The organism is Streptomyces solicavernae (genome assembly GCF_029968095.1).
Classification (GTDB): Bacteria; Actinomycetota; Actinomycetes; order Streptomycetales; family Streptomycetaceae; genus Streptomyces; species Streptomyces solicavernae.
Genome location: NZ_JASCIR010000010.1, coordinates 1 through 55,580, shown reverse-complemented (window position 1 = coordinate 55,580; position 55,580 = coordinate 1). Strand labels below are relative to the sequence as shown.

Here is a 55,580-nt window from a genome sequence, read left to right as displayed (position 1 = left end):
AGGGCAGGGCCAGCAGGATGCTGACGCGCTCCGCGCCGGGCGGCAGGGCGCCGAGGTCGACGGCGAGCCGGTGGTCCGCGGCGGCCTGCTTGGATACTTCGAGGCCGGGCATTCCGGGGGACGCGGGATGGGCCACCCAGTCGGCGCCGCGGACCTTGCCGTGCTCGTCGCTGAGCGTCGCGCCCGCCACGACCGGCCGGCCGGCCGACACCCGGATCTCCAGTCGGGTCTGGGGCAGTACGTGGTTCTGGCCCCTGACCAGCTCGGCCGTCATCGCCTTGGTTCCCCTCGTTGCGCTTCTCTTCAGTGGCCACCGACGCCGGCACTCCGGGCTTCGATCCAACTGCCGTCGCCAGAACGGTAGTTGACGCCCCGACGCGTACACGACGGTCCGGGCACCCGGTGCTTACAGGTGCGGCAGGATCGACGGCATCAGGTCCTGGAAGGTGCGGCCGTTGGCCGGGGTTCCGAGGGCCGTCATGGACCAACCGGAGCCGGTGCGGTGCACCTTGGCCATGATCTGAGCGGTGTACTGGCCGCCGCCGTCCAGCGTGTACCGGGACATCTCCTGGCCGTTCGTCTCGTCCACCAGGCGGCAGAAGGCGTTCTGCACCTCCTGGAAGGTCTGGCCGGTGAAGGAGTTCACCGTGAAGACGATCTGGTCGATGTGGACCGGGACGCGCTGCAGGTCGACGAGGATCGCCTCGTCGTCCCCGCCCTGGCCGACGCCGCCGACGAGGTTGTCACCGGTGTGCCGGACCGAGCCGTCGTCGCTGACGAGGTGGCGGAAGAACACCACGTCCACCGGCTGCTGGTCGGCGAACAGCACCGCCGACGCGTCGAGGTCGACCTCCTTGGTCCGGGATCCGAACAGGCCGCGGCGCTGCGCCGCCTGCCAGCCGAGCCCCATGCGCACCGCGGTCAGGGTGCCCCCGTCGTTCTTCTGCAGGCTGATCGCCTGCCCCTTCGTCATGTTGACCGACACGCGCTGTCCCCTCTCGAACCTTCCCCTACGACCAACCGCCACAGATGCGGTTGATCAGCACCCTACGCAGTGGCACTGACAGCGCCGCAGTCCGGACCACGCTTTGTGGCGGTCTTGCAACACATCCGGCCAACTCCGCCGGCCGACGCCGCCCGGCCGGTCGGCTCCGGCCGGACAGAGCCGGCGGGCGCGGGCGTTCCCCGCCGCCGTCAGGCGAGGCCCGCCTCCTTCATCTGCCGCAGCTCCTTCTTCATCTCGGACACCTCGTCGCGCAGCCGGGCGGCGACCTCGAACTGGAGGTCCGCGGCCGCGGCGCGCATCCGGTCGGTCATCTCCTCGATCTGCTCGGCGAGTTGGGCCGCGGGCCGGTCCGTCGGTACCTGCTCGGCCTTGCCCTTGGCCGCCTTGCCCGACTTGGCCGAAGTGCCCCCCTTGGCGCCCTGCCCCTTCCCCGCACCGAGCGACGGCACCGGGGCCTTGGCGCCCTTGCCGTCCTTGGTCTGGCGGTAACCGGAGCCGAGGAGCTCCTCCGTGTCGACCTCCTCGCGAGCGATGGCCGACACGATGTCGTTGATCTTCTTGCGGAGCGGCTGCGGGTCGATCCCGTTCGCCTTGTTGTACGCGATCTGCTTCTCGCGGCGCCGGTTGGTCTCGTCGATCGCCCGCTCCATGGCCGGGGTGATCTTGTCCGCGTACATATGGACCTGGCCGGAGACATTGCGCGCCGCGCGGCCGATGGTCTGGATCAGGGAGGTGCCGGAGCGCAGGAAGCCCTCCTTGTCGGCGTCGAGGATCGCCACCAGGGAGACCTCGGGCAGGTCGAGGCCCTCACGGAGGAGGTTGATGCCGACCAGGACGTCGAACTCGCCCGCGCGCAGCTCGCGCAGCAGCTCGACACGGCGCAGGGTGTCGACGTCGCTGTGCAGGTAGCGGACCTGGATGCCCAGTTCGAGGAAGTAGTCCGTGAGGTCCTCGGCCATCTTCTTGGTGAGCGTGGTGACGAGGACGCGCTCGTCCTTCTCCGCCCGGGTGCGGATCTCGTGCACCAGGTCGTCGATCTGGCCCTCCGTGGGTTTGACGACGACCTCCGGGTCGACCAGGCCGGTGGGGCGGATGATCTGCTCGACGTGCCCGTCTCCGCGCGAGAGCTCGTACGCCCCGGGAGTGGCCGAGAGGTACACACTCTGGCCGATGCGCTCCTGGAACTCCTCCCACTTGAGGGGGCGGTTGTCGAGCGCGGAGGGCAGCCGGAAGCCGTGGTCGACGAGGGTGCGCTTGCGGGAGGCGTCGCCCTCGTACATGGCTCCGATCTGCGGCACGGTCACATGGGACTCGTCCAGGACGAGCAGGAAGTCGTCCGGGAAGTAGTCGAGGAGGGTGTGCGGGGGCGTGCCGGGCCCGCGGTCGTCGAAGTGCATCGAGTAGTTCTCGATGCCGGAGCAGGAGCCGATCTGGCGGAGCATCTCCAGGTCGTACGTGGTGCGCATGCGCAGGCGCTGGGCCTCCAGCATCTTGCCCTGCTTCTCCAGCTCGGCGAGGCGCTCGTCCAGCTCCTTCTCGATGCCGTTGACCGCCTTCTCCATGCGTTCGGGGCCGGCGACGTAGTGGGAGGCGGGGAAGACGTACAGCTGCTCGTCGTCGCTGATGACCTCGCCGGTGAGGGGGTGCAGGGTGGAGAGGGCCTCGATCTCGTCGCCGAACATCTCGATGCGGACCGCGAGTTCCTCGTACACCGGGAAGATCTCGATGGTGTCGCCGCGGACGCGGAAGGTGCCGCGTGTGAAGGCGAGGTCGTTGCGCGTGTACTGGATGTCGACGAAGCGGCGCAGGAGTTCGTCGCGGTCGAGCTCGTCCCCGATCTTGAGCGAGACCATGCGGTCGACGTACTCCTGCGGCGTGCCCAGGCCGTAGATGCAGGAGACGGAGGCGACCACCACTACGTCGCGCCGGGTGAGCAGCGAGTTGGTGGCGGAGTGGCGCAGGCGCTCCACCTCCTCGTTGATCGAGGAGTCCTTCTCGATGTAGGTGTCCGACTGCGGGACGTACGCCTCTGGTTGGTAGTAGTCGTAGTACGAGACGAAGTATTCGACGGCGTTGTTCGGCAGGAGTTCGCGGAACTCGTTGGCCAGCTGGGCCGCCAGGGTCTTGTTCGGCGCCATCACGAGGGTGGGGCGCTGCAGCTTCTCGATCATCCACGCGGTGGTGGCGGACTTGCCGGTGCCGGTCGCGCCGAGCAGGACGACGTCCTTCTCGCCCGCTCGGATGCGTCGGTCGAGGTCGGCGATAGCGGTGGGCTGGTCACCGCTGGGCTGGTACGGGCTGACGACCTCGAAGGGCGCCACCGTGCGTTCGATCTTGGATGAGGGCCGCATGAAACCCACCGTACGACTCCCCACTGACAACCGGCCCCGCATCCGCATCGGCGGTGCCGTTCTCCCTGGTCACGGGCGTGGGGGCGGTGCCCGGTGATCACCGGTCCAGGCGGGAGCGCGGTCCTCGCGGCGGGGCCGGGGCGAGGGTGCGGCGGCGCGGCGGGCGGCCTCGGGCCGCGTCGGAGCCGGGGCCGTGGGCCGGGATGCCGGGGCGGGGTACCAGGGCGGGGCCGGGGCGCAGGCTCAGCTCCGCGCGCTGCCGGCCGGGTCCGTGCGCCATCAGCGGGTCGAACATCACGACCACACCGGCCAGCACGAGGAAGGCGAGCGGGCCGACCATCATGGGCGCGAGCAGCGCACCGGCCGGGTCGCCGGACGGCATGCCGCCGGATCCGTGCAGGTGCACGTCGAGCGCAGCCATCCCCATGTAGTGCATGCCGGTGACGGCGAGCCCCATGACGAGGCTGGCCCCGAGGCTCCACAGGAAACCCCGCACCTGTACGGCGGCCCAGAGCGCGGCGGTGGCCGCGACGACGGCGATCACTACAGAGAGGGTGACGGTCAACGTGTCGTACCGGAGGGACCCCGGCAGGCGCATCCCCGCCATGCCCAGGTAGTGCATGGAGGCGACGCCGAGTCCGGTGATGGTGCCTCCGGTGAAGAGGGCCATGACGGTCGCACCGCGGTAGCCGACGATGAAGATCCCGATGCCGACCATCACGATGGCCAGGCCCAGGCTGGCGAAGGTGATCGGGGCGTCGTACCGGACGGGCACACCTTCGACCGCGAAGCCCATCATCGCGACGAAGTGCATGGTCCATATGCCGGACCCGATGGCGGCCGAGCCGAGGGCGAGCCAGCCGGGCCGCCAGGAGTTCTCCACGAGCAGCGATCTGGTCGTGCAGCGCAGGCCGAGCGCACCGCCGAGACAGGCCATCAGGTACGCGACCACGGGCGTGACGAGCCCGTAACTGAATCCGTCGACCGTCCCCTGCATGCGCGACAGCCCTCCGCCCGAATTGACTTGGTATCACCTGAGAGCCCCCGTACAACCACCCTCCCTGTGCGGGTGATTGAGCAGAGATTAGAGCGCACGGGCAAACGCACGAGCGATTTTTCGGCAAAGAATCCGGCGGGATGGGCGTGTTCGGCCCGTCTCGGGGCAACTCCGTTCAACCTGTGTCCATCCGGCGCCCGTCCCTTGTTGGTCATCGACTGTCACTCTCGTCCGGTCCGCGATCTCTCGACCCGAGGAGTTCACGTGTACGCACGTCCCGCAGCCGCAACAGCCGCAGCGCTTCTGGGAGTCGGCGCGCTCTTGCTCCCCACGACGACGGCCCACGCCGCCGCTCCGCGGAGCACGGGCGCCGTCCAGGCCCCCACCGAGACCGACGGACCTCTTGTCGTGGCGCACCGGGGTGCGTCGGCCTACGCGCCCGAGAACACCCTCGCCGCCATCGACAAGGCCCGCGACATGGGCTTCCGTTGGGTCGAGAACGATGTGCAGCGCACCAAGGACGGTGAGCTCGTCATCATGCACGACGACAACCTGAAGCGGACGACGAACGTCGAGGAGGTGTTCCCCGACCGCGCTCCCTGGAAGGTCGCGGACTTCACCGCCGCCGAGATCGCCAAGCTGGACGCGGGCAGTTGGTTCGACGCCAAGTACGCGGGCACGCGCGTGCCGACGCTTGAGCAGTACATGAACCGGGTCGAGCAGAACCACCAGAAGCTCGTCCTTGAGGTCAAGAAGCCCGAGCTGTACCCCGGCATCGAGCAGGACACCCTGCGGGTGCTGGAGAAGACGGGCTGGCTCGACCGCAAGCACGTCAAGAGCAAGCTGGTGTGGCAGAGCTTCAGCGAGGAAAGCATGCGCAAGGTGCACGCGCTGCGGCCGGACATCAAGAAGGGCTTCCTGGGGACGCCCTCGGTCGCCGAGCTGCCGGAGTACGCGACGTTCGTCGACCAGATCAACGCGCGGCACACCACGATCTCGCACGGGTACGTGGCGGCGATCCAGGCGATGCGCGGCCCGCACGGCAAGCCGCTGGAGATCTTCACGTGGACCGTCGACGAGGCGGCCGATGCGCGGCGGGCCGCCGGGTACGGCGTCAACGGCATCATCAGCAACAAGCCGGACGTGGTGCGCTCGGCGGTCGGCAACGAGGACTGAGGCGTCCCGGTTCGGCAGCGGCCCCGGTCCGGCACGGCCCAGGAGGTCTCGCCGGGTCGGCACGGGAGCGCGGCGCGCGGTCGGGGGGCTGCGCGGCGCGCGGTCGGGGAGCTGCGCGGCGCGCTCCCGTCTTCGCCGGCCCACGGGCCAGGCCGTGGTGCCGGTCAGCCGCGGCCCCGGAATTCCGGGGCGGGGCCCGGAGGCGGGGCGCGTTGTCAGTGCCCCGCCGTACGGTTGTCTGCGTGAACGCGAACCGTGATCCGCAGACCACCGGACCGGACGTCGAGTGGGCCGTCGTCGAGAGCGACATCGGCCGGCTGCTCCTGGCCGCGACCGGCCAGGGGCTCGTCAATGTCGTCTTCCACGCCGACGCCCGGACGCAGCGGGCGGCCGTCGAAGGGCTCGCCACCCGTTTCGGCGGCACGCCCGTCGAGGCCCCCGGCTCCACTCGTCTCGCGGAGCCGATACGCCAGCTCGCGGCCTACTTCGCGGGCGAGCTGCGCACGTTCACGCTGGACCTGGACTGGACGCTGGCCTCCGGCTTCAACCGCGAGGTGCTGCGCGAACTCGCCAGGGGCGTGCCGTACGGCACGGTCGTGGGGTACGGCGAGCTGGCGTCCCGGGTCGGTCAGCCCGGGGCCGCCCAGGCCGTGGGGGCGGCGATGGGCGCCAATCCGCTGCCCGTCGTGGTGCCGTGCCACCGCGTGGTCGAGAGTGACGGCGGGATAGGCGGCTTCGGCGGCGGCCTGGAGACCAAACGTCGGCTGCTCGCCCTCGAAGGGGTCCTGCCGGAACCGCTGTTCTGAGCGCGAACGACCCGGCCCGGTCTCCGGTCGCACCTCTCCAGTCCAACGTGCCGCTGAGCCCTAGAGGTTGATGTGGTACGCCTTGCGGAGGGTCTCGTGCACCGTCCAGGTCGTACGGTCGCCCGCGCGCAGCACGGCCAGGTCGCCGGGGCCGACCTCCAGCACGTCGCCGCCCTCGACGTCGACGGTGGCGCGTCCGCTGACGACCACGAAGAGTTCGTCGGAATCCGTGTCGGTCACCACCCCGGGCGTGATCTCCCTCTGCTTCTTCTGCGGCCGGTGCAGCAGAGCGTGCAACGCGCTGCTCGGGCTGGCGGAGAGACGGCTGCTGCCGTGGGCGGGGGCGCGCGGAGGAGCCTGAGGGCGCGCCGTGCTGCTGCCGCGCCCGCAGATCCGCAAGCCCACTCTGCCGACAGCAGAGTCGAGTTTGCGCGGTGGGCGCCGGCGCCAGGATGAGACGAGAGGCAGCGGGGCGGGACGGCCGGACGGCCGCTTGACTGGACGGCTGGCAGGACGGCCCCTCGGCGGGGTCGGCCTCGCGGCCGGACGGCGGGTCCCGGCGGGTCCCGGCGGTTGGCGGGTCGGCGGTTGGCCGGACGGCGGGTCGGCCGGTCGGCCGGACGGCGGGTCGGCCGGTCGCCCGGTCGGCGGGTCGCAACGGGGGCGGGGCGGCGAGGCGCTGGGCTGGGCCGGGCGGGGAGGGGGAACAGGTGTCGGTGATCCGTGATGGGAGGCCACGGGTGCTGATCGTGTCGGAAGAGGTCAGGGAGGCGTTGGCGGCGGGGCGGCCGGTCGTCGCCCTGGAGTCGACGATCATCGCGCACGGGCTGCCACGCCCGCAGAACCTCCAAGTAGCCCTGGAACTGGAGGAGTCGGTCCGTCGCGAGGGCGCCGTTCCGGCCACGGTGGCGGTGCTTGACGGGCGGGCCAGAGTCGGCCTCGACAAGGAGCAGGTCGAGCGGATCGCCACGGGCGACGGTATCCGGAAGCTGGGACACCGCGACCTGGCGCCGGCGCTCGCGACGGGGGCGAGCGGTGCGACGACGGTGTCGGCGACGGCGTTCCTCGCGGCACGCGCGGGGGTGCGGGGCTTCGCGACGGGCGGGCTCGGCGGGGTGCACCGGGAGTGGACGTCGACCCAGGACGAGTCGGCGGACCTGGCGCTGTTGTCGCGTACGCGGATCGCGGTGGTGTGTGCGGGGGTGAAGTCGATCCTGGACGTGCCGGCGACGCTGCAACGGCTTGAGACGCTGGGGGTGACGGTCGCCGGATACGGGACGGACCGGTTCCCCGGCTTCTACCTCACCGACTCGGGGCATCCGGTGGACTGGACTCTGGCCTCGCCCGAGGAGGTGGCGGCGGTACTGCGGGCCCAGGACGCGCTCGGCGGGCCCGAGTCGGCGCTGGTCGTGGCGAATCCGGTGGCCGAGGAGGACCAGTTGGGCCCCGGGCTGCACGCGCGTGTGCTGGCCGAGGCGCTGCGGGAGTGCGCAGAGCGCGGCATCACCGGGCAGGCGGTGACGCCGTTCCTCCTCGACTTCCTGGTGCGGCACACGGACGGGGCGTCGCTGCGGGCGAATCTGGCGGCGGTGCGGGGCAATGTGCGGCTGGCCGCTCGGGTCGCGGGGGCGTGGTCGGGATGACCCCGCCGATGCGGCCGGTCGACCCGGCGGCGCCCAGGCCGGGCGCAGCTGCGGGGCCCAGGCCGGGCAAGGCGGCGGGGCCAAGGCCCGTCGCAGCGGCGGGGCCCAGGCACGGTGGGCTGCTGGTGCTCGGCGATGTGGTGACGGATGTGGTGGCGCGGTATCGCGCGCCGCTGGCTCACGGCACCGACACGGCCGCCGCGATCCGCCTCCTGCCGGGCGGGGCGGGCGCCAACGTGGCGTGCTGGGCGGCGCGTTGGGGCTGTGCGGACGTGACCCTGCTCGGGCGGGTGGGAGCCGAGTCCGCGGCGTGGCACGAGCAGGCGCTGCGCACGGCCGGGGTGCGGCCGCGCCTGGTCGTCGACGAGGAGGTGCCGACAGGCACGGTGATCTGCCTGGTGGACGGCGCGGCTGAGCGGACGTTCCTGACGGACAGCGGGGCGGTGCTGCGGCTGCGCCCGGGCGACTGGTCGCCGGCGCTCCTGGACGGGGTGGCCCAACTGCACCTGTCGGGCTACCTGTTCTTCGCGGACGGCAGCCGGGCCACGGCACGGCTCGCGCTGTCGGCGGCACGCGCGCGCGGCATCCCGGTGAGCGTCGACCCGGCGTCGGCGGGGTTCCTGGCGGAGGCGGGCGTGGACCGGTTCCTGGACGCGGTGGAGGGGGCTGAGGCGCTGCTGCCGAACCGGGAGGAGGCGGCGCTGCTGGCCGGCATACCGGCGGCCGACCCGCCCGGCCCACCCTCGCCGGCGGAGGCCGGGGAGGCGGCGGCGAAGCTGGGGAGCCGGTTCCCGCTGGTGGCGGTGACGGCGGGTGCGGAGGGTGCGCTGGTCGTGGAGGACGGGGCGGCGCCGGTGCGGGTGCCGGGCGTACGCGTGACGGCGCGGGACACGACCGGCGCCGGGGACGCGTTCACCGGCGCCTTCCTGGCCGCCCGTCTCGGCGGCGCCTCGGCCGTGGAGGCGGCGGCCGAGGGGTGCCGGGCGGGCGCACGGGCGGTTCTGCGGGTGGGGGGTCGGCCGGGGTGAGGGCGCCTGTCCACCTCACCCCAACGGCCCACGGCCCACCGCCTCAGGCCCCACAACCCACACCCCACGCCTCACACCCCACACCTCACACCCCACGCCTCACACCCCACGCCTCACACCCCACACCCCACAACCCACAACCCACAACCCACGCCTCACGCCTCACGCCTCACGCCTCACGCCCTACGCCCTACGCCTTACGCCCCCAAGCAGAGATCAGTGGAGGTGTGGCCAAGTCCAGGGTGCCGCTGGAGAGTTGGGCGAGGTAGCGGTCGATGTCGGCGTTGGTGACCAGGGAGCGGGCGACGAGGAGGTCGCGGGCCTGCTGGACGGTGGCCGTCTCCAGGGCGGCGGCCGCCGGGGAGGTCAGCGGGAAGTACGCCTCGGCGGCGACCTGGACCAGGCCCGCCTCACGCAGGAGCCGCGGCAGCCTGCGCCCGTAGGCGGGGTCGGCGCCGCGTTCGGCGAGGAGGGCGCGCAGGCCATGGCGTACATGGTTGGCCAACTGCTGTGCGGGGCCCTGCTCTTCGGGGCAGCCGAGCGGCTGGAGGGCGACGTCGGCGTCCTCGACGAGCAGGCGGCCACCGGGGCGCAGCGCCCGGACCATGAAGTACAGGGCACGGTCGCGGTCGGTGACCTGGGAGAGGACAAGCCGGGCGTGCACCAGGTCGAAGCCCTCCCCGGGCGGTTCCTGCGCGGTCACGTCGTGGCAGCGGACCTCGACGGGCGGCCGGGCGACGGCGCTCGCGTGCGCGATGTCGAGGTCCGTGCCGACGACTCGGCCGGTGGGGCCGACCCGTTTGGCCAGCCAGCCGAGCACGGACCCGCCGCCCGCGCCGACCTCCCAGCAGCGCCAGCCGGGGCCGACGCCGATGTGCTCGAAGTGCCGGAACGTGCTCGCGTCGAAGAGGGCGGCGGTCGCGTCGAAGGGGCGGCCGGCCTCGGCGGGGCGGGGGTCGAGGAGGTATCCGTGGGTTCGCGTCTGCGTCATGGCGCGATCATCCCAGTTGATCCGCATTTATTCCGGAGCATCGGGCCGCATCGGGCCGCATCGGGCCCCTATGCCCCACACCGGACATGCCAGATATCCCGTACGGGGCTATGCGGTTACCTCCCGGACCACCCGCTACCTACCGGACCACCCGCCCCGCCCCCGCAGAACCGTCGATTCCCTACCGGGCAGTCCGTATCGCTGCCTGGCAATCCGATTCGTTTCGGGGCCGTACGGCCGGACGGTTCACGCCCTCGCGTACACCATCCCCGCCCAGGCGGCGATCTGCTCCTCGGTCAGGTGCTGAGCCAGGTCGGCCTCGCTGATCATGCCGACGAGACGCTTGTCCTCGATCACCGGGAGCCGGCGGATCTGGTGCCCCTGCATCTCCTGGAGCACGGAGTCGATGTCGGCGTCGGACGCGATCCAGCGCGGCGTGCCCTTGGCCATCTCGCCCGCGGTGACCTTTGTCGGGTCGTGTCCCATCGCCACGCAGCCGACGACGATGTCGCGGTCGGTGAGGATGCCGCAGAGCCGCTCGTTCTCGTCACTGATCGGGAGCGCGCCCACGTTGAGCTGGCGCATCAGCTGCGCGGCGCGGTCCAGGGTTTCGTGGGCGGGGATCCACTGGGCACCGCGGTGCATGATGTCTCCGGCGGTGGTCATGTCGTGCCTCCGTGAGCCGGGTCGTGGCCGGGGTCTCGGACCGGAAGTGAGGATTCCGGCGCGGCACGGGTCGCGCCGCGGCCACCGGCGCAGTCAATTCTCGTCCCACGAACGGCACCCCGCACCTGCGCCAGCGCCAGCGCCAGCGCCAGCGCCAAGGCCACTCTCCGTAGCACCCCGGGCCACCCCTCGCTCAGCCCGTCGTTCACCTGGCGAGTGATGAGTGGCGAGTGATGAGTGGCGAGTGATGAGTGGCGAGTGATGAGTGGCGAGTGATGAGTGGCGCATCAGGCCGGGCCAGCCCCCCAGGCCGGGCGCCGGGGATCGTCGGCGCGGACCAGGACGTCCGCCGCGGACTCGGGGGCGACCTCGTCCTCGTAGCGGGCGAAGGCCGGGAGGGTCCACCGGGCCTCCGGGGGCGTACGGCGCCGCAGCGCGCCCGGGGCCAGGGCGAGGTGGACCGTGAGGTCGAACGGGAACCACTTACCGAGGAGCAGCGGGCCGTGCAGCAGCAGGACGGCGCCGGGCGGGAGTTGGACGTACGGGCTGCGGGTGGCGCGGTCGGCGGCCGGGTCCCACAGGTCGGGCAGGATCCGGCCGTCGCCGCCGGGGTCGAGCGGGCCGAGGACCTCGCGCCAGAGCGCGCCCGTGTCGAACCAGCCGTCGTAGTACGCATCGGGGTCCTGGTGGCCGTACTCGAAGCGCAGCGACGCGGGGCGCAGGAAGCCCTCCGTGTCCACGACCTGCGCGGACCGGCCGCGTACGCGCAGGGCTTCGGCAAGGCTGCGGGCGAGGCCGCCGGTACCGGCGGCCGGGGCGCCGTCGAGGCCGATCCGCGGCCAGGCGCCGCCGTCGGCCGGGTCGAGGGCGGCGATACGGTCGGCGAGGGTGTCGGTCAGGCGGTCCCAGGTGATCGGTTCGAGTCGCACGCGGCCATGATGCCGGGCCGGGCCACCGCGCGGGCCGGTGCGAGCGCCACGCCCGGCAATCCGCTTGCCCCGTACCTCCGTCACGGGCAGGATCAACGGGGCGTGCTCAAGGGGGAGTTGCCGTGATCGACGGACCGTACTTCGTACTGACGCTGCTGGCCGCGCTCGGCTGCGGGCTCGTCGCGGGTGTCTTCTTCGCCTTCTCCACCTCGGTGATGCGCACGCTGGCCGCGCTGCCGCCCGCGCAGGGCATGGCGGCGATGCAGAAGCTGAACGTGCTGATCATCAACCCGCTGTTCCTGCTCGTGTTCGTCGGGACGGCGGGCGTGTGCCTCGTGGTGGCGGTGGTGACGTTCGTGCTGTGGCCGGAACCGGGCACGTTTCCGCTGCTGCTCGGCTGCGCGCTGTATCTGTTCGGCTCGTTCGGGGTGACCGTGGCGGCGAACATCCCGCGCAACGAGGCCCTGGCGAAGCTCGACCCGGAGGCGCCGGAGAGCGTCGCGCTGTGGCGGTCGTACGTACGCGAGTGGACGGCCTGGAACCATGTGCGGGCGGCCGGTGCGCTGGCGGGATGTGCGGCGCTCGTCCTGGGGCTCGCCGCGTGAACCGCCCCCGCCCATCGGGTACATACCGCTCATGTCACCTTCAGCCGCCACGGTCAGGCCGTCAACCGACCTCTCTCACCCTGGACTTGTCGCGCTCCAGCCGTACGGCCGGAGGCGGCGGCACTGCGCGGAGTGCGCAGCGGGACCGCTCGCGCTGCTCGTGCTCGCGGACGGCGCACCGCACTGTCTGGACTGCGCGGACCTCGGGCATCTCGTCTTCCTGCCGCGCGGGGACACGGCGCTGACCCGCCGCGCCAGGGAGGCGAGTTCGCTGTCGGTGGTCGTGGTGCGCCGGAATCACCGGAAACGGCGGTACGAGCGGCAGGGCGTGCTCGTCGAGGAGGCCGCGCTCGCCCTGGCCGAGCGGCGTTGCCTCGCGGACGCGGAGGCGCGGGCGCGGCGCAGGCAGCGGGACGCGGCACGCCGGGCGGCGGAGGACGTACGGTTCGCGGCGGCCTTCGCGGCGGAGATCCGCACGCTCTTCCCCGGTTGCCCGGCCGGGCGCGCGGAGCGGATCGCGGCACACGCGTCCCGGCGCGGCAGCGGCCGGGTGGGCCGCAGCGCCGCGGGCCGGGCCCTGGACGAGACCGCGGTCAGGGCCGCGGTGCGGGCGGCGGTGCGGCACGACGACTCGGACTACGACGCGCTGCTGATGGCCGGAGTGCGGCGGGACGAGGCCCGGCGCCGGGTACGGGGAGTGGTTGACGGAGTCCTGGACGGCTGGCGCGCAGCCGGTACGAGCCGGTGACCGGGCCGCCCCGCCGCACCCGGAGCCGAGCGCCGGTCCAGTCGAGCACCCGAGTCAGCGGGGTACGCGAGTCCGCCTAGCACCCGAACCACACGAGGCCCCGAGCCCGCCAAGCACCCGAACCACACGAGGCCCCGAGCCCGCCAAGCACCCGAGTCACCCGGCCACCCGAGTCACCCGAGTCACCCGAGGACCCGGATCGGCTCCCCCGCCAGGTACGCCGCGATGTCCTCCACCGCGCCCTGGAAGTACCCCTCGTAGTTGCGTCGCGTGACGTAGCCGAGGTGCGGGAGGCCGAGGAAGTTCGGGGCGGTGCGCAGCGGGTGGCCGGCGGGCAGCGGCTCCTGGTCGAAGACGTCGGCGCCGGCGCCCGCGATCCAGCCCTCGCGCAGGGCGCGGACGAGGGCGTCCTGGTCCACGAGTGCCGCGCGTGAGGTGTTCACCAGGTACGCGCCGGGGCGCATGAGCCGCAGCTCCCGCTCGCCGATGAGACCGCGCGTACGGTCACCCAGCTGGACGTGCAGGGAGACGAAGTCGCTGCGGGACAGCAGGTGTTCGAGGGAGTCGGCGAGCTCGACGTCGGCGGCCGCGGCGCGCTCGGCCGTCAGGTTCTGGCTCCAGGCGGTCACGTCCATGCCGAACGCGCGGCCGACCCGGGCGACCTTGGTGCCGATCTTCCCGAGCCCGACGACGCCGAGGCGCCGCCCGTGCAGGTCGGCGCCGAGCGTGGACTGCCAGGGCCCGCCGTCCCGCAGCGCGCCGCCCTCCGGCAGGACGTGGCGGGCGAGGCCGAGGATCAGGGCCCAGGTCAGCTCGGCGGGCGGCTCGGAGTTGCTGGGCGTACCGCAGACCGTGACACCGTGCCGGGCGGCCGCGTCCAGGTCGACGGAGGCGTTCCGCATCCCGGAGGTGATCAGCAGGCGCAGCTTGGGCAGCCGGGCGAGGAGCGAGGCGGGGAACGGGGTGCGCTCGCGCATGATGACGACGATCTCGCAGTCGGCGATCTCCGCGACCACGGCGTCCTCGTCGCCCAGGTGGCGGCGTACGACATGGAGGTCGATGTCCTCCGCGAGCGGCGACCAGTCGGCCGTGGTCAGGGCGACGCCCTGGTAGTCGTCGAGCACGGCGCAGCGCAGCTTGGCCATTCCCACTCCCTCAGCGTGATCGTCCGCACATCAGCAGTCCGCCGTCACCCGTCAGCCGTCCGTCGTCCGCGGTCAGCAGTTCGCCGTCAGCAGCCCGCCGTCAGCAGTCCCCGGTCAGCAGTCCCCGGTCAGCAGTCCGCCGTCAGCGTAGACGGCGCTGTCGTACGGGAGTCAGCCGCCCGCCCGCTCGTCCGTGCCCGCCACCTTGGCCGTGGCGATGGCGACGCGGTTCCAGGTGTTGATGGCGGTCATCAGGGCGATCAGCTGAGCCAGTTCCTCCTCGGAGAAGCGGGCGGAGGCCTCCGCGTACACCTCGTCCGGGACACCGCCCGCGGCGACCAGGGTCACGGTCTCGGCGAGGGCGAGCGCGGCCTGCTCCCGCTCGGTGAAGAAGTGCCGGGCCTCCCGCCACACGGCCACCATGTGCAGCCGCTCCTCGCTCTCGCCCGCCTTGCGCGCGTCGCTGGTGTGCATGTGCAGGCAGTACGCGCAGCCGTTCAGCTGCGACGAGCGGATCTGGACCAGCTCGACCAGGGCCGGGTCGAGGCCCGCGCGGGCGGCGGCGTCGAAGCCGATCAGCGCCTTGAAGACACGCGGGGCGGCCTTGGCGAGGTTCACCCGGACCGGCTTGGCGGCGGGGGCGACGGAGGCCGTGGGGTACATCGTGTCTTTCATTTCGTTCGTGTCGTTCGTGTCGTTCGTGTCGTTCGTGTCGATCATGTCGATCATGTCGATCGTGTCGTTGCTCATGACCATGAACCTACGGGCCGGAAAGACCCGCTGTAGGGTTCAATTCCATGGCAGTTTCCGAGGTCAATTCAGTTCCCGAGGTCAATTCCGGACCCGCCGCACCGCCGTCCGGCACCGACCTGCACCTGGACCTCCCGCCCACCGGCAGTCGCCGCGCAGCCCTGCTGCACGCCCTGCGCTCCGCCGTACGCTCGGGCCGTCTCGCGCCCGGCACCCTGCTGCCGCCCTACCGCGCCCTCGCCGCCGACCTGGGCATCGCCCGCAACACCGTCGCCGAGGCGTACGCAGAACTGGTCGCCGAGGGCTGGCTCGTCGCGCGCCAGGGGTCGGGCACCCGGGTCGCCGAACGCACCGCCCCGGCGAGCCCCGTACGCGTACCGAAGAAGGCGCCCGGGAAATCGCCCGCACGCGCGCGTGGGCCCCGGTTCGACCTGCGGCAGGGGCAGCCGGACCCGGCCTCGTTCCCGCGCAACGCCTGGCTGGCGTCCGTGCGGCGGGCGGTGCACACGGCGCCGCACGAGGCGTTCGGGCCGGCGTCGCCGCACGGCCGGATCGAGCTGCGCACCGCGCTCGCCGCGTACCTGGCACGCGCGCGTGGCGTACGGGCCGACCCGGAGCGGATCGTGGTCTGCGCGGGCTTCGCCCACGCCCTGCGGCTGCTGTTCGGCGGCGCGGGCGGGAGTCGCGGCGGCGTCCTCGCGGGGCCGCTCGCCGTGGAGGAGTACGGGCTCGGCTTCCATCGCGCGCTGCTCGGCGACGCCGGAGTGCGGACGGTCCCGCTCTCGTTGGACGAACAGGGCGCCCGCACGGCCGAGTTGGGCGGGCAGCGGGCGGTGCTGCTGTCCCCCGCGCACCAGTTCCCGACCGGCGGCCCGCTGCACGCGGAGCGGCGCGCGGCGGCCGTCGACTGGGCACGCGCGCGTGGTGCCCTGGTTCTGGAGGACGACTACGACGGCGAGTTCCGCTACGACCGCCGTCCGGTCGGCGCGGTGCAGGGCCTCGACCCGGATCGGGTGGTCTACCTCGGCTCGGTCAGCAAGAGCCTCTCCCCCGCGCTGCGCCTGGGCTGGATGGTGCTGCCCGAGCACCTGGTCGACGACGTGCTGCGGGTCAAGGGCGAGCGGGAGGCCTGGACGGGCGTGACCGACCAGCTGGCGCTCGCGGACTTCCTGGAGTGCGGCGCGTACGACCGGCATGTGCGGCGCATGCGGTTGCGTTACCGGCGCAGGCGCGACCGCCTGGTGCAAGCGCTCGCCGCGCACGCCCCGCACATTCCGGTCACCGGGGTGGCGGCGGGCCTGCACGCGGTCCTGCGGCTGCCGCCCGGCGCCGAGCGGTCCACGCTGAAGGCGGCCCACTGGCAGGGCCTCGCGCTGGACGGCCTGGCGGAGTTCCGCCACCCGGACGCGGCGGGTCCGCACCGCGAGGGCCTGGTCGTGGGGTACGCGACCCCGCCGGAGCACGCGTACCCGGCGGCCCTGGACGCGCTGTGCGCCGCCCTTCCGCCCGACACGTACTGACCGTGCGGCTCAGGACAGACGTACTGACCGTGCGGCTCAGGACAGCAGGAAGTCCGCCTGGCCGGACTTCGCGCCCTGGATGAACGCGTGGATCTCGCTGGTCGTGTAGATCAGCGCGGGCCCGTCGGGGTCGGCGGACTGACGGACGGCGACGCGGCCGTCGGCGAGCTTCATCGCCTCGACGCAGTTGCCGCCGTTGCCGCCGCTCCAGGGCTTGTGCCAGCCCTCCGTGCCCAGGTCGCGGGCGGGCATGCCGTTGTAGACACAGCCGTCCGCGCCGGTCTGGTCCAGGGCGCCCTCGACCGGTATGCGGTCCATTCACAGCTCCTTGCGGAGATCGCGGAGGATCTCCTTCGTGCGGTGTGCCGTCGCCGACTGCGCCGCCATCCGGTCCATGACCTCCAGGTACGTCACGACTTCGGCGCGCCGGTCCAGATAGACCGCGCCGGTGAGGTACTCGGCGTAGACCATGTCCTGCAGCTCGGGCACGCCGAAGCGGAAGAGCACGAACGGGCCGTAGGTGCCCGGGTGGTGGCCCTGGGCGAACTCGGCGACCTGCAGGGTCACATGGGGCAGCTCCCCGGCCTCCAGGAGGCGGTCGATCTGCGCCCGCATCACCTCTGGCCCGCCGACCGTCCGGCGCAGCACGGTCTCGTCCATGACGACCCACAGCCTCGGGGCGTCGTCCTGGGCAAGCAGTTCCTGGCGCTGCATGCGCAGCGCGACGTGCCGTTCGATCTCGGCGTCGTCGGTGCGGCCGACGGCCCCGGAGCGCATCACGGCACGGGCGTAGTCCTCGGTCTGCAGCAGACCGGGCACGAAGTGCGGTTCGTACGACCTGATCAGGCCGGCGGCGCCCTCCAGGCTGACGTACATGGAGAACCAGCCCGGCAGGATGTCGTGGTAGCGCTGCCACCAGCCGGCCTTGTTCGCCTCCTCGGCGAGCGTGACGAAGGAGTCGGCCTCCTCGTCGTCGACGCCGTACGCCTTGAGCAGGAGCTGGAGGTACGGGATCTTCAGCGTGACCTCGGCGGTCTCCATGCGGCGGACCGTGGCGGGGGCGACGCGCAGGACGCGGGCGGCCTCCTCGCGCTTGAGTCCGGCGTGCTCACGGAGATCCTGGAGGCGTTTGCCGAGAACGACCTGACCCACGGTGGGAGCGGACCGCGGTTCGCTCACTGCCTGCCTCCGTCTCGCCTCGGTCCGTAGTCGCCGATCGCCGTCGCCGATCCCTGCCGGCAGCGGCGGAATCGCTGCCCGCGCGGCGCCGTAGGGATGCCGCTGGAGCAGTGTGCCACGGGCGTCCCGCGAGGAACACTGCACTCTGCACTTTTCAGAGTGGCGCTTGCCAAGTGTTCGCGGCGGGGAGATAGTGGCAGGCGTGAACTCGTCCGCCCCGTTAGGAACCGGCCGTGGCACTCGGTAAGACCCAGACTGTGCAGTCCCCTGCCGGGGCGCCCTTCGGCGACCGCCGCTGCCGTTTCGAGCTGGCCGCACGCCCCGATTCGGTGGCGCGGGCCAGGCGCCTGACGCGCGAGCACCTCTCGAACTTCGCGATCTGCGACGACACCTGTGACACGGCGGCGCTCGTCGTCTCCGAGCTGGTCACCAACGCCCTCGTGCACACGGTGAGCCGGCTGATCGTCTGCGACCTCACCGACGACCCGGTCGCGGGGCATGTCCGGATAGTGGTCCGCGACGAGGGCCCCGGCCAGGACGGCGGCCCCCACCCGCACCCGGCGCGCTCCGGCGACGAGGACCACGGCCGCGGACTGCTGCTCGTGTCAGCGGTGAGCACCGCCTGGGGCGCGCAGGAGGACGGGCTCGGCCTGCGGGTCTGGGCCGAACTGCCGCGGTCGGCCGGGGCGGCGGCCGCGTGACCCGGGCCGACGGCGGCGCGGCCCGGGAGACCACAGGAGACCGGACGGCCACGGCGGCCGGGGTGGCCCCAGCGGTCCGGGCGACCTCGGCTGCCCAGGTGACCGCGACCGCCCGGGTGACCACGGCTGCCCAGGGGACCGCGACCGACCAGGTGACCGGGGCCGACCAGGTGACCGCGGCGGCCCGCTCGGGGACGGCGGTGGCTCCGTGCGCGTACTGACGATGACGACGCTCGCCTCGCTGGCGCGCGTCCCCCAGGACGTGTTACTGGAGCTGCCCGAGGGCATGACGACCCCGCTCGGCTGCGACGCGGTGGGCATGCCCGAGGAGTACGGGCGCCAGGTGCGGGCCCGGCTGCCCCGGACGGGCTGTGTGTACGCGGACGGCGCCCGCTGGTGGTGGATCGTGCCGTCGGGCTCCTCGGTCTCCCTGGACTGGCCGGTTCCGCTGCGGTACGCGACGGGCGCGCGGGTCCCGGCCGGGCCGAGCGCGCCCCGCCTCGTCCACCGCCCCGAGGGCACGGCGCCCTACACCCCGCCGATCCCGCTGTACCTGACGGTGTGCCGGATCACGGGCACCGTCCCGCTGTGGATGCGTACGACGGAGCGCACGGCTGCGGCCTCGCGCACGACCCGGCGTTGAGCGGCGCGCACGGCGTGTTGAGCGGCGCGCACGGCCCGCGTTGAGCGGCGCGCACGGCCCGCGTTGAGCGGCGCGCACGGCCCGCGTTGAGCGGCGCGCACGGCCTGCGTTGAGCCTCGCCCACGGCCCCGCGTTGAGCGGCGCCCTTCAGTGCCGGTAGTCCTGGATCCGCCTTCCGGGTGCGCGGCGGGTCAACTCCGGCAGCCTTTCCTCCAGCTGGGCCGCGATCCGGTCCACATCCAGGGTGCGCAGCTCGCGGTCGCGCATCAGCACCCGGCCGTCGACGATCGTCGTGGTGACGTCGGCGGAGCGCGCGCTGTGCACCAGTGTCGCCGCCAGGTCGTGCACGGGACGGGTGTGCGGGCCGCTCAGGTCGACGAGGATCAGGTCGGCTCGATGCCCCGGCGCGAGAGAGCCGACGGTGTCGCCGAGGCCGACGGCGCGGGCGCTCTGCAGGGTCGCGTGGTGCAGGGCCTGACGGGCGGTGAGCCAGGCAGGGTCGCCCGTGGACTGCTTCTGCACGAGCGCGGTCAGCGTCATCGACTCCCACACGTCGAGGGTGTTGTTGGAGGCGGCGCCGTCCGTGGCGAGGCCGACGGGGATGCCCAGCCCGGCGAGGGCGCGTACGGGTGTGGTGTCCCAGGCGAACTTCAGATAGCCGCGCGGCGCGCTCGCCACGGCGACCCGGCCGCGGGCCGCCCCGAGCACGTCGAGGTCGCGCTCGGCCAGGCCGGTGGCGTGCGCGATCAGCAGTTCGACGCCCTCGTCGAGGAGACCGGCGCGCTGCAGGGTCTCGATGGGCGTACGGCCGGTGCGGGCGACGCTCGCCTCGGTCTGGTCGCGGTTCTCTGCGGCGTGGAGGTGCACGGACAGGCCGTGCTCCAGGGCGAGTTGAGCGGTGGCGGCGAGGTCCGCGTCGGTCACGGTGTACGGGGCGTGCGGGGCGAGGCAGGTGGTGATGCGGCCGTCGGCGGCGCCCCGGTGGTCGAGGGCGAACTCCAGGGAGCGGGCGCGGCCCTCGGGGCCCTGGGAGGAGAAGTAGGCCGCGCCGAGGTGCGCGCGCAGGCCGCTGTCGGTGACGGCCGCGGCCACCGACTCCATCGCGAAGTAGTGGTCCGCGAAGCAGGTCACGCCGCCGCGGATCATCTCGGCGCAGGCGAGCCGCGCCCCGAGCTCCACGTCGCGCTCCGTCAGATTGGACTCGATCGGCCAGATCCAGTCGTTGAACCACTCCTCGACGGGCAGGTCCTCGGCGATGCCGCGCAGGGCCACCATCGGGCTGTGCGTATGGCAGTTGACCAGGCCGGGCAGGGCGAGCTGTCCGCGCGCGTCGAGCCGTTCGGCGGCGGGCAGGCGGGCGGCCCCGGCGCTGGAGGTGAGGGCGGCGATGACGCCGCCGCGTACGACGATCGCGCGGTCCGCGGCGAAGCCGACGTTTCCCTCCGGGTCGTGCACGAGCGCGGTGCAGCCGGTGACGACGAGGTCGGCGGGGGCCTGCGGGTGTCCTGCTGCGGGGTCGGTCGCGGTCATCCCGCCAAGGTAGAGGGGATTGCGTACGGCCGTGCGGTGTGCAGCCGAGCGGCGTGTGGCCGAGCGGCGTGTGGCCGAGCGGCGTGTGGCCGAGCGGCGTGTAACGGACAACTCGGGAGATCTCCTTGCCATAGTGAGCGGCGCCGGACGCCGGGCGGCAGCTCGCGCGGCCGGTCCCCGTTCCCCTCCGACCAAGGGATCCGCATGCCCCGCACCGCGTCCGCCCGTACCCGACTCGCCCTCGCCGCCGCCGCGTTGACGACCCTCACGGTGGGCGCGCCCGCCGCCTACGCCTCCCTCGACGCGCGGCCGACAGCCACGGCAGGCACGCGCGGAGACGCGTACGTCGAGACCCGGCTGCTGTTCGGCACCGAACGTCCCGATGGCGGACCGGATGTGACGGACCGGCAGTTCATGGCCTTCGTGGACCGCGAGGTGACCCCGCGATTCCCGGAGGGCCTGACCGTGCACACCGGCCGCGGCCAGTGGCGGGACGCGCGGGGCACGGTGGAGCGGGAGCGGTCGTACGAGCTGGTGCTGCTGTACCCGGCGGCCGCGGCGGCGCAGCGGGATCCGCAGGTGGAGGCGATCCGGGCGGCGTACGTCCGCGCGTACGGGCAGGAGGCGGTGGCGCGGCTCGACGACCGGTTGAGCGTCGATTTCTGAACGCGCGGTCACAGGACCGTGGTTGACTGCGCGGCATGGACCGCACGCCTGACGCGCGCCCGCCCGCCGACCTGCACGCCGCCCCGAAGACCGGCCCGCACGCCGACCCGAACACCGGCCCGCACGCCGCCGTCGCCCTCGGCCTGTTCGCCGCCTGGCTGCTGCACGACCTGGAGGAGCTGGCGACGGTGCCGCGCTGGACCCGGACGCGGGTGCCGGAGCTGCGGCGGCGCTTCGCCCAGGCCGCCGTGGCCCGCGGCTACACCCCCGGCTCCGCCACCTCGCCGCTGCTCGTGGTGCCGTTCACGCTGTGGGCGCGGGGGCGGCTGCGCCGGGCCGGGGTGCTGCGGCCGACGACCGCCAGGGACGCGGCGCTGAGCCTGGGGCTGGCGGGGGTCGCCGCGGTGGGGGCACATGCGGCGGCGCGGAAGGTGCTCGCGGGGCGGCGAAGGGGCTGATCCACTGATCGACCGGGCCCGAGCCCCGCAGCGAGGGCTGCCCCGGTCCGCACCGCAAAGGCTCCGCCCCCGAACCCCCGCAGACGTACGCAGGCCCGCACGCCTCAGCCGCGCGGGCGTCGGTAGCCCAGCGACGCCTCGATGCGGCCGATGAGGCGGTCGCGGCCCGCCGGGCCCGCCGGGTCGGTGCCGGTGAGCCAGACGCGGCACCGGCTGGCGAGGAGCAGGCCGAAGCTCTCCGCGTCGCTCTCGTCGTCGTGGTCGAAGTGCGTGCGGGCCGCCACCTTGAGGACCGTGGCCCGCAGGTCGGCCTCGTCGGCCAGCAGTCGGGCCGCGACGCCCGCGCCCTCCACGTGGTGCCCGGCGTGCCCGGCCTCCATGTGCCACAACTCATGGCCCAGGATGACGAGTTGATGGTCGGGGGCGGTGCGTTCCTCGATCACGATCAGGTCCTGGTCGGCCATGTCGAGCCACAGTCCGCTGGCGGTGCCGGGCGGGAACGAGGCGGTGCGCAGCCGTACGGGGCGGCCGCGGCGCCGGCTCATCGCCTCGCAGAGCGCCGCGTGCAGGTCCTGGGGGCGGGCGGGCGCGGCCGACTCGACTCCGGCGAGCAGGTCGGCGCAGAGCCTGCGCTGGTCCTTGGCTATCCCCACGGTTCTCCCCGCGCCTCGGCTGTCCCCACGGCTGCCCGTGACTCGGCTGTCCCCACGGCTGCCCGCGCCTCGGCTGTCCCGACGGCTGCTCGTGCCTCGCTCCCGGCCATCAGGACTCCGACCGCCGCACGTTCTCAAGGAGCATGTCCAGCCATTCCGTGACCGTGTCCCGGTGCTTGTCGGTGGGCAGTTGGGCGGCGCGCCAGGCGATGCCCCGCACCCCGTGGTCCTGCAGCAGCCGCTGCAACGGGTCGTCGGGGGCATCCTCGGCCACGTCCCCCGCGGCCGCGGGCACCGTTGCCGTCACCGGGTCCGTACCGGAGGCGGAGGGAAGCGGTCCGGCGGGCGCGGCCGGGGCGGGCGACGCACCCCGTTGCGGCGGCCGGACGGCCTGGCGCTGGCGCAACTCCTCCTCGACGCGGCGCAGCGCACCGGTCAGCGCGTCGGCGTCCTCGGCGGTGAGGAACCCGGCGTGCACCTTGAAGAACCGCTGGATGGCGGCGCAGTGCTCCATGGTGGGGCGCCGGTCGCCGTTGATGAGGGCGCCGGCCTGCTGGCGGGACATGCCCGCGCCGTCGGCGATCTCCTGCTGGGTGTAGCGGCGCCCGTCGGGCTTGAGGCGGGTCTTGCGCAGCAGGGCGAAGCGCTGCAGGAAGCGGGCCTGCAGATCGGCCTCGCCCGCGGGCCGCCCGGCGAGCAGGTCCTCGACGACCGCGACGGGCACCCCGGACTCCGCGGACAGCTTCGGGGGCCGGAAGACCTCACCACGGGGCACGCCGAGCCGGTCGGCGAGCTCGGCGACACGGGCGACCACCACGGCGAGCGGTCCGGCGGCTGCCGGGCCGGGAACCGAGAAGTCATCTGTCACCGGTGGGTCTCCTACGTCGGGGGGCGGCTGGAACGTCCAGGCGTCTGCGTCGTCTGGGTGTCTGAGTCTCTGCGTCGTCGGGGTGTCTGAGTCTCTGCGTCGTCTGGGTGTCTGAGTCTCTAGGGCATCTGGGTGTCTGAGTCTCTGGCGTCTAGGTCCTGAACGTCTGAGTCGTCCAGGGTGTCGCATCCGATTCGGCCAACTGTTGTGCCGGGCTGCCCAGTTGCCTGCGCCAGACCCCCTCACGAGGCGCTGACCTCGGCGAACTCCCCTTGTTCGGGGCGCACTCGGGAGCCCTGACCCCTGTGCCGTACCGGCTTCGGACAGCAACCGGGGCTGCCCGGAGGCTAGTCGGTCCGCCGCGCCCCGGCCAAGGTCTGCCACAGCTGTGGCGCAAAGCCATCGGCCTCGGGCAGGAAATGCCACGATCATTGACATGCGGTCTGCGGGACAAGGAGTATCGCCTTCAACAAAGTACGTAGGGGTCGGTCACGCCGGGCGGGGAGCACCGCGGACCGGCCCAGGGTCGCGCAGCGGCAGACGCCCCGCGGGCCCGCGTACGGAAGGTCTCACTCCACGGGAGGGACAGCGTCTCGATGACGAATGATCTCGATGGCGAATGACCCGGCGTCCGGATCCCCCGGCCCCCTGAAGTCCTGGCCCCACGGTGCCGTCCCGGCCCAACCGTCCTCCGCGGAGCGCGAGTTGGGGCTGCGGTCCTACCTCCGCGACTACACCGCGCTGATCGCGGCCACACCGCACCCGTCGCTCCTCTTCGACCAGGCCTGGAACGTCCTGGCCGCGAGCCCCGCGTACGAGAGCCTCTTCCGGGACGTGCGGGAGGTGCCCGGGGCAATGCCGGGCGAGAATCTGCTGCGGTTCGTCCTCTTCCACCCGGACGCGGGGACGGTGCTGTGCGAGCACGAGACCCGCTGGTGCCTGCCGCTGCTCGCCCAGTTCTCGGCGGCCCTGGACGCGTACGGGCAGGACGCCACATTGCGCGGCATCCGCGAGGACATCGCCCGCGACCCGCTGATGAACGCCGCCTACCAGCAGGGCCTGCCCCGCTGGATGCACAGCGTGGGCCCGGCCGCGCTCGACCACGACGGCGCGGTACGACCGCTGCGGCACCCGGATCCGGCCTGGGGCAGCACCACGTGCCGGATCGTCACGGACACCCCGGGCACGCTGCGCGAACGCGGACTGACCAGGCTGACGTTGATCCTGCACCCGAGGAGCGACGTGCCGGGCCGACGGCGGGCAGCGACCGCGGCACCGCCCGGCGCGAGCGCCGCACAGGGCTCGTCGCCCCGGCTGCGGGTGGTGCGGCCGCGGGAGTGAGTTTGCCGGGGGGACGCCCCCGCCCCCGGTCCCCGGTCCCCTGGCCAAGCTCTCGGCTCCGCTCGACCAGGGGCCCCCGCCCCAAACGCCGGAGGGGCTGAATTCAAGCCCCTCCGGCGTTTGGGGACGAGCTCAGCCGCCGATGTTGACGTCGATGCACGCATAGAACGCGTTCGACGTGTCGGCGATGTTCCACACCGCGAGCACCTTCTGCTTGCCGCTGATCCCGCCGAAGTTCACGTTGTGCGTGACCGTCTCGCCGGGCCTGGCGCCGCCGTCGTCGAACTCCGCGACCTTGCTGCCGCCGACGTAGTACTCCCACGTACTCGTGGCGTGCCGGGCGGTCAGCTTCCAGGTGAAGTCCTGGGAGCTGCCGACCGGGGTGACGACCCAGCCCTTGCTGTCGTCGTCCAGCTCGGCGAAACCCTCGTTGCCGCCGCTGCAGCTCTTCAGGCCCTTCGGGCCCTCCACGCTCTGCGGCTCGTACTTGATCGCGCCGCACGGGACGGTTTCCGCGGCGCACTGGGCCTGCCTGCTGGGCGGCGAGTTGACGTACCCGTGCGCGCTGGCGGTGCCGGTGGACAGGGTCAGGGCGACGAGCGGGGCGATGCCCGCGCCCAGGGCGAAGGCCAGCTTCCGGTTCCTCTGCATGGCTACTCCTTCACTGCGAAGTGCAGGGAGGCGCCGCACGCTTTTGGCGTACGGCGCCTCCCGCTCGGTGGGGGGAGGCGAAGGAGCGTGAAGGTGCGCAGCCCGACGGGCCGTCAGGGCGCCGACTCGGCGGCCCGCAACGGGAGTTCACGCTCTTCCTTGGTCTAGACCTTGGGTCTAGACCATAGCGGCTGTCGGGCCACGGTCAAGGGGTCAGGAGGCCCCCGCCTCGCCCGTCGACTCCCCCGCCTCCCCCGTCACCTCTCCGCCTCGCCCGCCTCGCCCGCCTCGCCCGCCTCGCCCGCCTCGCCCGCAGCCTCCGGCGGCTCCAGGGGCGGCGCCGCGACCGCGCAGTTCGTGCGGCACTCCGGATGGCAGCGCTCCGCGCGCTCCGCCTCCGGCGCCCGTACCGTCCACCACGCGACGACGGCGCCCAGGGCGAGCAGCCCGGCGCACAGCGGCATCGCGCGCCGGAACGCGCCCCCGAACTCCGCCGCCGAGCGGTACGCCTCAGGCCCCATGCCCACCAGGAGCGGCAGCGCCGCCACGGTGACGAGCCCGGCGGCGCGGGCGGCCGCGTTGTTGACCCCGCTGGCGAGCCCGGCGTACGCGGTGTCGACCGAGGCGAGGACGGTCGAGGTGAGCGGGGCGACGAGCGTGACCATGCCGAGCCCGAGCACGACGACGGCGGGCAGCACGGCGGAGAAATACGAGGCGTGCGCCCCGTCGACCCGCAGCATCAGGAGCATCCCCGCGGCGCACAGCAACGGCCCGACGGTCAGCGGCAGGCGCGGCCCGGTCCGCTGGGCCAGGTCGCCGGAGCGGGCGGAGAGCAGCAGCATCAGGACCGTCGTCGGGAGCAGCGCGGTCCCGGCGCCGAGGGCCGAGTAGCCCGCGACGACCTGGAGCTGGAGCGCGGCCAGGAAGAAGAAGCCGCCGAACGCCCCGTACACGCAGAGGGTGACGACGTTGACGGAGGTGAACAGGCGGGCCCGGAACAGCGACGGCGGCAGCATCGGCTCGGGGCGGCGCCGCTCGACCCTGACGAACAGCCAGGCCAGGACGAGTCCGGCGACGGCGGAGCCGAGCACGGCCGGGGAGGCGGCGCCGTCGGGGGCGGCGATCAGGGCGTAGGTGAGCAGGGCGAGCGCGAGGGCGCCGAGGGCCGCGCCGAGCACGTCGAAGGAGTGCGCGCGGGCCTCCTCGCCGCCCGCCGACTCCGGTACGTGGCGCAGTGCGACCGGCACGCACACCGCGGCGAGCGGGACGTTGAGCAGGAACACCCAGCGCCAGCCGGGCCCGTCGACCAGCCAGCCGCCGAGGAACGGCCCGACGGCCGCGCCGACCCCGCCGAGCCCGGACCACACGCCGACCGCTCTGGCCCGGTCGTCGGGGTGGAAGGAGGCCTGGATCAGGGCGAGCGAGCCGGGCGTGAGCAGCGCGCCGCCGACGCCCTGCAGGGCCCGCGCGGCGATCAGGACGCCCGCGTTCGGGGCGAGCCCGCACAGCAGCGAGGCCGCCGCGAACCAGACCACGCCGAGCACGAACACCTTCCGCCGCCCGAACCGGTCGCCGAGCGCACCGCCGAGCAGGATCAGCCCGGCGAGGGTCAGCATGTACGCGTTGACGGTCCACTGCAGCGCGGCCAGATCGGCGTCGAGGTCCGCGCCCATGCGGGGCAGAGCGACGTTCACGACCGTCGAGTCGAGCAGCGCCATCGCGGAGCCGAGGACGGTGGTCAGGAGCACCCAGCGGCCCGCGGCGCTGTGGGTGCGCAGGGCTCCGGCGGCATCGGCGGAATCTCGGCTCATGCCCGGATCATCCCTCGCGGGGCGGGCCCACGCCGCTCACTGTCGGCTGATCGTCCGAGTCACGCCCGCCGCGATCGTCGTGGCGAACACCCAGCCGGTGATGATCAGGCCGTACGCGAGCCACTGCGCCCCGCCGTCCGGCGCGTACGCCTTCTCCTGGCCGAGGTCGACGATGGGCAGCAGCAGGTCGAGGGCGTACGCGAACGCGTTGAACGGCGGTGACTCCTCCGGCTTGAGCGCGCGCGGGGTGTCCAGGGCGAACGCGACCGTCCCCACGAGCAGCAAGGACGCGAGCCAGCCGGCCGCCCGCACGGGCCGGAAACCGTAGCCCACGGTGAAGTCCTGCAGATGCCCCCAGGCCCGGGCGTAGACCGGCAGGGTGGCGCGGTGCCGGCGCTGCTTGGCGAGTTGCACGGTACGGGCGGCCGAGTCGTCGCCGACCCGGCGGTAGGCGGTGGCCAGCTGCTCGTAGGCGTGCGGAACGTACCCCTCCGACTCCCGCTCCAGGAGGGCCAGCCGGCGCTCGGCGGGCTGGTGCGGGGAGAGGGTGGTGTAGACGAGGCCGTCGAGGAGGACGCTGTCCGGGTAGCTCTCCGGGGCTATGTGCAGCAGCTCCATCTGCGAGCGGCGCAGCGTCACTTCGCCCTCGATCCGGGGCGCCTCGCGCAGCCACAGCTCGCCGACGACGGCGCTGCTGACGCGCAGCGCCGTGCCGCCGGGGTTGGCGAACCGCGCGTACGCGAAGTTGATCTGCCCGGGGACGCGCACCCCGCGCAGGTTGACCCGCCCGCTCGCCCGCAGCCGCATGCCGTGCAGGTCGGAGCCGACGGTGAGGGTCTTGGCGTACAGGGCGTCGCCGCCGGGGTGGTCGAGGTGGGCGTCGTCGAGCTTCACCGCGCCGGTGACGTTGGCGCCGAGGAGCCTGGCCTCGCCGTGCACCACGATTCCGAGGGCCCACAGATCGTCGCCGACCGCCACCTGGTTGAGCTGGAGCACGGGTTCGCCCGACTCCCGCCCCGGTAGCCCGAGTTCGGCGCGGGTGAGGAAGACCGCACCGGCTATCCGGGCCCCGGCGAGACGCACCGGCCCGCGGACGCGGCAGTGGGCGAGGGTGAGCGTGCCGTCGACCCGGAGGGTGGCCGCGTAGAGCGCGGGCAGGGTGGAGCCGCGGAGGCTGAACCGGCGGAACTGGGCGCCGTACAACTGGGGCGGCTCCTCGAACACGCAGGTGCGCAGGCTGACCGCGCAGTCCACCACGGCGTGCGCCAGGTCGAGTTGTCCGGTGACGCGGGCGTGGTCGACGTGCAGACCCGGCACCTCACCGTCGCGCCGGTGCTCGCCGAGGAGCAGGGCGCGCAGCACGGCGGCGCGCAGGACCCGCCCCTCCTCCGGTTCGTCGGCGAGGTCGACCCGGTCCCCGCGCGCAAACGCCTCCCACACGCGCCGCTCACTGCCCGTCAGCTCACTGATCTCCACCGCGTGACTCTGACCCGGAAGCCGGTACGAGTCAACCAACTGTCCGGCAGGCGCGCACTGTTGTCCGCAGAGCGCTCACCCCATAAGAATGCGCATGACAAAAGCCGAGGGCACCAAGGCTCTCGGCGACGGAGGGGACCCCCACATGAAGAAACCTCTCGTCGGCGCGTTCGCGGCAGCGCTCCTGCTGGCCGGGGCGGGCGCCGCGCCCGCCGTGGCCCAGGACGGCGCGGCCGCCACGCCCGGCAAGGCGGCCGGCAGCAGCACGTTCGGCAAGGCGCTCGGCAGCAGCACGTTCGGCAAGGCGCTCGGCTCGGAAGTCGACCAGGTGATCGACCAGGCGCTCGGCCAGGCACTCGGCAAGGCGAAGAAGCGGCCGAAGGCCGTGGACTTCGCCGGCACGGTGGCGCTGAGCAACTGTTCCGGCTCGGTCGTCCGCACCCCCGACGCCGAGCCCGGCGACCCGGCCCTGGTGATGTCCAACGGGCACTGTCTGGAGGGCGGGATGCCCGGCCCCGGCGAGGTCCTCGTGGACCAGCCGTCGAGCCGCACCTTCGACCTGCTCGACGCCTCGGGCGGCGAGGTCGGCACGCTGAAGGCGAGCAAGCTGGCCTACGGCACGATGACCGACACGGACCTGTCGCTGTACGAACTCACCTCCACGTACGAGGAGATCGAGAGCGAGTACGGGATCAAGGCCCTGGAGCTGAACGCGGAGCACCCGAAGGCGGGCACCGCGATCACGGTCGTCTCCGGGTACTGGAAGAGGACGTACAGCTGCGACATCGACGGGTTCGTGCCCACCCTCAAGGAGGGCGACTGGACCTGGAAGGACTCGGTCCGCTACACCCCCGCCTGCAAGACGATAGGCGGCACCTCGGGCTCCCCGGTCGTGGACGACGCCACCGGCAAGGTGGTCGCCGTGAACAACACGGGCAACGAGAGCGGCGAGGAGTGCACGGTCAACAACCCGTGCGAGGTCGACGAGAACGGCGAGGTCACGGTCCGCAAGGGCATCAACTACGCACAGCAGACGTACCAGATGGTGCCGTGCGTGGGCGCGGGCAGCAAGATCGACCTGACAGCGGAGGGCTGCGGACTGCCGAAGCCCGGCGCGGGCAAGTAGGCCCGGGCACCCGTGCGTGAGGGCGGGCCGGGGGAGGTCTCCCCGGCCCGCCCCCGCCTCGCGCCGCACGCCTCAGGCCTTACGCCTTACGCCTCGCGCCTCGCGCCTCGCGCCTTACGCCTCACGCGGGCGGAAAATCCGTGGTGTCCAAAGCAGTTCGCCCTGCACACTGCTCTCATGAGTCAGCATGACCAGAAAGCGACGACGAGGATCGCTGCACCCTCCGCCCACCGCGTCCGCGCCCGCCACACCGCCGACACCATCACCGTCTACCAGGCCTACTCCCCCGCGATCGGTGTCCCCGCCGCCCGCGACGGCCGCTTCCCCGCCGGGTGGAAGCGGGGCCGGATGACCTGGGTCAAGCCGTCGTTCCTGTGGATGATGTACCGCTGCGGCTGGGCCACCAAGGACGGCCAGCAGACCGTGCTCGCCGTGGAGATCACACGCAGGGGCTTCGAGTGGGCCCTGCGCAACGCCTGCCTCTCGCACTACGACCGGGATCTGCACGCCGACCACGCCGCCTGGCGCGCCCAGCTGCGGTCGGCGCCCGCGCGGGTGCAGTGGGACCCCGAGCGTGACCTCCGCCTGCAGCCGCTGCCGTACCGCTCCCTCCAGCTGGGCCTGGCCGGGGAGGCGACGCGGCGGTACGCGGACGAGTGGATCGTCTCCGTCACCGACGTCACCGGGACCGCCCGCGCCGTGCACGCGCTCGTACGGGAAGGCCAACTGGACGCGGCACGGGAGCTGTTGCCGGAGGAGCGGGAGTACCAAGGCGCACCGGGGCTGCTGGCACACCTGGGGGCGTGAGATCCGGCCGGCCGACACCGACGCGAAACACCAGCCCGTCTGGGGGGCACCTCCCAGCGGTAGCCTGCGGAGCTTGAGGACGAGCCCGCAGGGCGATCGGCGGCATCCGCGTCAACGGCACCCGGCCGGACCGCCCGGGGCTCAGACCGTAAGCACGATCTTCCCGCGCGTACGCCCCTCCTGGCTCAGCCTCCATGCCTGAGCCGGGGCTCCCGGCGAAATTCGGGTGCGAGGGGTAGTCCCTCCCGTACATGATCCGATCGGCAGTCCCCGCAGGCACGTCGGCAGGCATCCAGGAGGCCGCAACCGCGATCAGGCGCACCGTCGTCCCCACGCTCTTCGCCCCGCCCCGCTACACCCACGCGTCCGTCGTCGAGGCGGGCACGCGGCTCGCGTTCCTCGCCGGGTCGATGCCGCTCGACGCGGCGGGGGTCCTGGTCGGCCCGGGGGACCATGTCGCGCAGGCCCGGCAGGTGATCGCCAACCTGGAGGAGCAGCTGAAGGCGGTCGGCAGCGAGCTCCCCCTCGTCGCGTACACCGATGTGTACGTGGTCGCGGACGGCCCCGGTCCGCTCTCCGAGGTGTGGCAGGTCGTGGAGGAGTCGGGCCTGGCCACCGGCGCCTCGGGGCCGCACTCCTCGACCTTGATCGGCGTGAGTACGCTCGGCTGTCCGGGGCAGCTGGTGGAGATCACGGCGACGGCGGTCGTGCCCGAGGACTGACCGGCACCGCGCCCGGGGCTCAGTCCGGCCGCACCGACCGCATCCGCCCGTACGCGTACACGCACCCCGCGAGCGCCAGGTCGGACAGCAGCATGAAGCCGATCGAGTACGAGTCCTTGGCGCTGTAGATCGCGCCCATGACCAGCGGCGGGACAAATCCGCCGAGGCCGCCGACCGCGCCCACGATGCCGGTGACCGAGCCGACCTGCGGCTGCGGCGTGACCTGCGCGACCATCGCGAACACGCTGCCGCTCGCCGCGCCGAGCCCGGCGGCCATACCGAGCAGGCAGACCGTGCCCATCGGCAGGAGCGACGGGTCGAAGGCCTGCAGGATCGCGAGCAGAGCGACGAGGACGAGCGAGCCGGCGGTGACCAGCGCCGGGTGCACGCGGTCCGAGAGCCAGCCGCCGACCGGCCGGAACACGACGGTGACCAGGGCGAACCCGGCCGCGCGGGTGCCGGCGTCGGTGGGCGACAGCTCGTACCAGGTCTTCAGGTACGTCGGCAGGTACACGCCGAACGCGACGACGCCGCCGAAGCCGACCGCGTACAGCGCGGACAGTTCCCAGGTCACCCGCAGCCGTCCGGCCGAGCCGAGGCGGGCGGAGAGCGAGGCGGTGGGCACCGGCCGGTCGGGGCGGTCGGTGATCAGGAGCGCGCCCACCACCGCGAACACGGCGAGGGCCACGGCCACCACCAGGAACGGCAGGTTCTCGCCGTGCTGCGCGATGCGCGGCGTGAAGTAGCCGGAGAGCGCTACGCCGCCCATGCCCATGCCGAAGACGCCGATCGCGAAGCCCCGTTTGGCGGGCGGGAACCAGGAGTTGACCAGCGGCACCCCGATCGCGAACGTCGTGCCGCCGAGCCCGAGCAGAAAGCCGACGCCGATCAGCGCGGCGTAGGAGTCCCGCGCCGGGATCAGCAGCAGCACCGGCACGATGGTGCCCGCCGTGACCAGCGGGAACATCCGGCGGGCACCGTAGCGGTCGGTGAGCGCGCCCACCGGGATGCGGCCGATCGAGCCGACGAGCACGGGCACGGCGACGAGCAGCGACTGCTGGAAGGAGCTCAGACCCAGCCGCTCCTTGTAGTCGCCACCGAGCGGCGAGATCAGGTTCCAGGCCCAGAAGGTCAAGGTGAAACCGACGGTGGCCACGATCAGATTGCGGTACGCGGCGGCGCCGGGACCGGCGTGAGCTGCGGCTGCGGCGCGCGGGCGGTCAGCGGTGTCTGTCACCCCGCCCAAGTTAGGCTCGCTGCACGTTTTGCGCAGTCCGGCTGTTATACGGCTTTTGCCTAGCTGGACTGCTGCGCGGCGTTCGCTACGACTGCGGGTCATTCCGGGCGTACGGGGAGTCCGGCCGCCGTCGCCGCCTCCCGGAGGACCTCACGGAGCATCGCGGGCGTCAGCCGCCCGGTGAAGGTGTTGCGCCGGCTGACGTGGAAGCAGCCGAACAGGTCAAGGTCGCCGGGCGCGCCCCGCAGGGTCGTACGCGCGCCGTGCGCGAAGGCGGGCCGCGGCCGGGGCACCTCCCACCCGGCCTCGGCGAACGCGGGCAGCGCCGCCTGCCAGCCGAAGGCGCCCAGCAGGACCGCCGCGCGCAGCGTGGGCGCGAGCAGCCGCACCTCGTCCACCAGCCACGGGCGGCAGTCGTCCCGCTCCTGCGGGGTCGGCCGGTTGGCGGGCGGGGCGCAGTGCACGGGCGCGGTGACCCGCACGCCGTGCAGGGTCAGCCCGTCGTCGACGCCGGTCGCGGCCGGCTGCGAGGCGAGGCCGATGTCGTACAGGGCCTGGTAGAGCACGTCGCCGGAGCGGTCGCCGGTGAACATCCGCCCGGTGCGGTTGCCGCCGTGCGCGGCGGGCGCGAGGCCGACGATCAGCAGGGCGGCGTCCGCCGGCCCGAACCCGGGCACCGGCCGGCCCCAGTACGTCTCGTCGGTGAACGCGGCCCTTTTCGTACGGGCGACCTCCTCACGCCAGGCGACGAGGCGGGGGCAGCGACGGCAACCGACGATCGCGCGGTCGAGCGAGGCCAGGTCCCCGTACGCCCCGAAGGGCCCTGCCGGGCCGTACGTGGGTGGGGCGGGCGCCGGTGGGGCGTTCGCCGGTGGGCGGGGTCCCGACGGGGCGTGCGGCGGTGGGGCGTTCGCCGGTGGGCGGGGTCCCGACGGGGCGTGCGGCGGTGGGGCGTTCGCCGGTGGGGCGTTCGCCGGTGGGCGGGGTCCCGATGAGCCGTACGCCGGTGCGCCGTGCCCCGATGGCCCCTGCGCCGGGGCGCCGTACGCCGGTGGGCCCTTCGCCGGTCGGCCCTTCGCCGGTGGGTCGCTCACCACTCCACCCGCACCCCGTCGCGGAAGAACCCGCCGGTCGGGCCGCCGCCGGGCAGGGTCGCGGCCCAGACAATCCCGGCCGCGCCGTCCGCGACGGGCCGCCCGCCGGGACCGCCCATGTCCGTGTCCACCCAGCCCGGGCAGACCGAGTTGACCAGGATGCCGTCCGCCCGCAGCTCGGCGGCGAGCATCCGCGTGAGGGCGTTCAGGGCGACCTTGGTGGTCGCGTACGCGGGGGTGCCCGCGCCCATGTCGGCCAGCGACGCCGCCCCGCTCGACACGTTCACCACCCGCCCGCCCCGACTGGCCCGCAGCAGCGGAAGCAGCGTCTGCGTCAGCCGCCACGGCCCGTACAGATTGGTCTCGGCGGCCTCCCTCACCACGTCCAGATCGGCGCTGACGGCACGCTGCCAGGTGTCGTACGCGATGGCCGCGTTGTTGACCAGGACGTCGAGCCGCCCGAAGCGCTCCCCGACCTCACGGGCGACCCGCTGCCGGTCGTCCTCGGCGGTCACGTCGAGCTTCAGGGGCACGACGGACGGCCCGAGTTCGGCCGCCGCCTTCTCGGCCGCCTTGGCGGAGCGGGCGGTGAGCAGCACGACGTGGTCGAGCCCCGCGAGCTGTCGGCAGACCTCGCGGCCGATGCCGCGATTGCCGCCGGTGACCAGGGCGACGGGGGCGGTGGAGGTGTGCGCGTGCGCGTCCGGCATGTCCCCACGGTACGTACCGGCAGCCCGGAAATCTCGGCGTACGGCGACTCCGAAATCTCGGCGTACCGGCGGCCCGGAATCTCGGCGGCGTAGGCACCCTGGCGAGCACTACAGTGCGGGCATGACTTCGCAGCCCGACCGGCCCGACCCGCAGCGCCCGGCGACGCAGCCGCAGGAGGGCGGCAGCGTCCGCGTCGACAGCTGGATCTGGTCGGTACGCCTGATCAAGACCCGCTCGGCGGCGGCCACCGCCTGCCGCGCCGGCCACGTCCGCGTCAACGGCGACCGGGTCAAGCCCGCGCACGCGGTGAAGGCGGGCGACGAGGTGCGGCTGCGGTACGCGGGCCGGGACCGGGTGGTCGTGGTGAAGCGCGTCATCCGCAAGCGCGTCGGCGCCCCGGTCGCGGTGGAGTGCTACGTGGACAACAGCCCTCCGCCCCCGCCCCGCGAGGCGACGGCCCCCGCAGGCGTACGCGACCGCGGCGCGGGCCGCCCGACGAAGCGGGACCGACGGGAGATGGAGCGGTTGCGGGGCTTCGGGCAGCCTCCGTCCGGCGAGTAGCCCCCACCCCGTCCGGCGAGCAGCCCTGGAACCCGTCTCCGCCCCGTCCGACACCGCCCGCACGACCACCCCCTGCCCCACGTCAGGCCGCGGCGAGCGGGCGGGCCCGCACCCACGTCCCGTCGCCGGTCAGGTACCGGTCCACGGCGAGCCCGGCGCCCGCCAGGTGGGCCTCGAACTCCTCGCGGCTCAGCACCCGTGCCCGGAAGGTCTGCGTCCAGGTGGCATCCGGCCATATGTACTGCGCGTGCACGGAGTTGACCCCGTCCCCGAGCGGCGTGGACGACACAAAGCGGACCGTGTACCCGGCGGGGTCGAAGCGTTCTCTCGGCAGGTTCGTGTGGTAGTCGGCGCCCTCGCGCTGGATCAGGACGCAGCCGTCGTCGGTCACATGGCTGCGGCAGGCGCGGAGTATTCCGTCTCTCACCTCGGGGTCGGCGGCGTGCACGAGGAAGGAGGCGAGCAGCACGACGTCGAACCGCTGCCCGAGCGCTCCCCCGTCCAGCGCCTCGATGGGGCTGCGCACCGCACGGGCCACGCCCGGCAGGCCCTCCACATGCGCCAGCATCTCCGCCGACTCGTCGACCGCGGTCACCGTGAAGCCGCGCTCGGTCAGCGGGCGCGTCATCCGCCCGGCGCCGCAGCCCAGTTCGAGCAGGCGGGCGCCCGGCGGCACGGCGCCCTCGATCACATCCGGCTCCGCACTGGCCTTGAGTCGCGCGTACAGCTCGACCGCGCAGCCGTCCGGCGTGATCGCCCCCGGTCCCGTACCCGAATACCCCTCGCGCTTCACTTCGCTCATACCGGCTCAACGGGCAGGCACAGCAAGGCAGTTCCCGCCCCCCACAGGCATCACCCGTTCGTGGCGACGGCCCCGCACCGGGCGGGTGCGGGGCCGTGTTGCGGGTGTGGTCAAAGGCGTGGGCTCAGCTCGCCTGCGCCTTCTCGTACAGGTTCTTCGCGTCCTCCCCGAAGTAGGGGCCGAACATATAGCCCGGCAGGAAGTTGTAGCCGAAGCTGTTCACCGAGGCCTGCAGGCCGGTTCCGGTGGATTCGTCGAAGTCCTGGAACCAGGGGCCGCCGCTGGACCCGCCGGTCATGTCGCAGGACAGACCGTGGTCGTTGGACAGCAGGAAGTCCCTGATGGAGTTTCCGCTGCAGTGGATCAGCTCGGAGCCGTCGTACGGATCTGCGGCCGGCCAGCCGAAGGCGTACATCTTCTTGTTGTAGCCGGAGTTGAAGGCCACGCCCTGGGCGCCGACGACATCGGTGAGCTTCTTGCCGTCGAGCGGGTTCACGACCGCCGCGCCGACGTCGTAGTTGATGTCCTCGCTCGCGGTCCACTGCGGCGTGGACAGGGTCTTGGCTGCCGTCCACTTGCCGTGCGGCGCCTGGCCGTCGTTGTAGCCGGGGACGAAGACCCAGTTGGTGTGCCAGGCGCCGTCCATCTTCACGCAGTGCCCTGCGGTGAGGACCGTGGACTTGTTCGCGCTGGTCACGGCGTTGCCGGAGCAGGAGGCCTGGCGGCCTTGGTACGTGAAGAAGACTCGGCCCGCGGTGCTGGTGACCTTGCCTCCGCCGGTCCACGGACCGCCCTGCTCGGGGAAGGCCTCGGCGCCGGGCAGCCCGGTCGGCGGGACCAGCTTCTCGACCCCTTCCTTGACCTTGCTCAGGTCGCCGGGGCTCACGGGCAGCAGGTCGAGCGGCTCGGCGGCCCGCATCCGCTCGGCCGTCCAGAAGTCCTCCGCCGAGGGGGCTGCGGAGGCGGAGGCGGAGCCGGTCTGCAGCAGCATTCCGGCGACGAGGGCACCGGTCGCTGCGACGGCACTCATGGCCCTGTGGGGTATTCGAAGGCTGCGTCTCACGCTGCGTTCTCCTTCGTTGGGGGTGGTGGGTGCACGGGGCAGCGTGCCATGAATTCGACACCATGTCAGGAGCGCGACAACACAAGGTCGTTACGGTTCCACCCGGCCCGCTCGACGGCGCCGCACGGCCCCGCCTCGGCCGACGGCCGACGCCCCTCGGCCGTCGCCGACTCCCCCTCCGCCCCGCCGACTACCGCAGGTCCGCCCCCGGGAGGATCCTGGAGAGAGCAGCACAGCAGCGACAGCAGCGGGAGATGACTCCGATGCGCACGGGCAGTGAACCGGTGACTGCGCGCAGTCCGCTCCGTATGCGGTTCTGGCTCAGCCTGTGGGGCCTGATCTGGGCGACAGCGGGCACCATCGCCTTCGCCCTGGCGGGCCGCCCCGGCTGGGCGGCGGCCTGCGGCGTGCTGTGGCTGATCGTCACCGTCGACATGACGATGGTTCTCCGCCACATCCATCAGGGCCCCCACTACCAGCCGGGCCGCGACGTCCCCCCGTACGAACCGGATCACGGCAGCCCGAGGCCACCCCACCCGGGCCGGGCCTGACGCGCCCGCCCGGCACCGGCACGGCCAGGCCCGCGGCGCCTCAGTACACGCGCACGGCCAGCCCGCACAGGCCGAGCCCCGCAGCGGCCGCCTCGCGCCGGGAACCAAGGAGGAAGTTCCCGCACCAGCCCGGGAGTTGGGCGGCACGGCGCGGCCCGCGCCCAACGGGCCCAGCGTCGCTCGGCCTCCGGATCGCTTGCGGCCGCCTCGATATGGGGACGCATCCATGGGGCCGGCGCCGCCACGAAGGCATCGTCATGAGCGGTGATCAGCCAGGCCGATGTGGATCCCATGAACTGCGCCCTTCCCCCGTGGGCGCCTCCCCGTGACACGCCCGCACATCGCGGCCACGCGGCGGCCGTGCGGCGCGCTCGTGACCCGACTGCCTCCACCGTAGGCGCCACCACTGACAACGCCCCGCGACCGGCGCACCGGGTCCAGCGGGACCGGCGGGGCCGGGACCGCGGTAACGGGCCTACCCGTCGAACCGGGCCGCCGCCACGTACTCCGGCTGCGGATCGAGCGCTGCGGCGAGACGGAAGTGGCGGCGGGCCTGGCCGGGCCGGTTGGCGCGTTCGTACGTACGGGCCAGGGCGAAGTGGGCGAAGGCGTTGTCCGGTTCGCGCTCCAGGACGACGGAGAACTCCAGCTCGGCGGCGCGGAGTTGGGCGGAGGCGAAGAACGCGCGGGCGCGCAGCAGCCGGGCCGCGGTGTTCTCGGGGTGGGCGGCGATCACCTCGTCGAGCAGCTTGACCGCGCCCCGCGGATCGCGCGCGGCGAGCAGCTGCTCGGCCGCGCGGAAGTCGATGACATGCGTCTCGGCGTTGCGGCCGACGGAACCGCCACCGCCGGATCCGCCGTTGGGACCGATGCTTTCGGGCACGACTGCGTCCTTCCCTCACTGCACAGTTTCAACGCCCCGTGCGCAGACGGTATTCCGCCGCTCGACGGCATTCCGCGCGTCAGACGGCCCGCACCACCAGCACCGCGCCCAGCACCACCAGCGCCGCCCCGGCGACCATGAACGCCTGGTCGACGCGGACCCGGTCCCGGCTGAGAAGCACGATCTCGCGCGGGTCGTCGGCGTCGTACGCGATCCGCAGCTCGCTGCCGTCCCGCAGCGGCCTGCGGCGGGTCCGGCGCACCGGGGAGGCGATCTCCACGACCTGGCCGTCCGCGGTCCCGAACTGCATCCGCGGCCGGTCCGCGCCCGGCTGCGGCGGCTTGACCAGCGCGTCCACCGACTGGACCGACTCCTCCAGGCGCCGGGTCCGGTGCAGTCCGTAGCCGCCGGCGAGGAACGCGACGAGGCCGCCGAGGGCGGTCAGCACCGCCAGGACGAGCACGCCGTGCCCTCAGGCGCCGCTCGCGGCGGCGCGGTGCGCGAGGTCCTCCCACACGGTGCGGACCTGGGGTGCGAGCGCGTCGAGGGGGCCGTCGTTGTCGATCACGATGTCGGCGATCTCCAGGCGCTTCTCGCGCGTGGCCTGCGCCGCCATCCGCGCGCGGGCGTCCTCCTCGGTCATGCCGCGCAGCCGTACGAGCCGGTCGAGCTGGGTCTCGGGGGACGCGTCCACGACGATCACCAGGTCGTACAGCGGCGCCAGGCCGTTCTCGGTGAGCAGCGGCACATCGTGTACGACCACGGAGTCCTTGTCGGCGGCGGCCTCCAGCTCGGCGGAGCGTGCGCCCACCAGCGGGTGCACGATGCCGTTGAGGACGGCGAGACGGTCCGGGTCGGCGAAGACGACGGAGCCGAGCCGGGGCCGGTCGAGGCTGCCGTCGGCGGCGAGGATCCCGGGCCCGAAGGCCTCGACGACCGCCGCCAGCCCGTCGGTCCCCGGTTCCACGACCTCGCGCGCGATCCTGTCGGCGTCGATCAGGACCGCGCCGTACGAGACGAGGAGCCGGGACACCTCGCTCTTGCCCGAGCCGATTCCGCCGGTCAAACCCACTTTCAGCATGCCCGGCAGCTTAGGGCCTCGCTTCACGCTCCGCTGCCCGCCCCCTCGGGATCTTCACGTCGGCCGCAGCAGTCGGACGGCCCCCGCGCGGGTCAGCCCTCGCCCTCCCGCTCCGCGAGGAACCGCTCGAACTCGCGGCCGATCTCGTCCGCGGAGGGGATCTCCACCGGTTCGGCGAGCATGTTGCCGCGCGTCTCCGCGCCGGCCGCCGCGTCGTACTGGTGCTCAAGTCCCTGGATCATGGCGACCAGTTCCTCGTCGCCCTCCTGGATCTGGCGGTCGATTTCGTTCTGGGTGCGGTGCGCCTCGGTGCGCAGGGCGTGCGTGGCGGCGGGCAGCACCAGGCCGGTGGCCGAGGTGACCGCCTCCAGAGCGGTGAGGGCCGCATCCGGGTAGGCGGAGCGGGCGATGTAGTGCGGGACGTGCGCGGCGACGCCCAGGACGTCGTGCCCGGCCTGCATCAGGCGGTACTCGATCAGCGCGGCCGCGCTGCCCGGCACCTGCGCCTCGTCGAACGGCGAGCCGTGTCCGGGCACGAGGTCGCTGCGGTTGCCGTGCGGGGTGAGGCCGACCGGCCTGGTGTGTGGTACGCCCATGGGGATGCCGTGGAAGTTCACCGCCAGGCGGACGCCGAGACGCTCGACGATCTGCCGGACGGCGGCCGCGAACCGCTCCCACTCGACGTCCGGTTCGGGCCCGGAGAGCAGCAGGAAGGGCGCGCCGGTGGCGTCCTGCAGCAGGCGCACCTCAAGGGCCGGGACCTCGTAGTCGGTCCAGCGGTCGCGCTCGAAGGTGAGCAGCGGGCGCCGCGCGCGGTAGTCGACGAGCCGGTCGTGGTCGAAGCGGGCGACGACCTGGCCGGGGAGCGTGTCGACGAGCTTTTCGACGATCTGGTCGCCGGTCTCACCGGCGTCGATGTACCCGTCGAAGTGGTAGAGCATGACGAGCCCCGCCGACTCCTGCGCCAGCGCCATGTCGACTACCGCCAGGCCCTTCGGCTCCCACGTGTACAAACCCTCGGGATCAACCACAGTGACCGCTCCTCCTCGTGTTCGTACTCCACAACACGTCCCGCGGCACGAGCATTCCCGCCCGGCCTCGTGAACACCTGCGGCGGTACGGCGAGTTCGACGGGCACCTCTGGTCCAGACCTTGCGTACAGCTTGCGTACAGGGGGAACTTAGAGACGACGACGGCGGGCGGCGGCTACGGGCGGCGGGCGGCGGCTACGGGCTGCACCTCGACGGGGGCGGCCTCCCCACCAGGGATGCGGGGAGCTGCGCGACCAGCCACGACTAGAGCCGCACCCACAAAACAAGCAGGCACCCCACGGCGAGTGGGCGAAAAGACAAGCGGGCCCACACCGGAAGGTGCGGGCCCACTGTCGCCTAGCTAAGAGCTACTTCAGCTCTGACCACCAGCGAGCTTCTCGCGCAGAGCGGCCAGCGCCTCGTCCGACGCCAGGGCGCCGGAGTTGTCGTCCGACTCCGAGGAGTAGGAACCGCCGCCGCCACCACCGGCCGCGGCCGGAGCCGCACCGCCGGCCGCAGCCGCACCCTCGGCCTCAGCCTGGGCGTCGGCCTCGCGGGACTTGATGACCTGGGCCTGGTGCTGCTCGAAGCGCTGCTGCGCCTCGGCGTACTGGGTCTCCCAGGCCTCACGCTGCGCCTCGTAACCCTCCAGCCAGTCGTTGGTCTCGGGGTCGAAGCCCTCGGGGTAGATGTAGTTGCCCTGGTCGTCGTAGGACGCGGCCATGCCGTACAGGGTCGGGTCGAACTCGACGGCCGACGGGTCGGCGCCGAAGGCCTCGTTGGCCTGCTTCAGCGAGAGGCTGATGCGGCGGCGCTCAAGGTCGATGTCGATGACCTTGACGAAGATCTCGTCGTTGACCTGGACGACCTGCTCCGGGATCTCCACGTGGCGCTCGGCCAGCTCGGAGATGTGGACCAGACCCTCGATGCCCTCGTCCACGCGGACGAACGCACCGAACGGAACCAGCTTCGTGACCTTGCCGGGCACGACCTGGCCGATCTGGTGGGTGCGGGCGAACTGCTGCCACGGGTCTTCCTGCGTCGCCTTGAGCGACAGGGAGACACGCTCGCGGTCCATGTCCACGTCGAGGACCTCGACGGTGACTTCCTGGCCGACCTCGACAACCTCGGACGGGTGGTCGATGTGCTTCCAGGAGAGCTCGGAGACGTGAACCAGACCGTCGACGCCACCCAGGTCCACGAAGGCACCGAAGTTGACGATCGAGGAGACGACGCCGGAGCGGACCTGACCCTTCTGGAGGGTGGTGAGGAACGTCTGGCGGACCTCGGACTGGGTCTGCTCCAGCCAGGCACGGCGGGACAGGACCACGTTGTTGCGGTTCTTGTCCAGCTCGATGATCTTGGCCTCAAGCTCCTTGCCCACGTAGGGCTGGAGGTCGCGGACGCGACGCATCTCGACCAGGGAGGCCGGGAGGAAGCCGCGGAGGCCGATGTCGAGGATGAGACCACCCTTGACGACCTCGATGACGGTACCGGTGACGATGCCGTCCTCTTCCTTGATCTTCTCGATGGTGCCCCAGGCACGCTCGTACTGGGCGCGCTTCTTCGAGAGGATCAGGCGGCCTTCCTTGTCCTCCTTCTGGAGGACCAGGGCCTCGATCTCGTCACCGACGGCGACGACCTCGTTGGGGTCGACGTCGTGCTTGATCGAGAGCTCGCGGCTCGGGATGACACCTTCGGTCTTGTAACCGATGTCGAGCAGGACCTCGTCCCGGTCGACCTTCACGATGACGCCGTCGACGATGTCGCCGTCGTTGAAGTACTTGATCGTCTCGTCGATCGCGGCGAGGAAGGCTTCCTCGTTACCGATGTCGTTGACCGCAACCTGCGGGGTGGTGGCGGTGGTCTCGGTGCTGCTCGTCATGTGGGAAAGGGCTCCGGTACGGACATTGAAGTCGTAGGTACTGCTACGCCGAGAGCCGATTTCGCCCTGCAGAAGCCGGACAGTTCAGGAGGCGCGGTCTTCCCGGGAAGAATTCCACCGGAAAAAACGAAAATCGCCTCGACAACCGAGGGGACATACAACAGATGCGAGCGCACCCTGCTCTGTCTGAGGAGCGCAGGCCGCCAGCGCAACTTGTAGCATACGGGGGCTGCCGGGCAGGGTCAACGCGGAAGGCGGGCACCCGGGGCGGATCGCCGCATACCCGGCACAAGAACTGTCGCACGAGGCCAACGGCGCCCCGCAACATCCCACAGCGACAGCGCTCCGTCGGACAAGACCGACGGACCGGACGGAACAGTACGACGAGGGAGCCGACCATCCACGAGCACGAGCTGCCCGAACCGGAAGCCACCCGGCGCGCCTCGGGCAACGCCGAGAGCAGCCGCGCGAACCGCGGCTGGTGGGACCGGAACGCGGACGAGTACCAGGTCGACCACGGCACCTTCCTCGGCGACGACCGCTTCGTGTGGGGGCCCGAGGGGCTGGACGAGGTCGAGGCGGAGCTGCTCGGTCCGGCCGAGGAGCTGAAGGGCCTGGACGTCCTGGAGATCGGCGCCGGCGCCGCGCAGTGCTCGCGCTGGCTGGCCGCGCAGGGCGCCCGCCCGGTCGCCCTCGACCTCTCGCACCGCCAGCTCCAGCACGCGCGGCGGATCGACGACCAGCGCTCGGGGGCGCCGCTGCCCCTGGTGCAGGCGGACGCGGGTGCGCTGCCGTTCGCCGACGGCTCCTTCGACCTGGCCTGCTCCGCGTACGGGGCGCTGCCGTTCGTCGCCGATCCGGTGCTCGTGCTGCGCGAGGTGCGGCGGGTGCTGCGGCCCGGCGGGCGGTTCGTGTTCTCCGTGACGCACCCGATGCGCTGGGCGTTCCCGGACGAGCCGGGCCCCGAGGGCCTGTCCGTGTCGGCCTCCTACTTCGACCGCACCCCTTATGTGGAGCAGGACGAACAGGGCCACGCCGTCTACGTGGAGCACCACCGGACAGTCGGGGACCGGGTGCGGGACGTGGTGGCGGGCGGTTTCCGTCTCGTGGACCTGGTCGAGCCGCAGTGGCCGGAGTGGAACACCCAGGAGTGGGGCGGCTGGTCCCCGCTGCGCGGCGGCCTGATCCCGGGTACGGCGATCTTCGTGTGCGCGCGGGACGACCGCGGCTGATCCCGTACGGCCGGGGGCTTGTCAGTGCCGTCCGGGAGACTGGTGGGCATGATCCGTAGCGACGTCCTGGAGCAGCTGCCCGTACGGCAGGCCGTGCCCGAGCTGCGTGCCGCCCTTGAGGGGCACGGCGCGGCGGTGCTGTGTGCGCCGCCGGGCACGGGCAAGACGACGCTGGTGCCGCTGGAGCTCGCCGGGCTGCTCGGGGGTGCGGAGCGGCGCCGTGTGGTGGTGGCCGAGCCGCGGCGGATCGCCGCGCGTGCGGCGGCGCGGCGGATGGCGTGGCTGCTCGGCGAGAAGGCCGGCGAAAGCGTCGGGTTCACAGTGCGCGGGGAGCGTGTCGTCGGGCGGCACACGCGCGTGGAGGTGGTCACGACCGGTGTGCTCCTGCAACGCCTGCAGCGTGACCAGGAGTTGACCGGTGTAGACGTCGTCGTCCTCGACGAGTGTCACGAGCGGCATCTGGACGCGGACACGGTGGCGGCGTTCCTGCTCGACGTACGGGCGGCGCTGCGGCCCGAGCTGGAGCTGGTGGCGGCTTCGGCGACGACGGACGCGCAGGGCTGGGCGCGGCTGCTCGGCGGTGCGCCGGTGGTCGAGGCGCGGGGGGCCGCGTACCCGGTGGATGTGGTGTGGGCGCCGCCCGCGCGTGCGGTGCGGCCGCCGCACGGCATGCGGGTGGATCCGGCGCTGCTCTCTCATGTGGCGGCGGTGGTGCGGCGGGCGCTGGTGGAGCGGGACGGGGATGTGCTGTGTTTCCTGCCCGGCGTCGGTGAGATCGCGCGCGTGGCCGGGCAGTTGGGGGAGCCGGCCGGCGTCGAGGTGCTGCAGGTGCACGGGCGGGCGCCGGCCGCCGTGCAGGACGCGGTGCTGTCGCCCGGCGCGGGCCGCCGGGTGGTGCTCGCCACGTCGGTCGCGGAGTCGTCGTTGACGGTGCCCGGGGTGCGGGTGGTCGTGGACTCGGGGCTCGCGCGGGAGCCGCGTACCGATCACGCGCGGGGGCTGAGTGCGCTGACGACGGTGCGGGCCTCGCAGGCCGCCGGTCGGCAGCGGGCCGGGCGTGCGGGGCGGGAGGCGCCGGGTGCGGTGTACCGGTGCTGGGCGGAGGCGGAGCAGGGGCGGCTGCCGCGCTTCCCGGCGCCGGAGATCAAGGTGGCGGACCTCGCGGCGTTCGCGCTGCAGGCCGCGTGCTGGGGCGATCCGGACGCGTCGGGTCTCGCCCTGCTCGACGCGCCGCCCGCGGGCGCGATGGCGGCGGCGCGGGAGGTCCTGACGGCGCTCGGCGCGCTGGCCTCGGAGACCGGACGGGTGACCGAACGGGGCGCGCGCATGGCCCGGTTGGGGCTGCATCCGCGCCTGGCGCGCGCACTGCTCGACGGCGCGTCCGAGGCGGGTGCGCGGGGCGCCGCCGAGGTGGTGGCGCTGCTCAGCGAGGAGCCGCCACGCGCGTACGGGGACGATCTGGCGGCGGCGCTGCGGTCCGCGCGCCGCGGCGGTGACGCGTACGGGGCGCGCTGGCGGCAGGAGGTGCGCAGGCTCACCGCGGCGGTCGGCGAGCAGCGGGGGCGTGGGGCTGCGCTGGGGGACGACCGGGTGTGCGGGCTCATCGCGTCCCTGGCGTTCCCGGAACGGGTCGCACGCGCGCGTGGGGACGGCACTTTCCTGATGGCGTCGGGCACGGCCGCCGCGACGGGCCCCGGGTCGCCGTTGCACGCGGCGCCGTGGCTGGCGGTGGCGGTGGCGGACCGCCCGGTGGGCTCGGCACACGCGCGGGTGCGGCTCGGTGCGGTGGTCGACGAGGAGACGGCGCTACGGGCTGCCGCCCCGCTGCGGTCCGACGGCGCGGAGGTCGCCTGGGTGGACGGTGACGTGGTCGCGCGGAGCGTGCGGCGTCTGGGTGCCGTGGAGTTGGCGGTGCGCCCGCTCGGCGACGCCGATCCCGCCCTGGTCCGGGAGGCGCTGCTCACCGGTCTGCGCGAGGAGGGCACGGCTCTGCTCAAGTGGTCGCCGGACGCGCGGGAGTTGCGCCGCCGCCTGGCGTTCCTGCACCTGCGGTTGGGGGCGCCCTGGCCCGACGTAGCGGAAAACGCCCTCTACGCGCGCGTGCAGGAGTGGTTGGAGCCGGAGCTGTCCAAGGCGCGCAGGCGGGCGGACCTGGGCCGGATCGACGCCGGGCCGTGCCTGAACCGGCTGTTGCCGTGGGCGGACGGGCAGGCCGCGCGCCTGGACGAACTGGCCCCGGAGCGGCTCGCGGTGCCGAGCGGTTCACGGATCCGGGTCGACTACTCCGATCCGGAACAGCCCGTCCTCGCGGTCAAGTTGCAGGAGATGTTCGGGCTGGCGCGGACGCCGGAGGTCGCGGGGGTGCCGGTCCTGGTGCATCTGCTGTCCCCCGCAGGCCGGCCCGCGGCGGTGACCGCGGACCTGGCGTCGTTCTGGCGGGACGGGTACCGGGGCGTGCGGGCGGAGCTGCGCGGACGCTACCCGAAGCACCCGTGGCCGGAGGACCCGGCGACGGCGGAGCCGACCCGCCACACGAACGCGCGGCTGAGACGCTAGGGGACGTCTCCCCGATCTTTGCGGGCCCGCAGAGTCCCCTCGTCCGCCCGGCGGGGCGGGAGGGACTTTACGGACACGGCCTGGGCGGCCCGCGGGTTCAGACGTTGACGGGTTCCGGTTCGGGCACGGCCTGTTCCCCGGGCTCGCCGGGCCTGCGGCTGCGGGCCTCCAGGACGAGGGCGAGGGTCAGCAGGGCGGCGCCGAGGGCGAGGAAGCCCCAGGGCAGGTAGCTGGTGAGCAGCAGGACCAGGGTGCGCTGGGACTTCACCAGGTCGACGGTGTAGTCGATGTAGTCCTCGCGGATCTTGGCGTGGCCGGCGAACGCGGTGACCTTGTCGCGGCCGCTGCCCTCAAGGAGGGTGCCGCCGCGCATCTCCTCCTTGTGGATCTCCTCCCCGTACACGGGCGCCCCCGTGGTGGGTTCGACCCAGAACTTGCGGACCGTCGTGTACCAGAACTCCGTGCCGGTCTTGCGTACGGACTCCGGGGTGATGCCCTTCACGGGCAGGGTGTTGGGGACCTCGACCTCGGTCCAGGGCACGGTCTGCTCGAAGTAGTAGACCTCGACGCCGCGGAAGTTGCGGGTGCCCTTGTAGTGGATGGGCGCGGTGGTGTCGGAGCGCGCGTCGTAGTAGGCGTAGTCCCGTTTCTCGGTCAGGAAGGGCCACTTGAACTCGATGCCCTCGCGTTTGACGGCGCGCCCGTCGACCATCTCGCCCTTGGCGTGCACGGGTTCCTGGGTGTGGGCGTCGAAGATGTAGCGCTCGGGGATCTGGGAGACCATCTTGCCGTCGGGGCCGACGACATGGACGAGCGCGTCCCAGACGACGACGTCCTTCCCGACCTTCTTCTCGATCTTCTCGGACTCCTCGACGTTGCCCTTGAGGGTCTGCACGATGGTGAGTTTGTCGACCTTCTTGGGCTGCATGGTGCTGTAGTCGATGAGCGTCGCGGGCTTCACCTCCAGGACCATCTCCTGGTACTGGCTGGGCGGGATCTTCGCCAGGCGCGGGAAGGCGTAGAACCGCATCAGGGGGGACAGGGCCGTGAAGAACACGGCGAACGCGAGCAGTACGAGGCCGGCCTTGCGGCGCATCGCGGCCCTCCCTACGGGTGGTCGGGGACGGTGGTGAGCAGCGGCTTCGGCGAGGTCTCGCCGGGTGGCGCGCCGATCGCGGTGATGGTGAGAACCAGCGCGAGCGCGGCGACGAGGCCGATGGCGGCGGAGATCAGGGCGCGCATGCTCGGCCTCCCGTGGTGGTGGCCAGGCCGGCCGGAACCGCCGACCTGATACGGCGTCAGGGCGGGCACCGTAGCAACGGGGCCGCGAGATGAGAACACGTTGCACCCGCATCCGGGTCGACCGGACATGGCACCGCCCCCGGGCCCGGTGGGGGCGCGGGGGCGGAACGCTCGCGTCCGGTCAGGAGACCTTCAGTTCGACGGTGACGCTGCCGCCGCCGACCGTCTCGATCCGCAGCAGGTACGTGCCCTTGGCGTCGCCCGCGTGGATCTTCGGGAGCTCCAGGGTGCCGTCGGCCCCGGTCTTGAGGCCCTTGAGCGTACGGGTCGGCTTGCCGTCGGCGTCCTTGAAGTACGGGCCCTTGTCGTTGACGGTCGGGTCCTCCGCCGACTTGATCATCGTGCCGGTGGCTTCGACTCCGGGGGCCGCGGCGCCCTTGTACGTGGCCTTCAGCTCTACGGGCTCGGTGTACTCGGCGCCGGACGCACAGGTCAGCTCCCGGTCTCCGACTCGGGTGAGCTCGTCGGCCTGGCGTGCGGTGACCTTCGCGGTGTGGTCGACGGGGTCCAGGGTGCGGCCGACGACCTTGGCGCGGACGGTGAACTCGCCGCTCTTCTCGCCCGCCCGGAGCTCGGGTGCGACGGCCTTGCCGCGGCTGTCGGTGGTGACGGTCGCGGTGGTGGTCCGCGTCTGGCCGGCGTCGCTCGCGAAGCGGCTGTCGGTGTCGCCGACGATCTCGAAGCGCACCTTCACTCCGGCGACGCCCGCGCCGTTCGCGTCGTGCGCCCGTACGGCAGGCCGTGCCGCGAACGCCTCGCCCGCGGTGGCGGTCAGCTCGCCGGTGCCCGCGTCGGCGAGCTTCGCGACCCGGTCCTCGGGCGCGGGGGTCGGGGTCGGCGTCGGGGTCGGCGTCGGGCTGGGGGTCTCGCCGCCGCCACCGGTGCCCGGGGCGGAGCCGCCGGGCTCGGACGGATCGGGGTCTGACGGGCCGGTGCCGGGCTCGGACGGGCCGGGGTCTGACGGATCGGGTTCGGACGGGCCGGGCTCGGACGAGCCGGAGTCGGGGTCCTTGTCGCCCGTACCGCCGCCGGACTCCGTACCACCGCCGGACTCCGTACCACCGCCGGACTCCGTACCACCGTCGGACTCCGTACCGGCGTGGCCGTCGGAGCCCTTGCCGTCACCCGAACCGCCCGTTCCGGCACCGGACTTGGCGTCGTCCTCGCTGCTGCGGTTGACGGGCAGGACGCCGGTGCCGTCAGGGATCTCGTGGGTGCCCTTGCGGTAGTACTCCAGCCACGACAGGACCGTACGCAGATAGTGCTGGGAGTGGTTGTAGCTGAGGATCGCCTGGTGCAGGCCCGCCGTGGTGGACAGGTCGCGGTCGCCCGCACAGAGGTAGCGGCCCGCGGCGAGGGCGGCGTCGTAGATGTTGTCGGGGTCCTTCTTGCCGTCGCCGTTGCCGTCCTGCGCCCAGGTCGCCCACGTGGACGGGATGAACTGCATGGGGCCGACGGCCCGGTCGTGCGTGGTGTCGCCGTCGTACGAACCGCCGTCGGTGTCGCGGATGTTCGCGAACCCGGCGCCGTTGAGCTGCGGCCCGACGATCGGCTTGAGGGTGGTGCCGTTGCCGTCGACGCGGCCGCCGCGGGCCTGTCCGGACTCCACCTTGCCGATCGCGGCGAGGAGTTCCCACGGCAGCCGGCAGCCGGGCTTGCTGTCGCGCAGTTCCGCCTCGGCCTTCTTGTAGGCGTCGAGGACGGTGGCGGGTATCCCGGCCTCGGCCTCGCCGGTGCGCGCCTGCTCCTCCTCGTCCCCCGGCGGGATCGGGCTGTCGAGCGGCGGAAGGTCCGTGTAGTACGGGGAGTTGCCGGTCGCGGAGTCCTCCGCGGGCGGGGCGGAATCGACGGTTCTGCGGCCCTGGGGAGTGTCGGTGATGCCCGGGGCCTGCGACGCGGAGAGCGCCGCCACCGCAGCCGCGGCCACCGCCGCGCTCACCGCTGTCTTGCGCAGCCGTCGGCCGTGCAACGCTGCCATACGTCTGATCCCCTCCGCCGGTGACGGCGCGCTCTCCCCAGCGCGCTGACGCAGGCGACCCTACGGCAACTTCCCGCACACAGACACCCGTTCCCGACCGCTTTTCACCGGTTGGCCACAGGCCGGCCCGCCGCCGGAAGGCACCCATCCGCCCGTGTTCACTGCCGGCGCACGCTGCCGGAGGCTGTGGTGTGGGCGCGTAGGGCTCGCTGCCCGGCTCGGGTCTCGGCGCGGGTCAGTCGGCGCCCCAGCTCCTGCGCCCGCCGCAGCACCGTCTCGACCAGCAGGGCGCGGGTCGGGCCGGTGGCGTCGTGGCGGTGCCCGCCGCCTTCGAGCGCACACCAGAGCACGCTCTCGTCCTCGGGTACGGGGATCGGCTCGGGGTGCTGCGGCCCGTACGACGACGCCGCCCGTACGTCCGGGGACGTACGGGCGGCGGGTGCCGGGGCTGCTGCGGTGCGGCAGGTCGCGGCGCGGCGTGCGCGCCGGTCCTCGGCGCGTGCCGCGAGCGCGGATATCGGCACGAGCAGGGCGGGGGCCAAGGCGGCGAGTGCGACCGCGCGGCGCTGGTGGCTGACCATGCCCGCCACGTTGCCGCCTGCCGCGCCGCACGGCACGGGCACGGCGGCCATACGGGTGTGTGACCTGCTGTTACGGGCCGTTACGGGCCGAGGGCTCCCCCTCGCCCCCGTGCCCTCACCCGCGCGCCCGTACGCGTACCCCTGGCTCAGTGCGCTGCCGACTCCCAGTCCGCTCCGACGCCGACCGAGACATCGAGCGGGGCCCGCAGGCTGACCGCTCCGGCCATCTCGCGGCGGACCAGCTCCTCGACCTGCTCCCGCTCCCCTGCGGCGATCTCCAGGACGATTTCGTCGTGCACCTGGAGCAGCATCCGGGAGGACAGCTGGGCCTTCTCCAGGGCCTGTCCGACCCGCAGCATCGCGATCTTCACGATGTCGGCGGCGGTGCCCTGGATCGGTGCGTTGAGCGCCATGCGCTCGGCGGCCTCGCGGCGCTGGCGGTTGTCGCTGCTGAGGTCCGGGAGGTAGCGGCGGCGGCCGAGGATCGTCGCCGTGTACCCCGTCGCGCGGGCTTCCTCGACGACGCGGTGCAGATAGTCGCGTACGCCGCCGAAGCGCTCGAAGTAGGTGTCCATCAGGGCGCGGGCCTCGGACGCCTCGATGTTCAGCTGCTGCGACAGTCCGAACGCGGACAGCCCGTACGCCAGGCCGTACGACATGGCCTTGATCTTGCGGCGCATCTCGGCGTCGACCTGGTCGCCGGGGACGCCGAAGACCTGGGAGGCGACCGTGGTGTGCAGGTCCTCGCCGGAGGTGAACGCCTCGATGAGGCCCTCGTCCTCGGAGAGGTGGGCCATGACGCGGAGTTCGATCTGGCTGTAGTCCGCGGTCATCAGGGACTCGAAGCCCTCGCCGACGACGAAGCCGCGGCGGATGGCGCGGCCCTCGTCGGTGCGCACCGGGACGTTCTGCAGGTTGGGGTCCGTGGAGGACAGGCGGCCGGTGGCGGCGACGGTCTGGCTGAACGAGGTGTGGATGCGGCCGTCCGCCGCGATCGTCTTGATCAGGCCCTCGACGGTCACGCGGAGCTTGGCCTGCTCACGGTGGCGGAGCATGATCACCGGGAGTTCGTTGTCCGTCTGGGCGGCGAGCCAGGCCAGGGCGTCGGCGTCCGTGGTGTACCCGGTCTTGGTCTTCTTCGTCTTGGGCAGGCCGAGTTCGCCGAAGAGGACTTCCTGGAGCTGTTTGGGCGAGCCCAGGTTGAACTCGTGGCCCGCGGCGTCGTGCGCCTCCTTCACGGCCTGCTGCACGGCGCCCGCGAACTGCTGCTCCATGGCCTCCAGATGGGCGCGGTCGGCGGCGATGCCGGAGCGCTCCATCCTGGCGAGGAGCGCGGAGACGGGCAGCTCCATGTCGGTGAGCAGCTCGGCGGCGCCGACCTCCTTGAGGCGCTCGCCGAAGGCGGTGCCGAGGTCGAGGATCGTGCGGGCCTGGTGCATCAGGGCGTCGGCCTCGGCGGTGTCGTCCGCGCCGAACGCCAGCTGGCCGTCGGCCTCGGCGGCCGGGGCGAGCTCGCGGCCCAGGTACTCCAGGGAGAGGGCGTCCAGGGCGAAGGAGCGGCGGCCGGGCTTGACCAGGTAGGCGGCGAGGGCGCTGTCCATGGTGATGCCCTCGATGGTCAAGCCGTGCTCGGCGAAGACCCTGAGGGCGTTCTTCGCGTCGTGCACGACCTTCGGCTTCTTCGGGTCGGCGAGCCACCGCGCGAACGCGTTCTCGTCGGCCTCGTCCAGCTGGGACGGGTCGAACCAGGCGGCCGCTCCCCCGGCGGCGGCGAGGGCGACCTCGGCGACGGCGCCGGTGCCGAGCTTCCAGGAGGCGACGGTCGCCATGCCGAGGACGGCCTTGCCGTGCTCGGCGAGCCACGGGGCGAGCTCGCCGGAGCCGAGGACCGTGCCGTCGATCTCCACATCGTCGGCCGCGGGCGTCTGGTCGGTTTCCTCGGCGCCCGGGTCGACGGCGAGGAGGCGCTCGCGCAGCGAGGGGTTGCGGATCTCCAGGGTGTCCAGGACGACGGCCACGGCCTTGCGGTCGTACGCCTCGCGCTCCAAGTCGGCGACAGTTCTGGGGAGTTCGACGTCCCGGACCATCTCGGTGAGGCGGCGGTTGAGCTTCACCGCCTCCAGGTGGTCCCGGAAGTTCTGCCCGGCCTTGCCCTTGACCTCGTCGGCGCGCTCCACGAGTTCGGCGAACGAGCCGAACTGGTTGATCCACTTCGCGGCGGTCTTCTCGCCGACGCCGGGGATGCCCGGCAGGTTGTCCGACGGGTCGCCGCGCAGGGCCGCGAAGTCCGGGTACTGGGCGGGGCTCAGGCCGTACTTCTCCTGGACCTTCTCCGGGGTGTACCGGGTCAGCTCGGAGACGCCCTTCGTGGGGTAGAGCACCGTGACGTGGTCGGTGACCAGCTGGAAGGAGTCGCGGTCGCCGGTGACGACGAGGACTTCAAATCCCGCGGCCTCGGCCTGGGTGGCGAGGGTGGCGATGACGTCGTCCGCCTCGAAGCCGTCGACCGCGAACCGCTCGGCGTGCATCGCGTCGAGCAGCTCGCCGATCAGCTCGACCTGGCCCTTGAACTCGTCGGGGGTCTTGGAGCGGTTCGCCTTGTACTCCGCGAACTCCTGGGAGCGCCAGGTCTTGCGCGAGACGTCGAAGGCGACCGCGAAGTGCGTGGGCTCCTCGTCGCGCAGCGTGTTCGCCAGCATCGACGCGAAGCCGTAGATCGCGTTGGTGGGCTGGCCCGTCGCCGTCGTGAAGTTCTCCGCGGGCAGCGCGAAGAACGCCCGGTACGCGAGCGAGTGCCCGTCCATGAGCATCAGGCGCGGGCGCTTGCCGCCTGCGGACGGGTCGGCGGCCTTCGCGGCCTTCGGCTGGGCGGGGGTCTTCTTCGATGCTGTCTCTGCCACGTCCCCGATCCTGCCACGCCCCACTGACAATCCGGTCCGCGTGCACCCACCGCGGCCCTCGAACCCGGGGGCCGCCGAGTTATCCACAGGCCTGCCGGGCCGGGGCGCGGGCGTGCGAGGATCGAGATGTACGCAGACAGTGACTGTTCGAAGGAGACCGGTCATGGCAGGCAAGCCCCCCTCCGGCGATCCGGTCCAGGACGCACCGCAGGTCGAAGGCCCCCAGCACGCCGCCGCCGGGCTCCCCGCCATCGGGCACACGCTCCGTGTCGCCCAGGAGCAGATGGGTGTGCGGCGGACGGCGCTGACCCTGCTGCGGGTGAACCAGAAGGACGGCTTCGACTGTCCCGGCTGCGCCTGGCCCGAGCCGGAGCACCGGCACAAGGCCGAATTCTGCGAGAACGGCGCGAAGGCGGTCGCCGAGGAGGCCACGCTGCGCCGGGTCACCCCGGAGTTCTTCGCCGCGCACCCGGTGGCGGACCTGGCCCGCCGCAGCGGTTACTGGCTGGGCCAGCAGGGCCGCCTCACCCACCCCATGTATCTGGCGGAGGGCGCCGAGCGGTACGAACCGGTCAGCTGGGAGCAGGCCTTCGACATCGTCGCCGACGAGCTGGACGCCCTCGGCTCGCCGGACGAGGCGCTGTTCTACACCTCGGGCCGCACCAGCAACGAGGCGGCGTTCCTGTACCAGCTGTTCGCCCGCGAGTTCGGCACGAACAACCTGCCGGACTGCTCCAACATGTGCCACGAGTCGTCGGGTTCGGCGCTGACGGAGACGATCGGCATCGGCAAGGGCAGCGTCCTCCTGGAGGATCTGTACCAGGCGGATCTGATCATCGTGGCCGGCCAGAACCCGGGCACGAACCATCCGCGCATGCTGTCCGCGCTGGAGAAGGCGAAGGCGAACGGCGCGCGGATCATCACGGTCAACCCGCTGCCCGAGGCCGGGATGGAGCGGTTCAAGAACCCGCAGACCCCGCAGGGGATGCTGAAGGGCACGGCCCTGACGGACCTGTTCCTGCAGATCCGCCTCGGCGGCGACCAGGCCCTGTTCCGCCTCCTCAACAAACTGATCCTCGCTGCGTCCGACAGCGGCTCCGCCGCGGAGAGCGGCGCCGTGGACGAGGAGTTCGTCCGCGAACACACCCACGGGTACGAGGAGTTCGCCGCCGCCGCGCGTGCGGCCGACTGGGACGAGACGCTGGCCGCGACGGGCCTGGAGCGGTCCCGTATCGAGGAGGCGCTCGCCATGGTGCTCGCCTCGAAGCGGACGGTGGTGTGCTGGGCGATGGGCCTGACGCAGCACAAGCACGCGGTGTCCACGATCCGCGAGGTCGTGAACTTCCTGCTGCTGCGCGGGAACATCGGCCGCCCCGGCGCCGGCGTGTGCCCGGTGCGCGGCCACTCCAATGTGCAGGGCGACCGCACGATGGGCATCTTCGAACGGCCCGCACCGGCGTTCCTCGACGCCCTGGAGCGGGAGTTCGGCTTCGCGCCGCCGCGCGAGCACGGCCTGGACGTGGTGCGCGCGATCCGGGCGCTGCGCGACGGCGCGGCGAAGGTGTTCCTCGCCATGGGCGGCAACTTCGTGTCCGCGTCACCCGACACGGAGGTCACGGAGGCGGCGATGCGCCGCGCCCGCCTGACGGTGCACGTGTCGACGAAGCTGAACCGCTCGCACGCGGTCACCGGCGCGCGCGCCCTGATCCTGCCGACGCTCGGCCGCACGGAGCGCGATCTGCAGGGCAGTGGCGAGCAGTTCGTGACCGTCGAGGACTCCATGGGGATGGTGCACGCCTCGCGCGGCCGCCTGGAGCCCGCGAGCCGGCACCTGCTGTCCGAGCCGGCGATCGTGAGCCGGCTGGCCCGCCGCGTCCTCGGCGAGAAGAGCAGCACGCCCTGGGAGGAGTTCGAGAAGGACTACGCCACGATCCGCGACCGCATCGCGCGCGTGGTGCCCGGTTTCGAGGACTTCAACGCGCGCGTGGCCCGGCCCGGCGGCTTCGCCCTGCCGCACGCCCCGCGCGACGAGCGCCGCTTCCCGACGGCCACCGGCAAGGCCAACTTCACGGCCGCGCCGGTCGAGTACCCCGAACTGCCAAAAGGGCGGCTGCTGTTGCAGACGCTGCGCTCGCACGACCAGTACAACACCACGATCTACGGCCTCGACGACCGCTACAGAGGCATCAGGAACGGCCGCCGCGTGGTCCTGGTCAACCCGGCCGACGCGCGCGAGCTCGGCGGCCTCGCGGACGGCGCGTACGTCGACCTGGTCAGCGAGTGGCAGGACGGGGTGGAGCGGCGCGCACCGGGCTTCCGGGTCGTGCACTACCCGACGGCCCGCGGCTGCGCGGCGGCGTACTACCCGGAGACGAACGTGCTGGTGCCGCTCGACGCCACCGCGGACACCAGTAACACCCCGGCGAGCAAATCCGTCGTCGTACGCCTGGAGGCCCGGCCGTAGCGCGGGGCGTGCGGGCGGTCTGGAACAATCGGCCCCCGTCTAAGCGTTTGCTCAGGCGAGGGTACGGTGCACCGCACGGCCGGCCGCCGCCACAAGGACGACGAACTGGAGTCGAGGCCCCATGGGCGAGAAGCACAACGTCAAGTTCCCGCAGGAGATCGTCGACGAGTACGCCGCGCTCGGCGTCGACCTGCCCGCCCTGTTCTCCGCCGGACACCTCGGCACCCGGATGGGCATCGAGATCGTCGAGGCCGCGCCCGACCGGGTCGTCGGCACCATGCCCGTCGAGGGCAACACCCAGCCGTACGGGCTGCTGCACGGCGGGGCGTCCGCAGTGCTTGCCGAGACCCTCGGCTCGGTCGGCTCCATGCTGCACGGCGGCAGCTCCAAGCTCGCCGTCGGCGTCGACCTCAACTGCACGCACCACCGAGGCGTCCGCTCCGGCCTGGTCACCGGTGTTGCCACGCCCGTGCACCGCGGCCGCTCCACCGCCACGTACGAGATCGTCATCAGCGACGAGCGGGACAAGCGGGTCTGCACCGCGCGCCTGACCTGCCTGCTCCGCGAAGTCGACGCCGGCGTCGACAACACCCAGGAGCCGCAGGCAAGTTGAGGCCCGGACACTCCGGGTCACCGCGGGGGGGGGGGGGGGCCCCCCGGGGGGGGCCCCCCCCC

The 55,580-nt window shown here is 72.8% G+C and carries 54 protein-coding genes and 1 pseudogene (1 of these 55 running past the window's edge); 22 read left to right on the top strand and 33 right to left on the bottom strand.

Features of this window, described 5'->3' with window-relative positions; all coding sequences use genetic code 11:
• The 4 genes from QIS99_RS14320 to QIS99_RS14305 form a co-directional block, all read right to left on the bottom strand.
• Positions 1-274, bottom strand: partial view of a TerD family protein gene (locus QIS99_RS14320; protein ID WP_282513663.1) — the beginning only. The gene continues 1,997 nt to the left of window position 1, outside the view; only the first 274 of its 2,271 coding nucleotides appear in the window; its start codon is at positions 272-274; its stop codon lies off the left edge, out of view.
• Positions 275-406: 132 nt separating this feature from the next.
• The gene (locus QIS99_RS14315) at positions 407-985 is read right to left on the bottom strand and encodes a TerD family protein (RefSeq protein WP_282513661.1); all 579 of its coding nucleotides are present in this window, start codon (positions 983-985) and stop codon (positions 407-409) included.
• Positions 986-1,194: 209 nt separating this feature from the next.
• Positions 1,195-3,357 (bottom strand): excinuclease ABC subunit UvrB, encoded by a 2,163-nt coding sequence (gene uvrB / locus QIS99_RS14310; RefSeq protein ID WP_282513660.1) that lies wholly within the window; start codon positions 3,355-3,357, stop codon positions 1,195-1,197.
• A gap of 97 nt (positions 3,358-3,454) precedes the next feature.
• Positions 3,455-4,354 (bottom strand): MHYT domain-containing protein, encoded by a 900-nt coding sequence (locus QIS99_RS14305; protein ID WP_282513659.1) that lies wholly within the window; start codon positions 4,352-4,354, stop codon positions 3,455-3,457.
• A 264-nt stretch (positions 4,355-4,618) separates the two neighbouring features.
• Here QIS99_RS14305 and QIS99_RS14300 point away from each other — a divergent pair, with 264 nt between their 5' ends.
• Together QIS99_RS14300 and QIS99_RS14295 are read left to right on the top strand one after the other, a co-directional pair.
• Positions 4,619-5,530, top strand: a complete 912-nt coding sequence (locus QIS99_RS14300; RefSeq protein ID WP_282513658.1) for a glycerophosphodiester phosphodiesterase — start codon at positions 4,619-4,621, stop codon at positions 5,528-5,530.
• 242 nt (positions 5,531-5,772) lie between these two features.
• Complete coding sequence (locus QIS99_RS14295; RefSeq protein ID WP_282513657.1) at positions 5,773-6,336, top strand: methylated-DNA--[protein]-cysteine S-methyltransferase; 564 nt, start codon at positions 5,773-5,775, stop codon at positions 6,334-6,336.
• A gap of 60 nt (positions 6,337-6,396) precedes the next feature.
• On the opposite strand, the pseudogene QIS99_RS14290 reads toward QIS99_RS14295, so the two are convergent.
• Positions 6,397-6,594 (bottom strand): annotated as a pseudogene (locus QIS99_RS14290) (cupin domain-containing protein); the annotation flags it as partial.
• A 482-nt stretch (positions 6,595-7,076) separates the two neighbouring features.
• Here QIS99_RS14290 and QIS99_RS14285 point away from each other — a divergent pair.
• Positions 7,077-7,979: a pseudouridine-5'-phosphate glycosidase gene (locus QIS99_RS14285; RefSeq protein ID WP_282513656.1), complete on the top strand. Its 903-nt coding sequence runs from the start codon at positions 7,077-7,079 to the stop codon at positions 7,977-7,979.
• Positions 7,980-7,987: 8 nt separating this feature from the next.
• Entirely contained in the window at positions 7,988-9,007 is a 1,020-nt protein-coding gene (locus QIS99_RS14280; protein WP_408909563.1) for a carbohydrate kinase family protein, read from the top strand.
• 190 nt (positions 9,008-9,197) lie between these two features.
• Here the strand turns inward: QIS99_RS14280 and QIS99_RS14275 are convergent, their stop codons facing one another.
• The 3 genes from QIS99_RS14275 to QIS99_RS14265 form a co-directional block, all read right to left on the bottom strand.
• Positions 9,198-9,998, bottom strand: coding sequence for a methyltransferase domain-containing protein (locus QIS99_RS14275; protein WP_282513655.1), 801 nt, complete (start codon positions 9,996-9,998; stop codon positions 9,198-9,200).
• 246 nt (positions 9,999-10,244) lie between these two features.
• Complete coding sequence (locus QIS99_RS14270; protein WP_282513654.1) at positions 10,245-10,664, bottom strand: CBS domain-containing protein; 420 nt, start codon at positions 10,662-10,664, stop codon at positions 10,245-10,247.
• A 287-nt stretch (positions 10,665-10,951) separates the two neighbouring features.
• Positions 10,952-11,593 (bottom strand): nucleoside/nucleotide kinase family protein, encoded by a 642-nt coding sequence (locus QIS99_RS14265; RefSeq protein WP_282513652.1) that lies wholly within the window; start codon positions 11,591-11,593, stop codon positions 10,952-10,954.
• Positions 11,594-11,715: 122 nt separating this feature from the next.
• Between QIS99_RS14265 and QIS99_RS14260 the strand changes: the two genes are divergently transcribed.
• Positions 11,716-12,198: an anthrone oxygenase family protein gene (locus QIS99_RS14260; RefSeq protein ID WP_282513651.1), complete on the top strand. Its 483-nt coding sequence runs from the start codon at positions 11,716-11,718 to the stop codon at positions 12,196-12,198.
• A 31-nt stretch (positions 12,199-12,229) separates the two neighbouring features.
• Positions 12,230-12,946, top strand: coding sequence for a DUF2293 domain-containing protein (locus tag QIS99_RS14255; RefSeq protein WP_282513650.1), 717 nt, complete (start codon positions 12,230-12,232; stop codon positions 12,944-12,946).
• Positions 12,947-13,128: 182 nt separating this feature from the next.
• Here the strand turns inward: QIS99_RS14255 and QIS99_RS14250 are convergent, their stop codons facing one another.
• Positions 13,129-14,091, bottom strand: coding sequence for a D-2-hydroxyacid dehydrogenase family protein (locus QIS99_RS14250; RefSeq protein ID WP_282513649.1), 963 nt, complete (start codon positions 14,089-14,091; stop codon positions 13,129-13,131).
• 171 nt (positions 14,092-14,262) lie between these two features.
• Entirely contained in the window at positions 14,263-14,766 is a 504-nt protein-coding gene (locus tag QIS99_RS14245; protein WP_408909562.1) for a carboxymuconolactone decarboxylase family protein, read from the bottom strand.
• A gap of 122 nt (positions 14,767-14,888) precedes the next feature.
• Here QIS99_RS14245 and pdxR point away from each other — a divergent pair, with 122 nt between their 5' ends.
• A complete protein-coding gene (pdxR, locus tag QIS99_RS14240) occupies positions 14,889-16,361 on the top strand; it encodes a MocR-like pyridoxine biosynthesis transcription factor PdxR (protein WP_282513648.1) in 1,473 nt (490 codons plus the stop codon).
• Between the two features lie 36 nt (positions 16,362-16,397).
• On the opposite strand, the gene QIS99_RS14235 is transcribed toward pdxR, so the two are convergent.
• Together QIS99_RS14235 and QIS99_RS14230 are read right to left on the bottom strand one after the other, a co-directional pair.
• Positions 16,398-16,679 (bottom strand): DUF397 domain-containing protein, encoded by a 282-nt coding sequence (locus QIS99_RS14235; RefSeq protein WP_282513647.1) that lies wholly within the window; start codon positions 16,677-16,679, stop codon positions 16,398-16,400.
• Positions 16,680-17,540, bottom strand: coding sequence for a helix-turn-helix domain-containing protein (locus QIS99_RS14230; protein WP_282513646.1), 861 nt, complete (start codon positions 17,538-17,540; stop codon positions 16,680-16,682).
• A gap of 233 nt (positions 17,541-17,773) precedes the next feature.
• On the opposite strand from QIS99_RS14230, the gene QIS99_RS14225 reads away from it, so the two are divergent.
• The 3 genes from QIS99_RS14225 to QIS99_RS14215 all read left to right on the top strand — a co-directional run bounded on the left by QIS99_RS14225 (position 17,774) and on the right by QIS99_RS14215 (position 18,884).
• A complete protein-coding gene (locus tag QIS99_RS14225) occupies positions 17,774-18,241 on the top strand; it encodes an ATP-binding protein (RefSeq protein WP_349017298.1) in 468 nt (155 codons plus the stop codon).
• A 98-nt stretch (positions 18,242-18,339) separates the two neighbouring features.
• The gene (locus QIS99_RS14220) at positions 18,340-18,462 is read left to right on the top strand and encodes a hypothetical protein (RefSeq protein ID WP_282513645.1); all 123 of its coding nucleotides are present in this window, start codon (positions 18,340-18,342) and stop codon (positions 18,460-18,462) included.
• A gap of 2 nt (positions 18,463-18,464) precedes the next feature.
• Complete coding sequence (locus QIS99_RS14215; protein WP_282513814.1) at positions 18,465-18,884, top strand: hypothetical protein; 420 nt, start codon at positions 18,465-18,467, stop codon at positions 18,882-18,884.
• Between the two features lie 147 nt (positions 18,885-19,031).
• Here the strand turns inward: QIS99_RS14215 and QIS99_RS14210 are convergent, their stop codons facing one another.
• Positions 19,032-20,414: an amidohydrolase gene (locus QIS99_RS14210; RefSeq protein ID WP_282513644.1), complete on the bottom strand. Its 1,383-nt coding sequence runs from the start codon at positions 20,412-20,414 to the stop codon at positions 19,032-19,034.
• 204 nt (positions 20,415-20,618) lie between these two features.
• Here QIS99_RS14210 and QIS99_RS14205 point away from each other — a divergent pair, with 204 nt between their 5' ends.
• On the top strand, positions 20,619-21,080 hold the full coding sequence (locus QIS99_RS14205) for a DUF3574 domain-containing protein (protein ID WP_282513642.1): 462 nt from the start codon (positions 20,619-20,621) through the stop codon (positions 21,078-21,080).
• Positions 21,081-21,115: 35 nt separating this feature from the next.
• Positions 21,116-21,538: an HXXEE domain-containing protein gene (locus tag QIS99_RS14200; protein ID WP_282513641.1), complete on the top strand. Its 423-nt coding sequence runs from the start codon at positions 21,116-21,118 to the stop codon at positions 21,536-21,538.
• Positions 21,539-21,642: 104 nt separating this feature from the next.
• On the opposite strand, the gene QIS99_RS14195 is transcribed toward QIS99_RS14200, so the two are convergent.
• Positions 21,643-22,191 (bottom strand): toxin-antitoxin system, toxin component, encoded by a 549-nt coding sequence (locus QIS99_RS14195; RefSeq protein WP_282513640.1) that lies wholly within the window; start codon positions 22,189-22,191, stop codon positions 21,643-21,645.
• Positions 22,192-22,300: 109 nt separating this feature from the next.
• Positions 22,301-23,059 (bottom strand): helix-turn-helix domain-containing protein, encoded by a 759-nt coding sequence (locus QIS99_RS14190; RefSeq protein WP_282513639.1) that lies wholly within the window; start codon positions 23,057-23,059, stop codon positions 22,301-22,303.
• 612 nt (positions 23,060-23,671) lie between these two features.
• Between QIS99_RS14190 and QIS99_RS14185 the strand changes: the two genes are divergently transcribed.
• Complete coding sequence (locus QIS99_RS14185; protein WP_282513638.1) at positions 23,672-24,400, top strand: MmyB family transcriptional regulator; 729 nt, start codon at positions 23,672-23,674, stop codon at positions 24,398-24,400.
• Between the two features lie 132 nt (positions 24,401-24,532).
• On the opposite strand, the gene QIS99_RS14180 is transcribed toward QIS99_RS14185, so the two are convergent.
• The 3 genes from QIS99_RS14180 to QIS99_RS14170 all read right to left on the bottom strand — a co-directional run bounded on the left by QIS99_RS14180 (position 24,533) and on the right by QIS99_RS14170 (position 28,338).
• Entirely contained in the window at positions 24,533-25,051 is a 519-nt protein-coding gene (locus tag QIS99_RS14180) for a lytic polysaccharide monooxygenase auxiliary activity family 9 protein (RefSeq protein ID WP_282513637.1), read from the bottom strand.
• Between the two features lie 257 nt (positions 25,052-25,308).
• Positions 25,309-26,862 carry an MFS transporter gene (locus QIS99_RS14175; RefSeq protein ID WP_282513636.1) on the bottom strand — a complete coding sequence of 518 codons (1,554 nt, stop codon included), beginning with the start codon at positions 26,860-26,862 and terminating at the stop codon, positions 25,309-25,311.
• Positions 26,863-26,898: 36 nt separating this feature from the next.
• On the bottom strand, positions 26,899-28,338 hold the full coding sequence (locus QIS99_RS14170) for a membrane-associated oxidoreductase (RefSeq protein WP_282513635.1): 1,440 nt from the start codon (positions 28,336-28,338) through the stop codon (positions 26,899-26,901).
• 145 nt (positions 28,339-28,483) lie between these two features.
• Between QIS99_RS14170 and QIS99_RS14165 the strand changes: the two genes are divergently transcribed.
• The 3 genes from QIS99_RS14165 (at position 28,484) to QIS99_RS14155 (ending at position 30,993) form a co-directional block, all read left to right on the top strand.
• Positions 28,484-29,464 (top strand): S1 family peptidase, encoded by a 981-nt coding sequence (locus QIS99_RS14165; RefSeq protein WP_282513634.1) that lies wholly within the window; start codon positions 28,484-28,486, stop codon positions 29,462-29,464.
• A gap of 177 nt (positions 29,465-29,641) precedes the next feature.
• A complete protein-coding gene (locus tag QIS99_RS14160; protein WP_282513633.1) occupies positions 29,642-30,271 on the top strand; it encodes a DUF4291 domain-containing protein in 630 nt (209 codons plus the stop codon).
• 251 nt (positions 30,272-30,522) lie between these two features.
• Positions 30,523-30,993, top strand: a complete 471-nt coding sequence (locus QIS99_RS14155) for a RidA family protein (RefSeq protein WP_282513632.1) — start codon at positions 30,523-30,525, stop codon at positions 30,991-30,993.
• A gap of 19 nt (positions 30,994-31,012) precedes the next feature.
• Here the strand turns inward: QIS99_RS14155 and QIS99_RS14150 are convergent, their stop codons facing one another.
• From QIS99_RS14150 to QIS99_RS14140, 3 genes are all read right to left on the bottom strand, one after another.
• Positions 31,013-32,230, bottom strand: coding sequence for an MFS transporter (locus QIS99_RS14150; RefSeq protein WP_282513631.1), 1,218 nt, complete (start codon positions 32,228-32,230; stop codon positions 31,013-31,015).
• A gap of 98 nt (positions 32,231-32,328) precedes the next feature.
• Positions 32,329-33,030, bottom strand: a complete 702-nt coding sequence (locus tag QIS99_RS14145; RefSeq protein WP_282513813.1) for a uracil-DNA glycosylase — start codon at positions 33,028-33,030, stop codon at positions 32,329-32,331.
• Between the two features lie 290 nt (positions 33,031-33,320).
• Positions 33,321-34,034, bottom strand: coding sequence for an SDR family NAD(P)-dependent oxidoreductase (locus QIS99_RS14140; RefSeq protein ID WP_282513630.1), 714 nt, complete (start codon positions 34,032-34,034; stop codon positions 33,321-33,323).
• 121 nt (positions 34,035-34,155) lie between these two features.
• On the opposite strand from QIS99_RS14140, the gene QIS99_RS14135 reads away from it, so the two are divergent.
• Positions 34,156-34,596 (top strand): RNA-binding S4 domain-containing protein, encoded by a 441-nt coding sequence (locus QIS99_RS14135; protein WP_282513629.1) that lies wholly within the window; start codon positions 34,156-34,158, stop codon positions 34,594-34,596.
• An 82-nt stretch (positions 34,597-34,678) separates the two neighbouring features.
• Here QIS99_RS14135 and QIS99_RS14130 read toward each other — a convergent pair whose 3' ends face one another.
• Both QIS99_RS14130 and QIS99_RS14125 read right to left on the bottom strand, forming a co-directional pair.
• Positions 34,679-35,398: a class I SAM-dependent methyltransferase gene (locus QIS99_RS14130; protein ID WP_282513628.1), complete on the bottom strand. Its 720-nt coding sequence runs from the start codon at positions 35,396-35,398 to the stop codon at positions 34,679-34,681.
• A 124-nt stretch (positions 35,399-35,522) separates the two neighbouring features.
• Complete coding sequence (locus QIS99_RS14125; protein ID WP_349017297.1) at positions 35,523-36,428, bottom strand: trypsin-like serine peptidase; 906 nt, start codon at positions 36,426-36,428, stop codon at positions 35,523-35,525.
• 287 nt (positions 36,429-36,715) lie between these two features.
• Here QIS99_RS14125 and QIS99_RS14120 point away from each other — a divergent pair, with 287 nt between their 5' ends.
• Positions 36,716-37,012: a DUF6343 family protein gene (locus QIS99_RS14120; protein WP_282513627.1), complete on the top strand. Its 297-nt coding sequence runs from the start codon at positions 36,716-36,718 to the stop codon at positions 37,010-37,012.
• Positions 37,013-37,487: 475 nt separating this feature from the next.
• Here the strand turns inward: QIS99_RS14120 and QIS99_RS14115 are convergent, their stop codons facing one another.
• The 5 genes from QIS99_RS14115 to rpsA form a co-directional block, all read right to left on the bottom strand.
• Positions 37,488-37,883, bottom strand: a complete 396-nt coding sequence (locus QIS99_RS14115) for a tetratricopeptide repeat protein (RefSeq protein WP_282513811.1) — start codon at positions 37,881-37,883, stop codon at positions 37,488-37,490.
• A 91-nt stretch (positions 37,884-37,974) separates the two neighbouring features.
• Positions 37,975-38,358 (bottom strand): DUF3592 domain-containing protein, encoded by a 384-nt coding sequence (locus QIS99_RS14110; RefSeq protein WP_282513625.1) that lies wholly within the window; start codon positions 38,356-38,358, stop codon positions 37,975-37,977.
• A gap of 9 nt (positions 38,359-38,367) precedes the next feature.
• Positions 38,368-38,976, bottom strand: a complete 609-nt coding sequence (coaE, locus tag QIS99_RS14105; protein ID WP_282513623.1) for a dephospho-CoA kinase — start codon at positions 38,974-38,976, stop codon at positions 38,368-38,370.
• A 92-nt stretch (positions 38,977-39,068) separates the two neighbouring features.
• On the bottom strand, positions 39,069-40,007 hold the full coding sequence (locus QIS99_RS14100; RefSeq protein ID WP_282513621.1) for a PAC2 family protein: 939 nt from the start codon (positions 40,005-40,007) through the stop codon (positions 39,069-39,071).
• A gap of 373 nt (positions 40,008-40,380) precedes the next feature.
• Positions 40,381-41,892: a 30S ribosomal protein S1 gene (gene rpsA / locus QIS99_RS14095; protein WP_282513620.1), complete on the bottom strand. Its 1,512-nt coding sequence runs from the start codon at positions 41,890-41,892 to the stop codon at positions 40,381-40,383.
• 326 nt (positions 41,893-42,218) lie between these two features.
• Here rpsA and QIS99_RS14090 point away from each other — a divergent pair, with 326 nt between their 5' ends.
• On the top strand, positions 42,219-43,124 hold the full coding sequence (locus tag QIS99_RS14090; RefSeq protein WP_408909561.1) for a class I SAM-dependent methyltransferase: 906 nt from the start codon (positions 42,219-42,221) through the stop codon (positions 43,122-43,124).
• Positions 43,125-43,172: 48 nt separating this feature from the next.
• Entirely contained in the window at positions 43,173-45,680 is a 2,508-nt protein-coding gene (gene hrpB / locus QIS99_RS14085) for an ATP-dependent helicase HrpB (RefSeq protein WP_282513619.1), read from the top strand.
• Positions 45,681-45,777: 97 nt separating this feature from the next.
• Here hrpB and QIS99_RS14080 read toward each other — a convergent pair whose 3' ends face one another.
• The 5 genes from QIS99_RS14080 to polA all read right to left on the bottom strand — a co-directional run bounded on the left by QIS99_RS14080 (position 45,778) and on the right by polA (position 52,441).
• Complete coding sequence (locus QIS99_RS14080) at positions 45,778-46,776, bottom strand: DUF3068 domain-containing protein (RefSeq protein WP_282513618.1); 999 nt, start codon at positions 46,774-46,776, stop codon at positions 45,778-45,780.
• Positions 46,777-46,787: 11 nt separating this feature from the next.
• Complete coding sequence (locus QIS99_RS14075; RefSeq protein WP_282513616.1) at positions 46,788-46,922, bottom strand: SPW_0924 family protein; 135 nt, start codon at positions 46,920-46,922, stop codon at positions 46,788-46,790.
• 181 nt (positions 46,923-47,103) lie between these two features.
• Positions 47,104-48,960 carry a lytic transglycosylase domain-containing protein gene (locus tag QIS99_RS14070; protein WP_282513614.1) on the bottom strand — a complete coding sequence of 619 codons (1,857 nt, stop codon included), beginning with the start codon at positions 48,958-48,960 and terminating at the stop codon, positions 47,104-47,106.
• A gap of 158 nt (positions 48,961-49,118) precedes the next feature.
• Positions 49,119-49,592, bottom strand: a complete 474-nt coding sequence (locus QIS99_RS14065) for a hypothetical protein (RefSeq protein ID WP_282513612.1) — start codon at positions 49,590-49,592, stop codon at positions 49,119-49,121.
• A 95-nt stretch (positions 49,593-49,687) separates the two neighbouring features.
• Positions 49,688-52,441, bottom strand: coding sequence for a DNA polymerase I (gene polA, locus QIS99_RS14060; RefSeq protein WP_408909557.1), 2,754 nt, complete (start codon positions 52,439-52,441; stop codon positions 49,688-49,690).
• 163 nt (positions 52,442-52,604) lie between these two features.
• On the opposite strand from polA, the gene QIS99_RS14055 reads away from it, so the two are divergent.
• Together QIS99_RS14055 and QIS99_RS14050 are read left to right on the top strand one after the other, a co-directional pair.
• Positions 52,605-54,905, top strand: coding sequence for an FdhF/YdeP family oxidoreductase (locus QIS99_RS14055; RefSeq protein ID WP_282513611.1), 2,301 nt, complete (start codon positions 52,605-52,607; stop codon positions 54,903-54,905).
• A 121-nt stretch (positions 54,906-55,026) separates the two neighbouring features.
• Positions 55,027-55,518, top strand: coding sequence for a PaaI family thioesterase (locus tag QIS99_RS14050; RefSeq protein WP_282513610.1), 492 nt, complete (start codon positions 55,027-55,029; stop codon positions 55,516-55,518).
• Positions 55,519-55,580 lie beyond the last annotated feature (62 nt).

What these genes read in the sequence shown, in the direction of transcription:
- uvrB (WP_282513660.1), bottom strand. Translation starts at nt 3,357, where the DNA reads ATGCGGCCCTCATCCAAGATCGAACGCACGGTGGCGCCCTTCGAGGTC.
- QIS99_RS14305 (WP_282513659.1), bottom strand. Translation starts at nt 4,354, where the DNA reads ATGCAGGGGACGGTCGACGGATTCAGTTACGGGCTCGTCACGCCCGTG.
- QIS99_RS14280 (WP_408909563.1), top strand. Translation starts at nt 7,988, where the DNA reads ATGCGGCCGGTCGACCCGGCGGCGCCCAGGCCGGGCGCAGCTGCGGGG.
- QIS99_RS14275 (WP_282513655.1), bottom strand. Translation starts at nt 9,998, where the DNA reads ATGACGCAGACGCGAACCCACGGATACCTCCTCGACCCCCGCCCCGCC.
- QIS99_RS14270 (WP_282513654.1), bottom strand. Translation starts at nt 10,664, where the DNA reads ATGACCACCGCCGGAGACATCATGCACCGCGGTGCCCAGTGGATCCCC.
- QIS99_RS14255 (WP_282513650.1), top strand. Translation starts at nt 12,230, where the DNA reads ATGTCACCTTCAGCCGCCACGGTCAGGCCGTCAACCGACCTCTCTCAC.
- QIS99_RS14250 (WP_282513649.1), bottom strand. Translation starts at nt 14,091, where the DNA reads ATGGCCAAGCTGCGCTGCGCCGTGCTCGACGACTACCAGGGCGTCGCC.
- QIS99_RS14245 (WP_408909562.1), bottom strand. Translation starts at nt 14,766, where the DNA reads ATGAAAGACACGATGTACCCCACGGCCTCCGTCGCCCCCGCCGCCAAG.
- pdxR (WP_282513648.1), top strand. Translation starts at nt 14,889, where the DNA reads ATGGCAGTTTCCGAGGTCAATTCAGTTCCCGAGGTCAATTCCGGACCC.
- QIS99_RS14235 (WP_282513647.1), bottom strand. Translation starts at nt 16,679, where the DNA reads ATGGACCGCATACCGGTCGAGGGCGCCCTGGACCAGACCGGCGCGGAC.
- QIS99_RS14215 (WP_282513814.1), top strand. Translation starts at nt 18,465, where the DNA reads ATGACGACGCTCGCCTCGCTGGCGCGCGTCCCCCAGGACGTGTTACTG.
- QIS99_RS14210 (WP_282513644.1), bottom strand. Translation starts at nt 20,414, where the DNA reads ATGACCGCGACCGACCCCGCAGCAGGACACCCGCAGGCCCCCGCCGAC.
- QIS99_RS14205 (WP_282513642.1), top strand. Translation starts at nt 20,619, where the DNA reads ATGCCCCGCACCGCGTCCGCCCGTACCCGACTCGCCCTCGCCGCCGCC.
- QIS99_RS14200 (WP_282513641.1), top strand. Translation starts at nt 21,116, where the DNA reads ATGGACCGCACGCCTGACGCGCGCCCGCCCGCCGACCTGCACGCCGCC.
- QIS99_RS14185 (WP_282513638.1), top strand. Translation starts at nt 23,672, where the DNA reads ATGGCGAATGACCCGGCGTCCGGATCCCCCGGCCCCCTGAAGTCCTGG.
- QIS99_RS14180 (WP_282513637.1), bottom strand. Translation starts at nt 25,051, where the DNA reads ATGCAGAGGAACCGGAAGCTGGCCTTCGCCCTGGGCGCGGGCATCGCC.
- QIS99_RS14175 (WP_282513636.1), bottom strand. Translation starts at nt 26,862, where the DNA reads ATGAGCCGAGATTCCGCCGATGCCGCCGGAGCCCTGCGCACCCACAGC.
- QIS99_RS14165 (WP_282513634.1), top strand. Translation starts at nt 28,484, where the DNA reads ATGAAGAAACCTCTCGTCGGCGCGTTCGCGGCAGCGCTCCTGCTGGCC.
- QIS99_RS14160 (WP_282513633.1), top strand. Translation starts at nt 29,642, where the DNA reads ATGAGTCAGCATGACCAGAAAGCGACGACGAGGATCGCTGCACCCTCC.
- QIS99_RS14155 (WP_282513632.1), top strand. Translation starts at nt 30,523, where the DNA reads ATGATCCGATCGGCAGTCCCCGCAGGCACGTCGGCAGGCATCCAGGAG.
- QIS99_RS14140 (WP_282513630.1), bottom strand. Translation starts at nt 34,034, where the DNA reads ATGCCGGACGCGCACGCGCACACCTCCACCGCCCCCGTCGCCCTGGTC.
- QIS99_RS14135 (WP_282513629.1), top strand. Translation starts at nt 34,156, where the DNA reads ATGACTTCGCAGCCCGACCGGCCCGACCCGCAGCGCCCGGCGACGCAG.
- QIS99_RS14130 (WP_282513628.1), bottom strand. Translation starts at nt 35,398, where the DNA reads ATGAGCGAAGTGAAGCGCGAGGGGTATTCGGGTACGGGACCGGGGGCG.
- QIS99_RS14125 (WP_349017297.1), bottom strand. Translation starts at nt 36,428, where the DNA reads ATGAGTGCCGTCGCAGCGACCGGTGCCCTCGTCGCCGGAATGCTGCTG.
- QIS99_RS14120 (WP_282513627.1), top strand. Translation starts at nt 36,716, where the DNA reads ATGACTCCGATGCGCACGGGCAGTGAACCGGTGACTGCGCGCAGTCCG.
- coaE (WP_282513623.1), bottom strand. Translation starts at nt 38,976, where the DNA reads ATGCTGAAAGTGGGTTTGACCGGCGGAATCGGCTCGGGCAAGAGCGAG.
- rpsA (WP_282513620.1), bottom strand. Translation starts at nt 41,892, where the DNA reads ATGACGAGCAGCACCGAGACCACCGCCACCACCCCGCAGGTTGCGGTC.
- hrpB (WP_282513619.1), top strand. Translation starts at nt 43,173, where the DNA reads ATGATCCGTAGCGACGTCCTGGAGCAGCTGCCCGTACGGCAGGCCGTG.
- QIS99_RS14080 (WP_282513618.1), bottom strand. Translation starts at nt 46,776, where the DNA reads ATGCGCCGCAAGGCCGGCCTCGTACTGCTCGCGTTCGCCGTGTTCTTC.
- QIS99_RS14075 (WP_282513616.1), bottom strand. Translation starts at nt 46,922, where the DNA reads ATGCGCGCCCTGATCTCCGCCGCCATCGGCCTCGTCGCCGCGCTCGCG.
- QIS99_RS14070 (WP_282513614.1), bottom strand. Translation starts at nt 48,960, where the DNA reads ATGGCAGCGTTGCACGGCCGACGGCTGCGCAAGACAGCGGTGAGCGCG.
- QIS99_RS14065 (WP_282513612.1), bottom strand. Translation starts at nt 49,592, where the DNA reads ATGGCCGCCGTGCCCGTGCCGTGCGGCGCGGCAGGCGGCAACGTGGCG.
- QIS99_RS14055 (WP_282513611.1), top strand. Translation starts at nt 52,605, where the DNA reads ATGGCAGGCAAGCCCCCCTCCGGCGATCCGGTCCAGGACGCACCGCAG.
- QIS99_RS14050 (WP_282513610.1), top strand. Translation starts at nt 55,027, where the DNA reads ATGGGCGAGAAGCACAACGTCAAGTTCCCGCAGGAGATCGTCGACGAG.